At 61.6% G+C, this 57671-nt stretch carries 53 protein-coding genes (1 of these 53 running past the window's edge); 41 read left to right on the top strand and 12 right to left on the bottom strand.

Annotated elements, in window-relative coordinates:
* The 4 genes from ABHU32_RS02080 to ABHU32_RS02065 form a co-directional block, all read left to right on the top strand.
* Positions 1-774, top strand: the end of a protein-coding gene (locus ABHU32_RS02080) for a KUP/HAK/KT family potassium transporter (protein WP_346978730.1). The gene continues 1254 nt to the left of window position 1, outside the view; 774 of the gene's 2028 nt are visible here — the last part of the coding sequence; its start codon lies off the left edge, out of view; it ends in the stop codon at positions 772-774.
* A 61-nt stretch (positions 775-835) separates the two neighbouring features.
* Complete coding sequence (locus tag ABHU32_RS02075; RefSeq protein ID WP_346978728.1) at positions 836-1030, top strand: hypothetical protein; 195 nt, start codon at positions 836-838, stop codon at positions 1028-1030.
* 111 nt (positions 1031-1141) lie between these two features.
* Positions 1142-2767 carry an ATP-binding protein gene (locus ABHU32_RS02070; protein WP_346978727.1) on the top strand — a complete coding sequence of 542 codons (1626 nt, stop codon included), beginning with the start codon at positions 1142-1144 and terminating at the stop codon, positions 2765-2767.
* Positions 2768-2771: 4 nt separating this feature from the next.
* The gene (locus ABHU32_RS02065) at positions 2772-3485 is read left to right on the top strand and encodes a response regulator (protein ID WP_346978726.1); all 714 of its coding nucleotides are present in this window, start codon (positions 2772-2774) and stop codon (positions 3483-3485) included.
* Positions 3486-3580: 95 nt separating this feature from the next.
* Here ABHU32_RS02065 and rlmKL read toward each other — a convergent pair whose 3' ends face one another.
* Positions 3581-6118: a bifunctional 23S rRNA (guanine(2069)-N(7))-methyltransferase RlmK/23S rRNA (guanine(2445)-N(2))-methyltransferase RlmL gene (rlmKL, locus tag ABHU32_RS02060; RefSeq protein WP_346978724.1), complete on the bottom strand. Its 2538-nt coding sequence runs from the start codon at positions 6116-6118 to the stop codon at positions 3581-3583.
* 75 nt (positions 6119-6193) lie between these two features.
* On the opposite strand from rlmKL, the gene ABHU32_RS02055 reads away from it, so the two are divergent.
* Both ABHU32_RS02055 and ABHU32_RS02050 read left to right on the top strand, forming a co-directional pair.
* A complete protein-coding gene (locus ABHU32_RS02055) occupies positions 6194-7024 on the top strand; it encodes an HAD hydrolase family protein (RefSeq protein WP_346978722.1) in 831 nt (276 codons plus the stop codon).
* Between the two features lie 190 nt (positions 7025-7214).
* Positions 7215-7919: a transaldolase gene (locus tag ABHU32_RS02050; protein ID WP_346978720.1), complete on the top strand. Its 705-nt coding sequence runs from the start codon at positions 7215-7217 to the stop codon at positions 7917-7919.
* 381 nt (positions 7920-8300) lie between these two features.
* Here ABHU32_RS02050 and ABHU32_RS02045 read toward each other — a convergent pair whose 3' ends face one another.
* From ABHU32_RS02045 to ABHU32_RS02030, 4 genes are all read right to left on the bottom strand, one after another.
* Complete coding sequence (locus tag ABHU32_RS02045) at positions 8301-10448, bottom strand: Tex family protein (RefSeq protein ID WP_346978719.1); 2148 nt, start codon at positions 10446-10448, stop codon at positions 8301-8303.
* A gap of 427 nt (positions 10449-10875) precedes the next feature.
* Positions 10876-11916, bottom strand: coding sequence for a Gfo/Idh/MocA family oxidoreductase (locus tag ABHU32_RS02040; protein ID WP_117655361.1), 1041 nt, complete (start codon positions 11914-11916; stop codon positions 10876-10878).
* A gap of 69 nt (positions 11917-11985) precedes the next feature.
* Positions 11986-13242 carry an MFS transporter gene (locus ABHU32_RS02035; RefSeq protein ID WP_346978718.1) on the bottom strand — a complete coding sequence of 419 codons (1257 nt, stop codon included), beginning with the start codon at positions 13240-13242 and terminating at the stop codon, positions 11986-11988.
* An 85-nt stretch (positions 13243-13327) separates the two neighbouring features.
* Positions 13328-14209 (bottom strand): SDR family NAD(P)-dependent oxidoreductase, encoded by an 882-nt coding sequence (locus ABHU32_RS02030; RefSeq protein WP_117734887.1) that lies wholly within the window; start codon positions 14207-14209, stop codon positions 13328-13330.
* A gap of 233 nt (positions 14210-14442) precedes the next feature.
* On the opposite strand from ABHU32_RS02030, the gene ABHU32_RS02025 reads away from it, so the two are divergent.
* Complete coding sequence (locus tag ABHU32_RS02025) at positions 14443-15321, top strand: LysR family transcriptional regulator (protein ID WP_233539656.1); 879 nt, start codon at positions 14443-14445, stop codon at positions 15319-15321.
* Between the two features lie 305 nt (positions 15322-15626).
* Here ABHU32_RS02025 and ABHU32_RS02020 read toward each other — a convergent pair whose 3' ends face one another.
* From ABHU32_RS02020 to ABHU32_RS02010, 3 genes are read right to left on the bottom strand one after another with little or no spacing between them, the layout of a single operon-like run.
* Positions 15627-17546 carry an ABC transporter ATP-binding protein gene (locus tag ABHU32_RS02020; RefSeq protein WP_346978715.1) on the bottom strand — a complete coding sequence of 640 codons (1920 nt, stop codon included), beginning with the start codon at positions 17544-17546 and terminating at the stop codon, positions 15627-15629.
* Complete coding sequence (locus ABHU32_RS02015) at positions 17539-19383, bottom strand: ABC transporter ATP-binding protein (protein ID WP_346978713.1); 1845 nt, start codon at positions 19381-19383, stop codon at positions 17539-17541. Before ABHU32_RS02015 ends, ABHU32_RS02020 begins: the two co-directional genes overlap by 8 nt.
* The gene (locus ABHU32_RS02010; RefSeq protein WP_117800283.1) at positions 19376-19879 is read right to left on the bottom strand and encodes a MarR family winged helix-turn-helix transcriptional regulator; all 504 of its coding nucleotides are present in this window, start codon (positions 19877-19879) and stop codon (positions 19376-19378) included. Before ABHU32_RS02010 ends, ABHU32_RS02015 begins: the two co-directional genes overlap by 8 nt.
* A 326-nt stretch (positions 19880-20205) precedes the next feature.
* Between ABHU32_RS02010 and ABHU32_RS02005 the strand changes: the two genes are divergently transcribed.
* Both ABHU32_RS02005 and ABHU32_RS02000 read left to right on the top strand, forming a co-directional pair.
* Positions 20206-21030 carry a PfkB family carbohydrate kinase gene (locus ABHU32_RS02005; RefSeq protein ID WP_161194442.1) on the top strand — a complete coding sequence of 275 codons (825 nt, stop codon included), beginning with the start codon at positions 20206-20208 and terminating at the stop codon, positions 21028-21030.
* On the top strand, positions 21023-21352 hold the full coding sequence (locus ABHU32_RS02000) for a TIGR04076 family protein (RefSeq protein WP_192934508.1): 330 nt from the start codon (positions 21023-21025) through the stop codon (positions 21350-21352). The genes ABHU32_RS02005 and ABHU32_RS02000 overlap by 8 nt, the downstream gene beginning before the upstream one ends.
* Positions 21353-21482: 130 nt before the next feature.
* Here ABHU32_RS02000 and ABHU32_RS01995 read toward each other — a convergent pair whose 3' ends face one another.
* Positions 21483-21929 carry a low molecular weight protein-tyrosine-phosphatase gene (locus ABHU32_RS01995; RefSeq protein WP_199574594.1) on the bottom strand — a complete coding sequence of 149 codons (447 nt, stop codon included), beginning with the start codon at positions 21927-21929 and terminating at the stop codon, positions 21483-21485.
* A 51-nt stretch (positions 21930-21980) separates the two neighbouring features.
* On the bottom strand, positions 21981-23225 hold the full coding sequence (locus ABHU32_RS01990) for an MFS transporter (RefSeq protein ID WP_346978709.1): 1245 nt from the start codon (positions 23223-23225) through the stop codon (positions 21981-21983).
* Between the two features lie 152 nt (positions 23226-23377).
* On the opposite strand from ABHU32_RS01990, the gene ABHU32_RS01985 reads away from it, so the two are divergent.
* The 12 genes from ABHU32_RS01985 to prfA all read left to right on the top strand — a co-directional run bounded on the left by ABHU32_RS01985 (position 23378) and on the right by prfA (position 37300).
* A complete protein-coding gene (locus ABHU32_RS01985) occupies positions 23378-24325 on the top strand; it encodes an isopentenyl-diphosphate Delta-isomerase (protein ID WP_346978708.1) in 948 nt (315 codons plus the stop codon).
* Between the two features lie 245 nt (positions 24326-24570).
* Positions 24571-26028, top strand: coding sequence for an SLC13 family permease (locus ABHU32_RS01980; RefSeq protein WP_346978707.1), 1458 nt, complete (start codon positions 24571-24573; stop codon positions 26026-26028).
* Between the two features lie 143 nt (positions 26029-26171).
* A complete protein-coding gene (locus tag ABHU32_RS01975) occupies positions 26172-27659 on the top strand; it encodes a UbiD family decarboxylase (protein ID WP_117582984.1) in 1488 nt (495 codons plus the stop codon).
* Between the two features lie 33 nt (positions 27660-27692).
* A complete protein-coding gene (locus ABHU32_RS01970) occupies positions 27693-28271 on the top strand; it encodes a UbiX family flavin prenyltransferase (protein WP_346978706.1) in 579 nt (192 codons plus the stop codon).
* A gap of 92 nt (positions 28272-28363) precedes the next feature.
* Complete coding sequence (locus tag ABHU32_RS01965; RefSeq protein ID WP_346978705.1) at positions 28364-29227, top strand: MerR family transcriptional regulator; 864 nt, start codon at positions 28364-28366, stop codon at positions 29225-29227.
* A gap of 201 nt (positions 29228-29428) precedes the next feature.
* A complete protein-coding gene (locus ABHU32_RS01960; protein ID WP_346978704.1) occupies positions 29429-30298 on the top strand; it encodes a hypothetical protein in 870 nt (289 codons plus the stop codon).
* A gap of 79 nt (positions 30299-30377) precedes the next feature.
* Positions 30378-31271 (top strand): aldose 1-epimerase family protein, encoded by an 894-nt coding sequence (locus ABHU32_RS01955; protein WP_346978702.1) that lies wholly within the window; start codon positions 30378-30380, stop codon positions 31269-31271.
* A 278-nt stretch (positions 31272-31549) separates the two neighbouring features.
* Positions 31550-32476 carry a transporter substrate-binding domain-containing protein gene (locus tag ABHU32_RS01950; RefSeq protein ID WP_346978701.1) on the top strand — a complete coding sequence of 309 codons (927 nt, stop codon included), beginning with the start codon at positions 31550-31552 and terminating at the stop codon, positions 32474-32476.
* A 9-nt stretch (positions 32477-32485) separates the two neighbouring features.
* A complete protein-coding gene (locus ABHU32_RS01945) occupies positions 32486-33634 on the top strand; it encodes an amino acid ABC transporter permease (RefSeq protein WP_346978699.1) in 1149 nt (382 codons plus the stop codon).
* 22 nt (positions 33635-33656) lie between these two features.
* Positions 33657-34442: an amino acid ABC transporter ATP-binding protein gene (locus ABHU32_RS01940; protein WP_346978698.1), complete on the top strand. Its 786-nt coding sequence runs from the start codon at positions 33657-33659 to the stop codon at positions 34440-34442.
* 72 nt (positions 34443-34514) lie between these two features.
* Positions 34515-35930, top strand: coding sequence for a M20/M25/M40 family metallo-hydrolase (locus tag ABHU32_RS01935; protein ID WP_346978696.1), 1416 nt, complete (start codon positions 34515-34517; stop codon positions 35928-35930).
* A 302-nt stretch (positions 35931-36232) separates the two neighbouring features.
* Complete coding sequence (gene prfA, locus ABHU32_RS01930) at positions 36233-37300, top strand: peptide chain release factor 1 (protein ID WP_346978695.1); 1068 nt, start codon at positions 36233-36235, stop codon at positions 37298-37300.
* A gap of 247 nt (positions 37301-37547) precedes the next feature.
* Here the strand turns inward: prfA and ABHU32_RS01925 are convergent, their stop codons facing one another.
* Complete coding sequence (locus tag ABHU32_RS01925; RefSeq protein WP_346978694.1) at positions 37548-37874, bottom strand: hypothetical protein; 327 nt, start codon at positions 37872-37874, stop codon at positions 37548-37550.
* 36 nt (positions 37875-37910) lie between these two features.
* Here ABHU32_RS01925 and ABHU32_RS01920 point away from each other — a divergent pair, with 36 nt between their 5' ends.
* From ABHU32_RS01920 to ABHU32_RS01845, 17 genes are all read left to right on the top strand, one after another.
* Positions 37911-39161 carry a N5-glutamine methyltransferase family protein gene (locus tag ABHU32_RS01920; protein WP_346978693.1) on the top strand — a complete coding sequence of 417 codons (1251 nt, stop codon included), beginning with the start codon at positions 37911-37913 and terminating at the stop codon, positions 39159-39161.
* 68 nt (positions 39162-39229) lie between these two features.
* The gene (locus ABHU32_RS10060; RefSeq protein ID WP_368156890.1) at positions 39230-39415 is read left to right on the top strand and encodes a type II toxin-antitoxin system HicA family toxin; all 186 of its coding nucleotides are present in this window, start codon (positions 39230-39232) and stop codon (positions 39413-39415) included.
* A complete protein-coding gene (locus tag ABHU32_RS01915) occupies positions 39382-39873 on the top strand; it encodes a type II toxin-antitoxin system HicB family antitoxin (protein WP_346978691.1) in 492 nt (163 codons plus the stop codon). The genes ABHU32_RS10060 and ABHU32_RS01915 overlap by 34 nt, the downstream gene beginning before the upstream one ends.
* Positions 39874-40007: 134 nt before the next feature.
* Positions 40008-40751 (top strand): L-threonylcarbamoyladenylate synthase, encoded by a 744-nt coding sequence (locus tag ABHU32_RS01910; RefSeq protein ID WP_346978690.1) that lies wholly within the window; start codon positions 40008-40010, stop codon positions 40749-40751.
* A 13-nt stretch (positions 40752-40764) separates the two neighbouring features.
* Positions 40765-42306 carry a glycerol kinase GlpK gene (gene glpK, locus ABHU32_RS01905; RefSeq protein WP_346978688.1) on the top strand — a complete coding sequence of 514 codons (1542 nt, stop codon included), beginning with the start codon at positions 40765-40767 and terminating at the stop codon, positions 42304-42306.
* A gap of 123 nt (positions 42307-42429) precedes the next feature.
* Positions 42430-43077, top strand: a complete 648-nt coding sequence (gene upp, locus ABHU32_RS01900; protein ID WP_346978687.1) for a uracil phosphoribosyltransferase — start codon at positions 42430-42432, stop codon at positions 43075-43077.
* A 282-nt stretch (positions 43078-43359) separates the two neighbouring features.
* On the top strand, positions 43360-43671 hold the full coding sequence (locus ABHU32_RS01895) for a hypothetical protein (protein ID WP_118376864.1): 312 nt from the start codon (positions 43360-43362) through the stop codon (positions 43669-43671).
* A gap of 3 nt (positions 43672-43674) precedes the next feature.
* On the top strand, positions 43675-44478 hold the full coding sequence (atpB, locus tag ABHU32_RS01890; protein ID WP_346978686.1) for a F0F1 ATP synthase subunit A: 804 nt from the start codon (positions 43675-43677) through the stop codon (positions 44476-44478).
* A gap of 124 nt (positions 44479-44602) precedes the next feature.
* Positions 44603-44797: an ATP synthase subunit c family protein gene (locus ABHU32_RS01885; RefSeq protein WP_022094262.1), complete on the top strand. Its 195-nt coding sequence runs from the start codon at positions 44603-44605 to the stop codon at positions 44795-44797.
* Positions 44798-44812: 15 nt separating this feature from the next.
* Positions 44813-45415, top strand: a complete 603-nt coding sequence (gene atpF / locus ABHU32_RS01880) for a F0F1 ATP synthase subunit B (RefSeq protein WP_346978685.1) — start codon at positions 44813-44815, stop codon at positions 45413-45415.
* Entirely contained in the window at positions 45405-45881 is a 477-nt protein-coding gene (locus tag ABHU32_RS01875; protein WP_006235713.1) for a F0F1 ATP synthase subunit delta, read from the top strand. The genes atpF and ABHU32_RS01875 overlap by 11 nt, the downstream gene beginning before the upstream one ends.
* Positions 45881-47479 (top strand): F0F1 ATP synthase subunit alpha, encoded by a 1599-nt coding sequence (gene atpA / locus ABHU32_RS01870; protein WP_035138794.1) that lies wholly within the window; start codon positions 45881-45883, stop codon positions 47477-47479. The genes ABHU32_RS01875 and atpA overlap by 1 nt, the downstream gene beginning before the upstream one ends.
* A 5-nt stretch (positions 47480-47484) precedes the next feature.
* Positions 47485-48393 carry an ATP synthase F1 subunit gamma gene (atpG, locus tag ABHU32_RS01865; protein WP_006235716.1) on the top strand — a complete coding sequence of 303 codons (909 nt, stop codon included), beginning with the start codon at positions 47485-47487 and terminating at the stop codon, positions 48391-48393.
* Positions 48393-49847 carry a F0F1 ATP synthase subunit beta gene (gene atpD, locus ABHU32_RS01860; RefSeq protein ID WP_346978684.1) on the top strand — a complete coding sequence of 485 codons (1455 nt, stop codon included), beginning with the start codon at positions 48393-48395 and terminating at the stop codon, positions 49845-49847. Before atpG ends, atpD begins: the two co-directional genes overlap by 1 nt.
* Before the next feature lie 3 nt (positions 49848-49850).
* Positions 49851-50243, top strand: coding sequence for an ATP synthase F1 subunit epsilon (atpC, locus tag ABHU32_RS01855; protein ID WP_006235718.1), 393 nt, complete (start codon positions 49851-49853; stop codon positions 50241-50243).
* An 88-nt stretch (positions 50244-50331) separates the two neighbouring features.
* Positions 50332-51615: a UDP-N-acetylglucosamine 1-carboxyvinyltransferase gene (gene murA / locus ABHU32_RS01850; protein ID WP_035138796.1), complete on the top strand. Its 1284-nt coding sequence runs from the start codon at positions 50332-50334 to the stop codon at positions 51613-51615.
* Positions 51616-51711: 96 nt separating this feature from the next.
* Positions 51712-52863: an LCP family protein gene (locus ABHU32_RS01845; protein WP_346978682.1), complete on the top strand. Its 1152-nt coding sequence runs from the start codon at positions 51712-51714 to the stop codon at positions 52861-52863.
* Between the two features lie 253 nt (positions 52864-53116).
* Here the strand turns inward: ABHU32_RS01845 and pepT are convergent, their stop codons facing one another.
* Complete coding sequence (pepT, locus tag ABHU32_RS01840; RefSeq protein WP_346978681.1) at positions 53117-54364, bottom strand: peptidase T; 1248 nt, start codon at positions 54362-54364, stop codon at positions 53117-53119.
* A 120-nt stretch (positions 54365-54484) separates the two neighbouring features.
* On the opposite strand from pepT, the gene ABHU32_RS01835 reads away from it, so the two are divergent.
* The 3 genes from ABHU32_RS01835 to ABHU32_RS01825 all read left to right on the top strand — a co-directional run bounded on the left by ABHU32_RS01835 (position 54485) and on the right by ABHU32_RS01825 (position 57369).
* Positions 54485-54907, top strand: a complete 423-nt coding sequence (locus ABHU32_RS01835) for a metal-dependent transcriptional regulator (RefSeq protein ID WP_040359600.1) — start codon at positions 54485-54487, stop codon at positions 54905-54907.
* A gap of 10 nt (positions 54908-54917) precedes the next feature.
* Positions 54918-55811 (top strand): homocysteine S-methyltransferase family protein, encoded by an 894-nt coding sequence (locus ABHU32_RS01830; RefSeq protein ID WP_006235725.1) that lies wholly within the window; start codon positions 54918-54920, stop codon positions 55809-55811.
* A 157-nt stretch (positions 55812-55968) separates the two neighbouring features.
* A complete protein-coding gene (locus ABHU32_RS01825; protein ID WP_148331849.1) occupies positions 55969-57369 on the top strand; it encodes a phosphohexomutase domain-containing protein in 1401 nt (466 codons plus the stop codon).
* Positions 57370-57671 lie beyond the last annotated feature (302 nt).

The raw sequence follows: 57671 nt of genomic DNA, 5'->3' as shown, positions 1-57671 counted from the left end.
TTCCTTTTGCTCGAAGGCTTCTTCTTCGTGAGCTCGCTCACCAAGTTCTTCCACGGCGGCTACTTCACCATCCTCATGGCTGCACTCATCATGGGCATTATGGTGTGCTGGTACAACGGCACGGCGGTCGAGCAGCGCCAGTTTACACTGCTGCCGCTGCGTAGCTACCTGCCGCAGCTCAAGCGCCTGCGCGACGACGACCGTTACGAGCGCATGAGCGACAACGTCGTGTACCTGACCAAGGACACCCATACCGACTACATCGACCGCGACATCGTCTACTCGATTTTGGACAAGCATCCCAAGCGCGCTCGCGCCTGGTGGTTCGTGAATGTCGAGACCATGGACGAGCCGCATACCTTTGCCTATTCGGTCGAGACGTTCGGCACCGATTACGTGTTCCGCGTGCATCTGTACCTGGGCTACAAGATTAACCAGCGCGTCAATGCCTATCTGCGTCAGGTCGTTCAGGACCTGGCTGCCACCGGCGAGCTGCCGCCGCAGACGCATGACTACTCGGTCTACAAGGATCCGGGTAACATCGGTACGTTCAAGTTCGTCCTGATCCGTAAGCTTCTGGCGCCCGAAAGCGATGTGGAGCCCAGCGAGCGTACGGCCATCACGCTCAAGTACATCATCCGCCGCGCCGCCGGCACGCCCGCACGCTGGTACGGCCTGGAGAACTCCAACGTGAGCTTTGAGTACGTGCCGCTGTTCACCAAGTTTAAGGCCGTGAACAAGATGCAGCGCCTGGCTCCCAACGAACGCCCGTAGGCGCCGACGGGTTGCACGGAGTTGGTTTTCGATGGACAAGATTGAGACCGGGGAGGCAAACATGGATGCAAAGATGCTTGATGGCCGCGAGGTGGTTGCCGAGCTGGTACGTGAGGCGCGTGTCGACGCCGCCGAAGATCGGTTCTTTACGAATCGTGCCAACATGGACATGGCCGACCGCGTGATTTCGATCGTGGCACTGGTATTTGGAGCGGTGTGCGTGTGTGCCCTGCTCGCGCACGTGCTGTTTGTCTAGCGACCGCCGGTTGCAAAGGCTATACACTTGGAACCACCACAAGGGAAACCACCACAAAGGTGCCTGTCCCTTTGTGGTGGTTTTTGTTTTTGAGAGAGGGGCGGGGCGCTGATGGACGTCCGTGCGGACGGTGATATTGCCGAGAACTTTTGGTGGCGGCGCACTACGATGACGCGTCGCGGCCCCCTGTACGATATCTGCGTGTCGGTGGGGCTGCTGGTCGCGGCGACGATTGTGGGCGCGCTGCTCGACCATCCGGGTCTCGCGCCGAGCATCATGATCGTCTATGTGTTCGCCGTTCAGCTGTGCGCATTCTTTACCTGGAGTCGCCTGTATTGCTTGCTGAGCTCGGCTGCCGCCGTGGCGCTCTACAACTTCTTGTTTGTCGACCCGCGCTACTCGCTGTCGCTTATCGACCGCGGCTATCCCGGCATGTTCTTCATCATGTTCGTGGTCTCGCTTGTGTCGAGCTCGATTGCGTTGGCCCTGCGCCGCGCCTTGGCACAGGCTGCCGCCAGCGACCGCCGCACGCATATGGTGCTCGAGACCAATCGCATGTTGCAGCGCTGCGCCGACGAGCAGCAGATCGTTCACGCCATGGCCACGCAGCTGGCGCGTCTTTCGGGCTGTCCGGTCGTGTGGTACAGCGCCGACGCCGAGGGCGATGACCTGCTGCCGCGTGCGACATACACGGCCGTGGGCGATGCCGCGCCGGTGCACGAGCTGGCGCCGCAGATGCCACCGCGGCTCTCGGCGTCCGCCTATGTGGGAACGCCGCTCGACGCCACGTTTGGCGGCTCGGCGTTTTATGGCATCTACCTGACGGTTCGCACGGGCGACGGCTTCGTGCGCTCGGGCGACCCCGCCTCGGTGGTGGGCGTGCTGGCTATCGTTGCCGAGCCCGACGTGCTGACGCATGAGGAGCGGACGCTTGCCGATGCCATCGTGAGCGAAGGCGAGCTGGCACTCGATCGCGCCCGCGCCATGGAGGCCCGCGAGGAGGCGGCGGTGCTCGCCAAAAACGAACAGTTGCGCGCCAACCTGCTGCGCTCCATCTCGCACGATCTGCGCACGCCGCTTACCAGTATTTCGGGTAATGCCGACGTGCTGCTCGACCAGGGCTCGACCGGCACCGCGGTGCTCGATGCCCAGACGCGCCGCGGCCTGCTCCTTTCCATTCGCTCGGATGCGCAATGGCTCAACGCCACCGTCGAGAACCTGCTCGCCATCACCAAGCTCGAGGGTGGCGGTATGCGCCTGTCGACCACACTCGAGCTCATGGACGATATCGTCGAGGAGGCGCTGCGCCACGTGAACCCTGCCGTGCGCGAGCACGACCTTAAGGTAGTGGCGTGCGATGAGCCGGCGCTCGTCAACGTCGATGCGCGCCTGATGGTGCAGCTGGTGGTCAATCTGGTGAACAACGCCATCGCCTATACGCCCGCGGGCTCGCATATCATGATTTCGATTAGCGTCGACGATGGACGCGTGACGTGCTCGGTGGCCGATGATGGTCCGGGCATCGCACCCGAGGATCGCGAGCGGATCTTTGAGTCGTTCTACACCGCCAACCACGGTCTGGCTGACAGTCACCGCAGCGTGGGCCTGGGTCTTTCGCTCTGCCGCTCCATTGCGCTGGCGCATGGCGGTAGCATAGAGGTTGCCGCGGCGGACCCGCACGGCTCGGTCTTTACGATTGAGCTTCCCGCCGCCGACGTTTCGTTTGATAAGGAGTAGCGCTGTGCCGAACTCTGCCGTAAAACCGCTCATCTTGGTCGTTGAGGACGACCCCGCCGTTCGCAACTTAATCGTTGCCGCGCTCGAGGCGCACGGCTTGCGCCATATGGCTGTGGAGACCGCCCATGCCGCTATCGCCGCCGCCTCGTCGCAGACGCCGAGCATTGTGCTGCTCGATCTGGGCCTGCCCGATATGGACGGCGTCAAGGTGGTGGAGTCGGTGCGCGCATGGTCGGGCATGCCGATCATCGTGGTCTCGGCGCGCAGCGAGGACGCGGACAAAATCCGCGCGCTCGATGCCGGTGCCGACGACTACCTGACCAAGCCGTTTTCGGTCGAGGAACTGCTCGCGCGCATTCGCACGACGCTCAGGCGCCTTTCGTATGCGCAAACGGGTGGTGTTGCCTCCGAGGGCTCGTTCGATACCGGTGAGCTGCATATCGATTTTGATGCCGGCATTGCCACGATGGATGGCGAGGAGTTGCACCTGACGCCGATCGAGTACAAGCTCCTGTGCCTGCTGGCACACAACGCCGACAAGGTTCTGACGCACCAGTTTATCCTGCACGAGATTTGGGGCACGGCGACCAAGAGCGACCTGGCGAGCCTGCGTGTCTTTATGGGCACGCTGCGCAAGAAGATCGAGTCCGACCCCGCGCATCCGCGCTATATCCAGACGCACGTGGGTATCGGTTACCGATTGGTCATCCAGGGATAGGTCGGCATCCGCCATCCCACTATGAGTTGCGGTGAAATACGGTCTAAATATACCTAATTCCAGGCAAAACAGTCCGTATTCCACCGCAACTTTGTCTATTTGCCTTTGGGCTTGCTGGCGTAGAACTTCTTCTTTTTGGACTTGCCGGCAGGGGAGGGTTTGCCGGCAGAGTTGGACCTGCCGTTGCCGGCCTGCGCGTGCGTGGGCACTGCCGCGCGAGGCTTGCGGACCTCGGGGTTGCGCAGCTCCTCGACACGCTCGGCAATCTCCTCGGCGCTAAAGCCGACCTCGGCCATGGCGTCCTCGATGGGCAGGCGGCGCACGATATAGCAGTGGTGCACCTTCTGGTTGCGCGCGAAGTCCTCGGGAATGGTCTGCGTCGTAATGTCCTCCAGCACGACGCCCGCGCGCGCGAGCTTGCGCGTCTCGGGGCGGAAGCCGCGCAGGTTGCAGCTAAAGATGGCGTGGCCGCCCTGTGCGAGCAGGCGCGATACGCCGGCCAAAAGCTCAACATGGTCGCGCTGGACATCCCAGGTACGGCGGCCCATCTTTGACGAGTTCGAGAACGTGGGCGGGTCGACAAAGATCAGGTCCCAGCGGTTGCGCGTCTGGCGCTGGTCGCGAATCCAGGCGAGCACGTCGTCGCGCACAAAATGATGCTGCGGACCAACAAAGCCGTTCTGGCGCATATTGCGCTCGGCCCAGTCCAGGTAGGTGTTCGAGAGGTCGACTGTCACGGTTTCCTCGACGCCGCCGTCGGCCGCATAGCAGGTGGCGGTGCCGGTGTAGGCGAACAGGTTGAGGAAGCGGCGCGCCTGTTTGGCGTGCTCGCGCACTAGGTTGCGGGTGACGCGGTGATCCAAGAAGATGCCCACATCCAGGTAGTCGTCAAAGTTGACGGCAAAGGTGAGCCCGCCTTCTTCGATGAGCGGCAGACGACGGCGCGCGATGTTGGCGCGCTCGCCCGATCCGCCCTTGCCGGCGCCCTGCTTGCCGTACTGCGAGCCGCCGCGCGAGCGCATGCGGGCCTTGGCGTGCACATGCTCGGCCGGAACATCAAGGATGCGCGGCGCGATGGCCAAGATGTCGAGCATGCGGGCCTGGGCCAGCGCGGGATCGATGGTCTTGGGCGCGGCGTATTCGGCGATGACGAGCCAGCGGCCCGGCGTCTGCGGGCAGCCCTCGTACAGGTCAATGGCGGCGGAGTAGTCGGGCAGGTCGGCATCGTAGACGCGGTAGCAGCTAACGCCCTCGCGCTTTGCCCACTTTCGACGCAGACGGGCGTTCTTGCGCAGGCGGTTGGCGAACTGCTCGGACTCCGGGATGAGCACGGGCAGCGGCTTGCCGTCGCCCAAGTCGAGCGTGGCGGTAGGTTCGGACATGGGGGTGTCGGCAGCTTCGTCCACGGCGTCCGCGCTGGTCGCAGCCTCAAACACTGCGGCGGCGTGGTCGAGCGAAGGCCAGACTTCGACGGTTGCCTCCTCGTTGTTGGGCATGATGGCGATCGAGCGTTCGGGCTCGGCGTGGAGCGCGCGGGCCAGCAATCCGTCGCGGGTGAGCGCGGCGACCGGTGCCGAAGCGAGCTCGGGCGCGCGGCGCAGCTCGCCGACCAGCGTCATGGCGTCGTGCATGAGTGAAAGCGGTGTCTCGGTGGTGTCTGCGACTACGGCGGCTCCGGCGACGGCGCCAGCATGGTCCAGCACGGTGGCGGACTTGGCGGCGCAAAAGTCGACAAAACGCTTGTAGCCGGCGCACTTGACCATGCGCTCGGCAGTCTTGCGGGCGGCGGGGTCGATGTCTACGGCCACGATGCGCGCCTGGCGCTCGCGCGCTGCCGTCTCGCGCTCGCGCGCCTCGGCAAGCAGCTGCTCCCACAGGGCGGCGTCGTGTAGCTGCCAGCCCTCAAAGCCCCAGCGCTCGCGTGCGGCGCCCGGGGCGCGGTTGGTCAGAATGTTCACGGCCTCCAGCAGCAGACCGCCGCCGGCGCACGAGGCATCGATCAGCGTGGGAAGGGCTTCATTCTCGTAATCGTCAGCCGTTAACTCGCGCTCGCACAGTGCGGTCCAGCCGACCTGTGCCAGCACCAGGGCGGCGTAGTCGGGGCGCAGCACGTGCGTACCCTCGCCGGCGCGGGTCGCTGCGGGCGGCAGACGCTTGAACAGCGGATCGCCCGAAAGGTCCAGGCTGATGCTCGCGCGGCGCTGACGCAGCGAAAGCAGCAGGTGAACATCGGGATCGGTGGCGTTGACATCGGCGCGACGGCCCGTGGTTTCGGCCAAGCGGTCGCACAATGCGTCCTTGGCGCGCAGGGCCGAGAAGCGCGTGTTGCGCAGCTGCTCGGTCACGCCGCGGGCGGTGATGGCGATGGTGGCGCCGGGGCGGATGACGGTCTCCCAGGCGATGTCGTAAACGCTGTCGTACAGTTCATCGGCATCCTGCGCCTCAAAGCGCCCGAGTACCACGAACACGCGGCTCGCCAGGCGCGACCACAGACAGGCGCGGTAGCCTTGCTCGAGCTCGCCCTCAAATGTAGCGCGGCCCTTCAGCCGGCGAACATGCGAAAGCCCGAGGCGTTTAAGCTCATCGGCGAGTGCGGACTCAAAGCCCTCGGGGCAGCTTGCGTAAAATTCCATGGGTGACCTCTCTGGTTGCGTCGCTCCATTATATGATGGATGCTTCGTTTGCCCTTATCCTCGAAAGGAACCCATATGATTGATGCGTGCTCCGAATCCGCTGTGCTCTTTTTTGACGTGGACGGCACGCTGACGTCGTTCGATCCCGACGATATGACCGATAAGGACTTCAATGCGGTCCATCCGTCGAAGGCTGTTGTCGATGCATTTGGTCGCCTGCGCAATGCAGGTCACCAGGCATTTATCTGCACGGGTCGCCCCTTGTGGCTGATTGCCGATGGCTTGCGTGCACTGAACCCGGCGGGTATCGTTGCCATGGCAGGCGCCACGCTCGAGGTCGAGGGCCGCGTGGTGCACGAGGATTGCTTTGACGAGGACGTTATCGCGGAGCTCGCGCGTCGTATTACTGTGGTGGGCGGCGAGGCGTTGTTCGAGACGAACGGTGCCACCTATTCACTTGAGCCAGTTGGTGTCGAACAGTCATTTCTGCTAGGCGCCGGCGTGGTGCACGGCGTTGATCAGATGCGCGTCGATGGCCGCTTGCGTGTAGGCAAGGTGTGCATTAACGCGTGCGACCTGGCTCGCGTAGCTAACGATGATGGCTTTATCGATCGCGAGTTTGAGCTGTGCAACACCGGTGGCCAGAATCGCGAGCTGAGCCCCAAAGGCATCGACAAGGGCTTGGGCGTGGCGCGAGCGCTGGAGTATCTGGGTCGCACCGGCAACGCGCGCACCTTTGGCTTTGGCGATTCGGGTAACGACCTGGGCATGCTCGCTGCGGTCGAGACGGCTGTAGCCATGGGCAACGCCATGCCCGAGGTCAAGGCAGTCGCCGACTACGTGACCGACGATGTCGCACACGATGGCACCGTCACAGCGATGCAACATTTCGGCCTCATCTCATGAATCTCGCCTTCTGACGTTTGCTCAAACTGCGACTCTTTGCTTTTGCATGCTCAATCGATTTATCAATCCAAACACTGAGGCGTTTATACCGTTCGCCGAGAAGATAAAAAACCGCAGCTCACACCTTGATAAACGTAGGTAAAGTGTTTAGCAGTTTAACGCCCATGTGCAAGCGAAAGGAATCAGGCAGATGGCAATCAAGGTGTTCGCTGACGGTGCAAACCTCGAGGGCATGCTCGACATGTACGAGAACGGCAACGTTCAGGGTTTCACGACCAACCCGTCCCTTATGAAGAAGGGCGGCGTGACGGATTACCGCGCGTTTGCCAAAGAGGTCCTGACCCATATCACCGATGTGTCCGTTTCGTTTGAGGTCTTTGCCGACGACGTCGAGACCATGGGGGTCGAGGCCCGCGAGATCGCTACCTGGGCCGAGAACGTCTACGTTAAGATCCCGTGCGTGACCACCAAGGGTGAATCCACCGCCGAGCTTGTCCGCAAGCTTTCCGCCGACGGCATCAAGGTCAACGTCACTACCATCTTTACGCCTACGCAGGTCGACGAGATGGTCGAGGCCGTTGACGCCGAGACGCCGTCCATTATTTCGCTCTTTGCCGGTCGCATCGCCGACACCGGCGTCGATCCCATTCCGTTTATGACGGAGTCGGTCAAGAAGGCTGCCGCCAAGCCCAACTGCGAGGTCCTGTGGGCGTCCACACGCGAGCTCATCAACATTTACCAGGCAGAAGCCTGCGGTTGCCAGATTATCACGGTGCCCAACAGCATCCTGGCCAAGCGCAAGAACATCGGCCGCGACCCGTACGAGGTCTCGCTCGACACCGTCCGCGGCTTTGCCAAGGATATCGCCTCGCTCGGCTTCCATATCCTGCCGTAACGCGAACACTGACTACGCCCCGGGCTGTTCGCCCCGGCCTTTCCTTTCCCTATCGCTCACGCGCTTCGCGAGGGTCGCGCTAGGCAAAGGAAAGGCCGGGGCTACCGGCACGAGCTTGCCAGTAGGTTGGTGATAGGCTTCCATATCCTGCCGTGGACAAAGGTACCCCCGCCTGCGCCGTGCAAATTTGAGAGTATTCAGCAAGGTAAAGGCTTTTACCAGCTGGTTGAAGCACGGAACAGCCCCCGTTTTGGCTCTGATGACGCTAAAACGGGGGCTGTTTTTGACGTTATTGTCTCTGTGGGGCGTTCGGAACGGCGGAAATTGCAGAATACTCGCGATTTTGCACGCTGCTGCAGGGGGTACCCTTGCTTTGGCGGTTTACTTCCCCTGCACCATGGTGAGGGAGATCTTCTTGCGGTCGCGATCGACCTTTTCGACCCACACCTTGACCGTGTCACCGACGCGCACCACGTCGCTCGGGTGCTTGACGAAGCGGTTGGCGAGCTTGGAGATGTGTACGAGGCCGTCCTGGTGCACGCCCACGTCGACGAACGCGCCAAAGTCCACAACGTTGCGCACCGTGCCCTTGAGTTCCATGCCGGGCTCCAGATCGTCGATGGAAAGCGCCGAGCGGCTAAAGACCACCTCGGGCGCGTCGTCGCGCGGGTCGCGACCGGGCTTCTTGAGCTCGTTGACAATGTCGATGAGCGTCAGGGTGCCGCAGTCCAGGTCGCTTGCCAGCGCCGAGATACTGCCCAGACGGCGCTCGATGTCGGGCACGCCGCCGTGGCTGAGCTCGCTTGCCGCAACGCCGGCACGCTCCAGGACGGCCGTGGCCACCTCGTAGCTTTCGGGGTGGACGCTTGTCGCGTCGAGCGGGTTCTTGCCGCCGCTGATGCGCAGGAAGCCCGCGGCGTTGAGATATGCCTTGGGTCCCAGCTTGGGGACCTTCTTAAGCTGACGGCGATCGGTAAAGGCGCCGTTTTCCTCGCGGAAAGCCACGATATTCTTGGCTACGCTCGGCGTAATGCCCGAAACGTATCCCAACAGGCTCGCGCTCGCGGTGTTCACGTCGACGCCCACGCGGTTGACGACGTCCTCCACCACGTGGCCCAGGGTGCGTGAAAGCTCGGCCTGGTCAAGGTCGTGCTGGTACTGGCCCACGCCGATGGACTGGGGCGGAATCTTGACGAGCTCTGCCAACGGGTCCTGCAGGCGGCGGCCCAGGCTCATGGCGCCACGCACGGTGACGTCCAGGTCGGGATACTCCTGGCTGGCGAGCTCGGAGGCGGAGTACACCGACGCGCCAGCCTCGTTAACGATGGTGTAGCGAAGGTTGGGCGCCTGCTCGGCAATGAACTCCGAGACGACTTCCTCGGTCTCGCGGCTGGCGGTGCCGTTGCCGATGACGATGGTGTTGACGCCGTCCTTTTTGACGAGGCGGGCGAGTTCGCGCTTGGTGCCGGCGACGTCGTGGCGCGGCTTGGTGGGGTAGACCACGCCGTGGTCGAGTAGCTTGCCGGTCTCGTCCATGACGGCGACCTTGCAGCCGGTGCGGTAGCCCGGATCGAGCGCGAGCACACGGGCGCCGCGGACGGGGCGTGCCGAGAGCAGGCCTTCGAGATTCTTGGCAAAGACGTTGATGGCCTCGGTCTGGGCGCGAACGGTGAGTTTGGCGCGGGCCTCGCGCTCCAGCGAGGGGGCCATGAGGCGCTTGTAACCGTCAGCGATGGCGGCATCGAAGATGGGAGCAAACACGCCCTGGCGACGGGGCCAGCGGCTGCCGAGGCGTGCCGTGGCGGCAGCGCCATCGACGTTCACGCGCACGCGGAGCTTGCCCTCGCGCTCACCGCGGTCGATCGCCAGCACGCGGTGGTTGGGTATACGGCGCAGCGGCTCATCATAGCTGTAGTACGGCTCGTAGGGAGTCTTTTCGGCGGGGTCGGTGGCCTCGACGACGATGTCGGCGGTGTTTTGCGTAAAGGCGCGCAGGTCGGCGACGTTCTCGGGATCTTCGGCCACCGTCTCGGCCACGATGTCGGCCGCGCCGGCAAGCGCCTTCTCGGGCGTGTCGAAGCCGGCCTCCTCGTTGATGTATGCCGCGGCGGCGTCGAGCGCGCTGCCTTTGGCCGAGGCCTGCATGATGATCATGTTGGCGAGCGGCTCCAGGCCGGCCTCGCGGGCCTTCTGCGCGCGGGTTATGCGCTTTTTGCGGTAGGGCTTGTAGAGGTCCTCGACACGCTGGAGCTGTGTGGCCTCGCGAATCTGCTGCTCGAGTTCGGGCGTGAGCTTGCCCTGGGCGTCGATGAGCAGGATGACGTCCTCCTTGCGCTGCTCAAGATTGCGCAGGTAGGACAGGCGCTCGTCGAGGGCGCGCAGGGCGACGTCGTCCATGCCGCCCGTTGCTTCCTTGCGGTAGCGCGAGATAAAGGGGATGGTGTTGCCCTCGTCGATGAGCTTGACGGCCGCCTCGACGTTGGCGGCCTTAAGGTTGAGCTCGCGGGCGAGCTGGGCGATAAGATCCATGGGACTCCTTGCGTTTAAGGTGCGTTTGCAGCACAGGGCTACCAAGGATACCACCCGTCACTTCGCCCAAAAAAGACTGTTTTGGTGCGGAGCCACGAAAGCGGCCTATCTACTACGTTTAACCCGTATGGATCGACCATCCCCCGGTTTTCCGAAAATACGCAAGCCGTTTACCTGCGGTTTTTTATTTCGCGAAATTCGGTATGGTTGAGGGTGATCGGTTAAACGTAGTAGATAGGCACATTTCGTGGCGAACGAATCAAGCTAAGGTGCAAAAAGTCCCCCGTCCCAGAAAAATCATTGGCAACGTAGCAAAATGCCCCGCGGGCAGGAGGCTGCTCGCAGGGCAAAGAAGAGGGGTTTATTTGTGGCGGACCGAGGGGCAGGGGCCCGGCATGGGGTTTCTGCCGCGGCCTGTCCTAAGGTGCTACAGCTCGACGAGCTGGCCGGTCTCGGCGGCCTCCTTGATGGCGTTGAGAAGCGTGAGCGTCTTGACGTTGTCGGCGGGGGTTACGACGGGCTCGACCTCGCGGCGGACGACCTTCACAAAGTGCTTGAGCTGCATCTTGTGGGGAAGCGCCGGGTCGACGGCCGGGATCTCCATCTGCAGCGGCTTGTGCCAGTTGGAGGCGCCGTCGTAGGAGAACTGGTGCAGGCGGGGCAGCGACAGAGCGCCCAAGGTACCGCCAATAAAGTAGGCATCGGCGTCGAAGGGGCGGTACTGCGGGTCCTCGCGAGCGGTGGCTTCCCAGTTCCAGGGGCTGGCGGTGGCGTCGGAGATGGTCATGCTCGCAAGCGCGCCATCGGCAAAACGGACGTTGACCACGGCGGAGTCCTCGGTCTCAAAACCGCGGGCGGCGCTGGACTGCATGCCCTGGACGGCGACGGGCTCGCCCAGCAGGTAGCGGAGCAGGTCCACGTCGTGAACCAGGTTGACCAGAATCGGGCCGGCACCCTTCTTGCGGCGCCACTCGACATCGAAGTACTCGTCATTCTTATAGATCATGTAGTGGAAGCTCGACACGGTGAGCTTGCCCAGCTCGCCGGACTCGATGATCTCCTTGGCCTTGTTGACGAAGGGGTTGTGGCGACGGTGCTGACCCACGAGCACGGGCACGCCGGCGGTCTCGGCCTCGGCGGCGAAAGCCTGGGCATCCTCGAGGTCGTTGGAGATCGGCTTTTCGACCAGCGGCACGATGTTGCGCTTCACGGCCTCGCGGGCAACGCCCAGATGCAGGTCGTTGGGGGTGGCGATGATGACGGCCTCGGGCTTGACCTCGTCCATCATCTGGGCGGGATCGGTGTAAAACGGCACGCCGGCGGCCTCGGCCGTGGCACGGGCGCCCTCAAAGGCGTCGGCGATGGCGACGAGCTCGGCCTCGGGCTCCTCGGTGACAAAGCGGATGTGGTTGCGGCCCATGGCGCCGGCGCCGATAACGGCAATGCGGACGGGGTTGAGCTCAGACATTTCGACTCCTTAATACTGGTGACCGGTGGAATGCGACAAAGGGACTGTCCCTTTGTCGCATCGGTAAAACTAGGCGGACTTCTTCTTGCTGTCGGAGACCATCATGTAGACGGTGAGCACGACGGCGATGGCGGCAATCACAATGGCGCCGTAGAAGGACTGCTGGTAGGCGGCGCTGCCGGCCTCGGCGTGATACAGCACGGCGGTGATGGGCTGGCTGATCCAGGTGGAAGCGGCGTAGCCCAAAAACATGATGCCGTAGTTGACGCCGATGTTGCTGGTGCCAAAGGCGCCACCGGTGAGCGGCGGGTAGATGACGAGCAGAGCGCCAAAGCTAAAGCCGAGCAGGGCGAGCGCCACAAAGAACATGCTCTGCGTAAAGCTCATCGACATGATGACGAGCGCGATGATGGTCACGACAAGGCTGATGAGCAGCGACTTATAGGCGCCGAGCTTGTCGATGATCTGGCCAAAGGACAGACGGCCAACCAGGTTGGCGCAGGTGTTGACGGAGACGACCACACCGCCGAGGGCGACGGCCGCGGCGCTCGTGGGGTCGGCGAAGAGCTGGACAGCGGCGATGGAGGCAACCTTGCCCACGAGCAGGGTGCCCGCGGTGGCGGCGAAGGCGAAGGTGGCGATGAGGACCCAGAAGCGCGGGGTTTTGACCATCTCGCCCGGGGTGAGGTCGCCGAAAGTGCCGGCGTGCGCGCCGCCCTTGGGGGCCTCGAAGCCCTCGGGCAGCCAGCCGGCCTCGGGGGCCTTCAGGAACAGGGCGGAGGCGGCGATCGTCACAAAGAAGATGACGCCGAGTGCCTTAAGGGCGCCAAAGATGCCCAGGCTCGGGATGAGCAGCGAGGCGAGCACCGGGGACAGCACGGCGGGGCCGGCGGTCGAAGCGGCCAGGGTGATGCCGGAGGCGAGGCCCTTTTTGTCGATGAACCACTTTTGGCCGGTGGTGAGCGCGGGGTTGTAGCCCAGGCCGTTGCCGATGGCGGCGACGAGCGAGAACCACAGGTAGAACTGCCACGGCTCGGTGACGGTGCCGGACATGAACCAGCCCACGCCGTAGCACACGGCGGCAGCGATCACGACGTTGCGCGGGCCGATCTTATCGGAGATGCGGCCGGCGAAGATGCCCGTCACGGCCATGATGGTCTGAAAGACCGGGAAGGCCCAGGTAAGGGCGCTGGACCACTCGGGGTAGACGGCGAGCAGGTTCTTGGACACGACGGAGTACAGCGCGATGGAGCTGATGAAGAACATGGTGACGCACGCGGCGGAAAGCACGACGGCGCGACCCTTGTTGGAGTTGGTGGAAGCCATGGGACTCTTTCTAATCGATGCGGGGGGAGGGGAGGGGCAAACGCCGCTGAGGTGCTTGCCCCGCGCCCCTTTCTACCGGGTTGGTTTACTGGTCGGTCGGCTTGGCGACGCCGGACTCATCGGACCAAAGCTCGACACCCTTGTTCTTGAGGTAATTGTCGGCAAAGGCGCGGCGGCCGCCGGGCTTGGCGGTGAGGTCGCCCATCATGTTGGAGAAGCCGCCGTCGACCTTGATGGCGTCGCCGGTGGTAAAGTCCGAGCGCTTGGACGCCAGGAACATGACGGCGTTGGCGATATCGCTGACCTCGCCGATGCGGCGCGTGGCGATGAGGCGGCTGCGGCTCTTCTCGACCTCGGGATCGGCGTAAAAGCTTGCCGACATGGGTGTCTTGACAAAGCAGGGCTCGACGCAGTTGGAGCGGACGCCGTAGGGGCCCCACTCGGCGGCGAGCATCTTGGACATCATGTTGACGCCCGCCTTGGTGGAGCTGTACACGCCCGAGAACGTCTCGGGGGAGTGGCTGGCAACGGTCGAGATGTGCACCAGGCGGCCCTGGCCGGCCTTGATCATCTCGCGACCAAAGCGCTGCGAGGTGATGAAGTAGCCGGTGAGGTTGACGTTGAGCACCTGCTCCCAGTCGCTTAGCGGCAGGTCCTCCATGGCGGCGAAGCGCAGGATGCCGGCGGTGTTGACGAGAACGTCGACGCGGCCGAAGTTGGCGATGGTGGCGTCGACGGCAGCCTGAACCTCGGCCTCGTCGGTGGCGTTCATCTTGTAGCCCTCGGCGTGGATACCAAACTCGGCGGCGAGGTCGGCGGCTGCTGCCTTGACCTTCTCCTCGTCTAGGTCGAGCAAGACGACGTTGGCGCCGTTGCGGGCGAACTCGCGGCAAATCTCGACGCCCATACCGCCGAGCGCGCCGGTCACGGCGCAGACATCGCCCTCGAGCTTAAGCCAATTGCTCATAGGAACTTCCCTTCTTGTGCCTCCCGGTGGGTCGCTCCCATTAATCGACCCACGTGGTTTTCGCTGGTTATCGTATGCTTTGCATTTGCGCAGGTGAATTGCATATTTGTTAGAATGGCGTTAACCATAGGTTTACACTGTGCGATGCAGTTTATTCTCAATTGAGCGCATGACCTGCGAAAACAACCTCCTGTGGCACCATGTGGCCACGGGCGCGAAAACGGGAGATTGACGTGTACGATCGACGACTTGAGGCCATATCGGCCGCCGCGGAGCTGGGAAGCTTCTCGCGCGCGGCGGCAAAACTACGTGTGTCGACCCCGGCTCTCGTCAAACAGGTGTCGGGGTTCGAGGCCGAGTTTGGCATCACGTTGTTCGAGCGCTCGCATTCGGGCGTTAAGGTGACGCCGGCGGGTGCGCTGCTGGTAGACGATGCGCGCTCGATCATGCGTCAGTCCGAGGATGCGTTGCGCCGTGCCCGACGCGCAGCGGGCGATGGCGGCGCCGTGCGTCTGGGCGTGTCGATGATGTGCCCGGGGCGCCAAACGCTGTCGATGTGGCCGAGTGTGCACGAGCTGGAGCCGTCGCTGCGCTTTGAGATTGTGCCGGTGAGTGACCTCTACGATGAGCGCGAGACCGTCATGCGCAGTCTTGGTCGCGAAGTGGATGTAGTGCAGTCGAGTTTTTCGACCCCGCGCTGGGGCGACGCCTGCCAAAAGCTCCTTATCGTCAACGTACCGTTTTATATTGATGTGCCGCGCACGAGCCCGCTTGCGCGCAAGACGCGCATCACGGTTGCCGACCTGGAGGGCATGCGCCTGCGCGTGCTCCGTCACGGCAACGACGCTATGGACAGCCTGCGCATCGACCTGTTGGCCGACGGCGGCGTGGACGTGATCGACGTGGATAGCTTCGACTTTGCGCTCTTTAACGAGGCGGAGGAAAAGGGCGATGCGGTGCTCACCTGCGGAGCGTGGTCGGGCGTGCACCCGGCCTTTGTGGGCGTACCGTTTCTATGCGGTCGCGAGGTGCCGGTCTATTTGCACTACCCGCTCGAGCCCACCCTCCAAGTCCAAAAATTCGTCAACGCCATGGCCCAACTCCTCAACTAGCTCATTTGGCGCGGGTAGTCTTTTTGGGACGGGGCTTTTTTAGCTACTTTCGCCGCCCTGCCTGCGCACCCTCAAAGTAGTCAAAAAGCCCCGTCCCAAAAAGACTAACAAAACGAGGCCCTGGCCAAACGGCCAGGGCCTCACTAACCTTTATTCCGTTTTAAACAACGGGCTGATTGCGCGCAGGAGGGTGCCCCGGGGCGGCGGGGTATTTCCTCCGCGCGCAGTTTCGCAGCGAAGCGAGAATGTTTGAGCACGGAGGAATTACCCCGACGCCCCGGGGCACCCTCCGTCAGTAACCGTTCCTACTCCAGCTCAAACGCACCCGTGTACAGCTGGTAGTAGTACCCGCGCTTGGCGATCAGCTCGTCGTGGTTGCCGCGCTCGATGATACGGCCGTGGTCCAGACAGATGATCGCGTCGGAGTTGCGCACGGTGGACAGGCGGTGTGCGATGACAAACGTCGTGCGGCCCTCCATGAGCTTATCCATGCCCGCCTGCACGATGGCCTCGGTGCGGGTGTCGATGGAGCTCGTGGCCTCGTCTAGAATCATCGCCGGCGGATCGGCGACGGCGGCGCGGGCGATCGAGATCAGCTGGCGCTGGCCCTGCGACAGCTGTGCGCCGTTGCCGGTGAGCATCGTGTCGTAGCCGTCGGGCAGGCGGGTGATAAAGTCGTCTGCGCCCGCGAGCTTGGCCGCCGCGATGCACTCCTCGTCGGTCGCATCCAGGTTGCCGTAGCGGATGTTGTCCATCACGGTGCCGGTGAACAGGTTCACGTCCTGCAGCACGACGCCCAGCGAGCGGCGCAGATCGGCCTTGCGGATCTTATTGACGTTGATGCCGTCGTAGCGAATCTTGCCGTCGGCGATGTCATAGAAGCGGTTGATGAGGTTGGTGATGGTCGTCTTACCGGCACCGGTGGCGCCGACAAACGCGACCTTCTGACCCGGCTTGGCAAACACGGACACGCCGTGCAGGACCTCGTGGTCGGGGGTGTAGCCAAAGTCGACGTTGTCCATGACCAAGTCGCCGCGCAGCGGGACGTACTCGATCTCGCCGGTTGCGCGGTGCGGATGTTTCCACGCCCACATGCCGGTGTGGTGGTCAGCCTCCTCGAACTCCCAAGTCTCGGGGTTCACCTGTGCGTTGACGAGCGTCACGTAGCCTTCGTCGGCCTCGGGCTTCTCGTCGATGAGCTCAAAGATGCGGTCGGCGCCGGCGAGGCCCATGACCACGGCGTTGATCTGCTGTGAGATCTGGCCGATCTGTCCGCAGAACTGCTTAGTCATGTTGAGGAACGGCACCACGACGGCGATGGACAGCGCCATGCCCGAGATGCTCAGGTTGGGCACGCCCAGCGCCAGGAAAATGCCGCCCGCCAGTGCGACCAGCACGTAGAGCAGGTTGCCCAGGTTCATAAGGATGGGCATGAGGATGTTGGCGTACATGTTGGCCTTCTGGGAGACCTCGAAGAGCTTTTCGTTGCGCTCGTCAAAATCGGCCTCGGCGGCAGACTCGTGGCAGAACGCCTTGACGACCTTCTGGCCGTTCATGACCTCCTCGATATGGCCCTCGACCACGCCGAGCTCGGTCTGCTGCGCAATGAAGAAGCGCGCGGAGTTGGAGCCGAGCAGCTTGGTCATAAAGGTCATAAAGGCGACGCCGGCGATGATGACCAGGCACATCCACACGCTGTAGTACAGCATGATAAAGAACACCGTGACGATGATGATGATCGTCATGAGCAGGTTGGGCAGCGACTGGCTGATCATCTGACGCAGCGTGTCGATGTCGTTGGTGTAGTGGCTCATGATATCGCCGCGCTGGTGCGTGTCGAAGTAGCGGATCGGCAGGTCCTGCATGCGGTTGAACATCTTCTCGCGCAGCTTCTCCAGCGAGCCCTGCGTGACGATAGCCATGGCGCGGTTCCAGAAGAGCGAGGACAGGACGCCGACGCCGTAGATGCAGGCGAGGGTGGTCACGAGCTGTGCGATCTTGGGCTGCGCGGCTTCCCAATCGCCCGACTGCCACGATTCGCCAATAATTTGCAGGGCGCTCTGCAGGAAGGTCGCGCCGATGGAGTTGATGATGGCGCAGAGCACCACGCCGGCGACGACGAGGGGCAAAAGCACGGGATAGAAGCCAAAGAGCGTCTTGATGAGGCGCGACATGGTGCCGCCCTTGCGGTTGAGCGCGCGCTCGGCGGTCGTTGCCTTACTCATGGGCCTCGCCTCCTTCCTGGGTCTGAGCTTGCGTTGCGGTCATGTCGGTGTTGTCTGCCGCCGTGTTCGCGTCGCCAGAGACGTCGTCGGCGTCTTGCGTACCTTCGGCAGACATCTTGTTTTGCGAGGTAAAGGTCTCGCGGTAGATCTCGCTCGTCTTAAGCAGCTCGTCATGGTTGCCGATCTGCGCGATGCGGCCGCCCTCCATGACGATGATGCGGTCTGCATCCTGTACGGAGCTAATGCGCTGGGCGATGATGAGCTTGGTCGTGTTGGGCAGATAGCTTGCCAACCCTGCGCGAATCTTGGCGTCGGTCTTGGTGTCGACGGCGCTAGTGGAGTCGTCCAGGATCAAGATCTTGGGGCGACGCAGCAGGGCACGCGCAATGCACAGGCGCTGCTTCTGACCGCCCGAGACATTGGAGCCGCCCTGCTCGATCCAGGTGTCGTAACCCTTGGGGAAGCCGTCGACAAACTCATCGGCGCAGGCCAGATGTGCCGCCTCGCGGACTTCCTCGTCGGTGGCGTTCGGGTCGCCCCAGCGCAGGTTCTCGGCGATGGTGCCGCTAAACAGCACGTTTTTCTGTAGCACCATGGCCACTTGGTGACGCAGTGCGTCCAGGTCGTAGTCGCGCACGTCCATGCCGCCCACGCGCACGGTGCCTTCGGTGGCGTCGTACAGGCGGGCGATGAGGTTAACGAGCGTGGACTTGGCCGAGCCGGTGCCGCCGATGATGCCGATGGTCTCGCCGCTCTTAATGTGCAGGTCGATATCGTCGAGCGCCTGGCGCTTCGCATGCGCGGAATACTTAAAGCTCACGTGGTCAAAGTCGATGGAGCCGTCGGCAACCTCGAGCACGGGCTCGGCGGGATCGGCGATCGTGGGCTCGGCGGCCAGCACCTCGGTAATGCGGTGCGCCGATTCGTCGGCCATGGTCACCATGACAAAGATCATCGACAGCTGCATCAGGCTCATGAGGATCTGAAAACCGTAGGTAAAGATCGAGGAGAGCTGGCCCACGTCGAACAGCGTGCCCTGGCTCGTGATGATGAGCTTGGAGCCCAGGTAGATGATGACGACAAACGCGCCGTTGACGCAGATGTTCATCATGGGGTTGTTAAAGGCGAGCAGCTTCTCGGCGCGGGTGAAGTCCATCTGGACGTCGCGTGCGGCGGTCGCGAACTTCTCCTTCTCAAAGTCTTCGCGCACATAGCTCTTGACCACGCGCATGCCGGTGACGTTTTCCTCGACGGACTCGTTAAGGGCGTCGTACTTGTGGAACACGCGCGAGAAGATGGGGCGCACCTTAAAGATGATAAAGAACAGTCCAAAGCCCAGTAGCGGAATGATGGCCAGGTAGACCATGGCGACGCTGCCGCCCATGATAAACGCCATGGTAAAGGCGAAGATCAATACCAGCGGCGCGCGCACGGCGATACGGATAATCATCATAAAGGCCTGCTGCACGTTGTTGATATCGGTGGTCAGGCGCGTGACGAGCGAGGAGCTCGAGAACTCATCGATGTTGGCAAAGCTGAACGTCTGGATCTTGTAGAACAGGTCGTGACGCAGGTTCTTAGCGAAGCCGCAGCTCGCATGGCTGCAGGTGACGCCGGCAGCGGCGCCAAAAGCAAGCGATGTCAGCGCGATGAGCACCAAAAAGCCCGCGGTGGGAAGCATCTCGGCCACGGTGGCGCCGTCTTTGATGGCATCGATCAGGTTGGCGGTGATAAATGGAATCAGCATCTCGCAGAGCACCTCGCCAAGCACGAGCAATGGCGTAGCAACGGTGACTTTCATATAGTCGCGGATGCTTCCCATGAGGGTTTTAATCATCCAGTTCCTCCCAGGTTACACGGATTTTCTCGAGCATTTCGGCGAGCTGCTCGCGCTCGTCGTGGGTGAGGGCACTAAAGGCTTGCTCTCTAAAGCGAATGCGGGCCGCCTGGTCGATGCGGGCGTTTTCCCGGCCGGTTTCGGTCAGGCGAATGGTGAGCTGCCGTCGATCCTTGGGGTTACGGCTGCGCTCGATGAGGCCGTTGAGCTCGAGCTTGGACAGGATCTCGGAAAGCGACCCCGGCTTGAGGTCAAAGTGCATGCCGAGTTCCTGCTGCGACATCTCGCCGCCGGGTTGCTTGGCCAGCAGGCAGATGATGGGCGCCTTGCCGGACACGCCTCCGCCATGAAAATGCATGTAATGGCCGCAAAAGCCCAGGCCGCTCAGGATGCGCTTGGCGAGTTTGTCTTCGGCGCTGACCGCTTCGGGTATGTCTACCGGTTGCGACGGGTCACCGCCGGGCTCATGCGGAAGGACGAGTGGTTCAACACACATATCTAAGCTTCGCTCCTTTCTTTAGTTAGGTAGTTGAATTGTTTTGTGCCTAACCAATTTAGGAGCACGGTAAATAAATGTCAAGGTACCAAACTTATTATGTTCGAGCGGCACTTAGGGACGTTCCTTATGTGCCGGCATTTGGGGACACTCCTTGTGTCGACTAGTCATTTAAGAACGTCCCCAACGACCAACTTCCTCCTTCCCGTAACCTTTCCGCAACAATTCGTCCTCTGCGGTGCCAGCGCCCGTTCACAACGTCCCCTGCGCTACACTTAGTCGCACTGTGGCGCTGCCGCGCCGCGCCCGAAACAAGGGAGACCCTCATGAAGAATACTCAGCTGCTGCTGGTTAACGATATGTGCGGTTACGGCAAGGTCGCGCTTTCCGCCATGCTGCCGGTGCTGTCGCACATGGGCTACCGTATCCACAACCTGCCGACGGCGCTCGTTTCTGACACGCTCAACTACCCCAAGTTCTACATCCACGACACCACCGAGTACGTGCGTCAAAGCCTCGCTATCTGGGAGGAGCTCGGCTTTGAGTTCGACGCCATCTCGACCGGCTTTATCGTGACCGAGGAAGAGACGCGCATCATCTCGGACTTTTGCCACCGCCGTGCGCAAAAGGGCACCAAGGTGTTCGTCGATCCCATCATGGGCGACAACGGCAAGCTCTATGCCGGTGTGCCCGAGTCCACGATCGGTCTCATGAGGCACCTGCTCGAGTGCGCCGATTACGCGGTTCCCAATTACACTGAGGCCTGTCTGCTCACCGATACGCCTATTGCAGAGCAAATCACGCCCGACGAGGCTCGCGTTCTTGTGAACGCCGTGCGTGAGCTGGGTGCCAAGTCGGTGGTCATTACGAGCGCCGTAGTCAATGGCACGAACGCGGTTATCGGTTACGACCATGTGGCGGGGGAGTACTTTACGATTCCCTTTGAGCTCATTCCGGTCTATTTCCCGGGCACGGGCGACACGTTCTCGGCGGTGCTCGTCGGCCGCGTTATGGCAGGCTGGAGTCTGCAGCGCGCGACGTTCGATGCCATGCGTGTGGTGGCTGAGCTTATCGAACGCAATGCCGACCAAGAGGACAAGTCGGCCGGCCTTCCCATCGAGGCCTGCCTGGACGTGATCGACCATGAGTAACATTGGCGAGGGCGGCGTCAAGCCTGCGGGCGAGAACAGGCCGCTCGGCGCGCCGCGTGGCAAGCGGCCGCGTATCCGCGTGAGCTGCGTGGACCAGCTGGGGACGTGCCGCTGCCACCACGGTCACAAGCCGGGCGACGTTTTTGACTTTGACCGCGATCGCGGCAAGATGTGCGCCATGGCCTGCCATGTGGGCTTTCCCTATATCGATATCCTGCGCTATGGCGGAACCGTGCCTGGCAACGAGCCCGGCACGGCAAAGTTCTGCTGCCCCGAGGTCGATACTCTGAACGTCTGGCTTGCCGAGATCGTCGACGAATAGGTGAGCGTGGATTTTCTCCCGTTTAGAGCGCACTTGAATGCTCAAAGTGGGAGAAAATCCACGCTCATTTCATGCGGGAGATTATCCACGCTCGTTTCGCGCCGAAGGCGTGGCCTGCGACCTCGCTTTCCTACAGCTGCTCGAGCATAGCGGCGCAACCGGCGAGCACGTCGCGGTAGGTGGCATCGAAATTGCCGGTGTACCAGGGATCGGCCACGTCGCCGGGGCGCCCGGTCCAATCGAGCAAGCGCGTAATCTTGCCGTCGGGGTCGTCGCCAAAGATGCGACGCAGGCCACGCGCGTTCTCAGCATCCATATAGACAATGTGGTCCCAGTTGCCATACTCTGCTCGACGCACCTGGCGGGCACGGTGCGCAACGACGGGAATCCCGACTTCGCGCAGCTTGGCGACCGTGCCATGATGCGGCGGGTTGCCGATCTCCTCAGTTGAGGTCGCTGCGGAATCGATGACAAACTCCGCCTCGCGCCCAGCGCGGCGCACGAGCTCGGTAAACACCGACTCAGCCATCGTCGAGCGGCAGATATTCCCATGACAGATAAACAGTACGCGTTGCATATGCGGTTTCCTTTCGATCGCCATCATCGAGCTCGAGTATCGCATCTGCGCTTACGCTCTCGCCCGCTTGCGCTCCCAGCGAGCCAACTTAATCGTCACCAGCGTAAGCGCCCAGGCCACAAGCGAGAACGCGGCACCAACCGCGCCAACGTAGGCAATGCCAACGCTGCTCACCACGGCGCCGCCCACTGCGGTGCCAAACGAAATGCCGACGTTAAACGCCATGGGTTCTACCGAGCTCGCGAGTACCATCGATTTGGGATGGCGGCTGCGCGCCACGTCCATAAAGTGCGTGATGCATGACACCGAGAACAGGTACATGAGCAGCGCTAGGCTAAAGACAAAGACCAGCGCGAGCGGCATGGTGTCGCCCACGGCAAACAGCCCGAGTAACGCCGCAGCTTGCAGCACAAACGTCACAAGCAGTGCCTTCATGCCAAAACGTGCGTCGATCCATCCGCCCAGGATGTTCGAGATCAGGCAGAACACGCCGTAGGCCATAAGCGTGGTGCTCGCCTGAACAGTGCCCATACCCAGCACCTGCTCAAGATAAGGCGTAACGTAGCCGTAGAATACATAGACCGAACCCACGCCAAACAAAAAGATAAGCATGCCGGTGATGATGCTCGGTTCGCGTAGCAGACCCGCCTGCTCGCGGAAGGTAGCGGGTTCGTCGGTCTGTCCGGCGCGCGGCATAAACGCCACGAGCGCTCCGCAGATCAAAACGGCAAAGGTCAGCGTACCGTACATGGCCACGTGCCAATCGAGCGTGTCGGCCACAAACTTGCCGATCGAAGTGACAAAGACCATCGCCACGGAAAACGCGCCGTACACGACCGAGATGGCAAGCGAAGTTTGCTGCGGGGACAGCAGCTCGGGGATGTACGTCACGCCCACGGCGAGCAGCGCGCCCGAGACGGATCCCAGGACAATGCGCGAGATAAAGAGCACCTGGAAGTTGGGCGCCAACGCCATGACCAGATTGCCGAGCACAAAGATAATGCTGTAGCACACGAGCAGCTGGTAACGACGGAAGCGCCCCGTGCTGAGCGCAAGCACCGGCGTCGCGATGGCGTAGACCAGTGCAAAAACGCTGACGAGCTGGCCCGCAGCGGCAAGCGATATGCCGAGTTCCGTCGCCAAGTCACTTTCGATGCCGATGACCACGAACTCGGAGCAGCCGAGCGAGAATCCCAGCAGCACGAGCAGCGCCAGGCAGAGCCTGGTGCGCGCGGGGGAGAGCGCGGCGGCGGTTGACTTACTTTTAGGCGTGGTTGCGGCGGTCAAGGTTGTCACTCCAATGTCGCATGAATAAGCGGGATTCAATCCCTGCAACTCTAACAGAATGTGTCAGGTGCCTGCCTCCTTTGTCGCAGGCTGCGCTTGCCTGTATAGTCGCAATACAGGCGAAGATGGTCTCAGGTACATTGCGGGCGACAGGAGATCCCATGGGTATGCACACGACAAAGGTTGTAGTGGGCGAGGGCAAGTTTGCGCTCGAGGCCCAGTTGACGGTGACGCCGCGAGGCATGGCGGTGTACGCCTGCTCGCCGGAGTTTGCGCACCTGGGCGCCACGGCGCAGGCCATTCCTCGCCCCGAGCCCGGCCGTACGGCGACGGTGAGCATCCTGGCCGTTCCGTGCCATCGAGACGAGATCCCGGCGCACGATATTGCGGCGGCGCTGGCCACGCGCTTTGGCGTGCCGGTAGTTGCAAGCACGGGTTTTCATGTGGAGAACGCGACCGCGGACGACTTGCGGCGCATGCTCGATACCACCAAGGAACTCATCGCCGCGCTCGAGGAGGCCGCAGCCCGCATTCTGCGCGCCGGCTGGGATGAGGGCGGCGCAGGCGCCGAGGTCGTGGCGGTCGATGCCGCGACCGGCGAGGCGCTTGGCCCCGTCGACCGCATCGAGGCCCATACCGGCGAGGGAATCCTGCATCAGGCATTTCTGACGCTTCTGGTCGAGGGCCAGGGCGAAGACGCGCGCCTGCTGCTCTGTCGTCGCAGTCCGCTCAAACGCCTGTGGGGCGGGGTGCTGGCCGATGGCTGTGCCGGCCATCCGCTCCCCGGGGAAGACGTCGCGGCCGCCACGGCACGTCGCATCAACGAAGAGCTTGGCATCACGCGCGAGCCCGATCAGCTCAAGCACCTCGGACACGTGGTGTACCGTGAGGACCACGGCGACGGCCGCTGCGAGTGCGAATGGTGCGAGGCGTTCGCAGCCCATGTTGAGCCGGGCGAGCTATGCATCAACCAAGAGGAGATCTCGGAGGTGCGCCGCGTGGCCCCGTCCGAGCTCGACGGCTACCTGCAGGGTCGCCCCGAGCAGCTGGCCCCCTGGCTTCGCGAGGCCCTCAGCGACCCATCCATCCGTACGGCCCTCGCTATGTAACAAAGGTACAGTCCCTTTGCCATATCCAAACCGTCACAACATTCGATGAAAATCTCGAAAACGAGGAAAAGCGTCGAATGATGTGATGGTTTTTTGTCCAGGGGATCGCTTCTCATCCAAAAAATCCCGCTTGACTGTATTGCAACAACACAGCGCAACGTAAGGGGTGTCCGATAACGGGCGCCCCTTTTTAAGTGGCAACGTGGCCGCGAATCCGGAGCGCCCCCAACAAGAAAGGTGGGGAGATGGAAGCGGAAAAGAAGGCGTTTAAGATCACCAAGCGCGAAATTGGCTTTGTGCTGGGTATCGTTGTCTTTTTGCTGGTGAAGTTTCTTCCTTTGGCGGAGCTGAGCTCGACGGTCGAGCTTACGGTCGGCGGTCAGACCTGTCTGGCGTTGACGCTCGCCACGGTGGTGTTCTGGGCGTGTGGCGTGGCACAGCCGGGCTTTGTGGGCCTGCTCTATTGCGCGCTGCTCGTTCTGTTCAAGGTGTGCGTGGACGACACGGGTGCCGCGAGCATCTCGGCGACGGTCGCCTCCACGTTTAGCTCGTGGACCAAAGCCACCATGTGGCTCGTCATCGGCGCCTACCTCATCGCCAGCGCGGTCAAGGAGTCGGGCCTGGGCGAGCGCATCGCCTATGCGTTTATGCTCAAGTTCGTGCGCGATGCCAAGTCGCTCATCATCTCAATCTTCGCGCTCACCTTTGTGCTGTCGCTGCTGATCCCGCATCCGTTCCCCCGCGCCTTCCTCATCCTCGCCGTCGTCTCGGTCATCGCCGAGTCCGCCGGCTACGGTGACGATGACCGCGGCAAGCTCGGATTCCTCGTGTTTGCCGCTGCCGCCCCGGGTTCCATGTTCTTCCTGACGGGCGACTCCACGCTCAACCCGCTTGTTGCGCAGTACAGCGCCGAGGCCGGCGGCATGAGCCCGTCCTTTATCGACTGGTTCCTGTACATGAGCGTGCCCATGCTGGTTGCGCTGCTGTGTACCCTGTTCTTGGGCCTCTTCCTCTTTAAGCCCAGCAAGGAGCTCGTCTACGATCGCGAGCGGATCGTGGCCAAGCAGGCCGCGCTCGGTAAGCTCTCCGTCAAGGAGATCCGCACCATCGTGTGGCTTGTCATCGCCATCGCGCTGTGGCTCACCGTCTCGGGCGATTACATCGGCTGGGTGACACTTGCCATCGGTGTCGCGCTCGCCATGCCCATCATCGGCGAGGTCCTTACCCCCGCCAGCTGGAACGCTGTCGACATCAAGTCCCTCATGTTCCTGACGGCCGCCATGGCCGTGGGTTCCGTGGGCGGTGCCACCGGCATGAACGCCTGGATCGCCGATGTCGTGCTTCCCAGCTCCGTGCCCGAGAACATCTTCCTGTTCGCCCTGCTTGTCGCCGCGCTCTCCATGATCATCCACATGTTCATGGGCTCGGTCATGGCCGTGCTCGGCGTGTGCGTGCCGGCGTTCATCAGCTTCGCGGCCGGCTCCAGCGTGAGCCCGCTCGCCGTGGCGCTCATCGTCTTCACGTCCATCAACATCCACTACATCCTGCCGTTCCACAACCTGCCGATCCTTATCGGCGAGGGCAAGGACGCCGGCGGCTACACCTCCAAAGAGGCTATGCGCATGGGCATTCCCCTCACTGCGGTCGTCTTTATCGTCGTGCTGGTCGAGGCCGCCTGGTTCCACCTCTTTGGCCTGATGTAAGCGGTCGAGCGCTTGGGCTGTAAGCAGCCGAGTGCTCGAACTGCGAGTGGCCGAGCGTCCCATCTATGAGCGCCGCGGCCCCACTACGTTACCCAGCCCGGCGGCATCCTCGCCGCCGGGCACTCTCCCGAAAGGAGCACGCTATGTCCACTACCGATGCTTCCCAGATCCACGACCTGCGCTCCGCACTCGACTTTTTGCGCAAGATGCCGGGCCAGCTGCTCGAGACCGACACCCAGGTCGATCCCGATGCCGAGGTTTCGGGCGTCTATCGCCACGTCGGTGCCGGCGGCACCGTTATGCGTCCGACCAAAGAGGGTCCGGCGATGGTCTTCAACAACGTCAAGGGCTTTGACGACGCCAAGGTCTGCATCGGCATGCTTGCCAGCCGCAAGCGCGTTGCCGCCCTGCTCGACCTGGATGAGGAGCACCTGGGCCTCGAGATCGGTAAGCGCTTCGAGAACCTGATCGCGCCCGAGCAGATCGCCGAGGGTGCGCACGTCGACTGCCAAGAGGTCGTGTACAAGGCGACCGACGAGGGCTTTGACCTGCGCAAGATCGTTCCCGCTCCTACCAACACGCCCGTCGACGGCGGCCCCTACATCACCATGGGCCTCGCCTACGGCACGAGCCCCGACGGCTCCCAGTCCGACGTGACCATCCACCGTTTCTCCTGCGTCGACAAGGACAAGCTCGCCATGTGGATTACCCCCGGCAGCCGTCACCTGGGCGCGTTCTTTGACGAGTACTGCCAGCGTGGCGAGGATATGCCCATCTCCATCTCCATCGGTTTGGACCCCGCCGTGTACATGTGCTGCGGTTTTGAGGCTCCCACCACACCGCTCGGCTTCAACGAGCTGCAAATTGCCGGCGCCCTGCGCGGCCACGCTGTCGAGCTTGCCGACTGCGTCACCGTTCCGCAGAAGTGCATCGCCAATGCCGAGTACGTGCTCGAGGGCTACCTCATGCACGACGAGACCATCAACGAGGACGTCAACGGCCACGGCTACGCCATGCCCGAGTTCCCCGGCTACACCGGCGGCGCCAAGGTCTGCCCGGTGATCAAGATCACCGCCGTCACCACGCGCGTCAATCCCATCATGGAGAGCTGCATCGGCCCTTCGCACGAGCACGTTTCCATGGCCGGCATCCCCACCGAGGCTTCCATCTACAAGATGGTCGAGACCGCCATCCCGGGCCGCCTGCTCAACGTCCACGCTGCCCCCTGCGGCGGCGGCAAGTTCGTTGCCATCATGCAGTTTAAGAAGTCGAGCAAAAATGACGAGGGCCGTCAGCGCAACGCCGCCATGCTCGCCTTCTCGGCATTCTCCGAGCTCAAGCACGTCATCCTTGTTGACGAGGATGTCGATATCTTCGATATGAGCGACGTGATGTGGGCCATGACCACGCGCTTCCAGGCCGACGTCGACCTCATCACCATCCCCGGCTGCCACTGCCACGTGCTCGACCCGTCCAACGACCCCGCGTTCGACCCCACGATTCGCGAGCACGGCATCGCCTGCAAGGCCATCTTCGACTGCACGGTCCCGTTCGACCTCAAGAAGAACTTCATTCGCTCGCAGTTCATGGAGATCGACACAGACAAGTGGGCCAAGGAGATTGCTTTCTAGTAAGTAGCCCTACCAAGTAGTTAAGGAGCCGTCATGCCTGAGTCTTCTGTCCGTCCCCGTCGCATTGTCGTTGGCGTGTCTGGCGCCAGCGGTGTCGCGCTGGGCCTTGAGTGCCTCAAATGCCTGCGTCAGGCCGGTGCCGAGTCGGCGCTTGTCGTCACGCGCGGGGGAGAGATTACCATCGAGCAGGAGCTCGGCATGACGCTCGACGAGTTTGCGTGCCATGCCGATGTGGTCTACGACAACAAGAACATCGGCGCCGCCATCGCAAGCGGCACCTATCCGGTCGACGGCATGATCGTGGCGCCCTGCTCCATGAAGACGCTCGCCGGCATCGCGAGCGGCTACAGTGAAAACCTGTTGCTGCGCGCGGCCGATGTTCAGATGAAAGAGCAGCGCCGCCTGGTGCTCATGGTGCGCGAGACGCCCTTCAGCGCCATTCATGTCGACAACATGGCGCGCCTTGCGCGCGTACCGGGCGTCATGCTCATGCCGCCCATGCTCACGTTTTACAACGGCCCCGCCACGCTCGATGACGCGGTGCACCACATCGCCGCCAAGGCGCTCGAGGCCGTCGGCGTGTCATGCGCAAACTATAAGCGCTGGTCATAGGCGTCTTTAGGGTAGGATACGAGTAGTGTTTGAGCCCGCTGCCCCTGTGGGCGGCGGGCTTTGTGCGCAAAAAGGATGTGTCGGGAGGACCTATGCAGACGGGCATGTATGCGATTAGCGAGATGGCGAGTTTGTTTAACGTTTCGCGCCAAACGCTCATCTACTACGACAAGATCGGCCTGTTTAAGCCCGCCGTGGTTAACGAAAAAGGCTACCGTTTCTATTCGCCCACGCAGATCCCGCTCATGCGTCTGATCTGCATGCTGCGCGACCTAGGGCTCGAACTCGATGAGATCGACCGCCTAGCCTCGACGTTCGACATTAGCGAGATGACCGACCACCTGCGCTCGCGGGTGCAGGCGCTCGACGAGCAGATTGCCGGGCTCAAAGCCGAGCGTGCGAGCGTGCAGGAGCGTCTGAGCTTTTACGACGAGGCAGTTTACTGGCGCGAGCGGGAGGGCAAGCCGGAGCTCAAGCAGTTCGAGCGCCGCTACGTGGTCTTTGAGGAGTTCCCGGGCGATATCGAGCGTGGCCGCTCGATGCTTCATCCCACGCTCATGCGGGTGATTTTGCGCATGCGTGCGTTGACGGGCACGCGCCCCATGCGTGGCTGGGGCGCCATGCTGCGTCGCGAGGCGCTGCATTCCGACGACCCCATTGCCGGTGCCGGCTCCTTTGCCGTGCTGCCGCGCGGTGCCGAGGAACTGCTGCCGAGCGATCCCGCCGAGCTGGCAGAGATCGGCATCGAAGTGCTGCCCGAGGGCACATACCTGTGCATGAGCCGCTGGGGCATGCCGTACGAACCCGAGGGCATCCGCGCCGTCGTGGCCTGCATGGACAAGCACGCGCTCCGGCCTATCGGCAACGCTTTCGACTTTTGCTACCTCGATACCACGAGCTACGACGAGTCCCACCAAGAGGACTTCTGCTGCATCCAAATCCCCGTCGCCCTCTAGATGTGACAAGGGGACTGCTCCTTCGTCACATTCGTGGTGTGGCTGCTGCCCAAACCGTCACAACATTCGATGAAAATCTCGAAAACGAGGAAAAGCGTCGAATGTTGTGACGCTTTTCCTGTCTGTGCCGGCGAGCTCCCGTGCCATCTGGGGGTATAAGGCTGGCAAATGTTTATTTGCGAGGCTTAAGGGGCGCCCCGTATGGATATCGATAACTTTGAATGGTGGTATAGCGAGGGCGAGGCTCCGGACGAGGAGTGGGACGCGCCCGCGCCGCGTGACGTGTCGAGCGACGAGGACGAGGCCGGCAACGATGCTGCTGTCGAGCCTGACGCCGCCTCCGATGCCGCCGAGCCCCTGACCTTTGAGCAGGCTTGGGCCCAAGCCGAGGCCGATGAAGCTAAGGCCGATGCCACGGCCACACTCGGTGAGCCGGCGGACATGTCCATCTCGCCGGCCAAGATCCCGCAGCCGCGCCATAACATCGACCCCGGCAGTACGGCATCCTTCAGCATTCTCGACGTGCCCTCGCAGGGTGCCCAAGCACCCGCGCCCACACGTCGCCCCGACCTGGCTCGCGAGGAGGACGCGGGCCGTCGCTCTCCGCTCGGCCCCATCCTCATCGCCTTCATGGCCGGCGTTATCGCATGCTCGGTAATTGGAAACGTCTGGAGCCATGTTGAACAACAACGAAAAGACGCCGCCAAGGTCGAGATGTCCGTCGAACAATCGCTCAGCCGCACGCGCTCGGTGCATGTATCGGTCGAGGTCAAGGACGGTGCGACATGGGACACCGCCCGCGGCGATAGTCAGATGCTCATCCACATCGTGGGCCGCACGCTCAGGGGGCAGGCGATTGACGAGTATCAATATGTCAACTCCGCTGGCGACGGCATCGAACTCAAGCCCGGCGACTACGAGCTCACGGTCGACGAGCCGCCCGTCGCCACCGATGGCACGCGCTTCCGCGCCTCAAAGCGCATGGTTCCCGTGAGCTTTAACTCGCAGGCGCCCGATACGGTCGACAGCACACCGCAGGGCGGATTCGACCTTTACGCAATCGCTCAATAACTGCGCCTGCCGCCTCACCTTGCCGCCAAGAGTGGCACAATAGCCCTCGACACTATTGTTTACTTTTGGAGGAAGTAGCATGTCCACCGTCACCACCATCAAGCGCGGCGGCCTCACCGCGGCCATCGATTCCATGGGAGCCCAGCTCACGAGCCTTGCCCTCGACGGCAACGAGTATCTGTGGCAGGGCGACCCGGCCTTTTGGGGCAAGCACGCGCCCATTCTGTTCCCCATCGTGGGATCGCTGCGCAACAACACAGCGACGTCTGCGGCTGGCACCTGCGAGATGCCGCGTCATGGCCTCGCGCGCATCGTCGAGCACAAGCTGGTCGAGGTCTCCGAGGACGGCTCGTCCGTCACCTACGAGATCACCGATACGCCCGAGTCGCTCAAGGCTTTCCCGTTCCACTTTAAGCTCAACATGACCTATGCCCTGACCGGCGACGCCACCCTTACGCAGACCTTTGCCGTCACCAATACCGGCGACGTGGACCTGCCGTTCTCGGTGGGCGGTCACCCTGCATTTAACGTGCCGGCTCCCGGTGCCGAGGACGAGACGTTCGAGGATTACGAGCTGGCATTTACCGAGGCTTGGACCAACGAGGCCCCCATCATCACGCCCGATGGCCTCATGACGTTCGAGGGTAGCTACAAGGCGCCCGATAGCTCTGACGTGCTGCCCATCACGCACCGCAGCTTCGATAACGATGCCATCATGTTCACCGATACCCCGGGCTCCACGCTCACGCTGCGTGGCCGCAAGTCGGGCCACGGCGTCAAGATCGACTTTGAGGGCTTTAAGTACATCGGCGTGTGGTCTGCCGCCAACGACGCCCCGTTTGTGGCGCTCGAGCCCTGGACCGGTCACACCACCATGGACACCGAGGACGACGTCTTTGAGCACAAGGTCAACACCATTACGCTGGCGCCGGGCGAGACGGACGTCCGCAGCTTTAGCGTCACTTTGCTCTAGAGGTTCCGCCATTCTGACGAACGGCGGACCAGTCGACGCTGCGCGCCACCCGGAGCGACAATTTGTCATTCAAAAGGCACGGCATGACCAGAAGGTCTATGCCGTGCCTTTTTCATGCCAACTTGTTCGCTCTGGGTGGCGCTCGCTGGCATTGTCAAAACATCGACGTTCCCAATGACTACCGTGTGTCTATTAATTTTTCGAGCTTGTGCTGCGCTGCTGGTCGCTGGCGTATCCTGTTAAGTCGTCAGCATACGATTCAACAGGGAAGGCAGATTATGCATTCTCCCCAACAGCGCGGCATGCAGACCCAGCCGGTATGCAGCCGTCGCATCTTTTTGGGTAGCGCTCTCGCTGCGAGCGCTTCCGTCGTCGCCGGCGCGCTCGCCGGCTGTCAGCGTCCGTCCACGCTCAAGGTGGTTCAGCCCACGACGGGCGGCGGTCGCGACGACCTGTCCGATTCCGTGATCGGCAAGGACAAGATCCGCATTGGCATGGAGGCGGCCTACGCCCCGTACAACTGGCAGGTTTCCGAAGCCAGTGAGTACACCATCCCCATCGACAACGTGCAGGGCGCCTATGCCGATGGCTACGACGTACAGATCGCCAAGATCGTCTGCAAGGCCCTCGGTGGCGAGCCCGTTGCCGTCAAGCAGAGTTTCTCGGGCCTTATCGATTCGCTCAACAACGGCCAGATCGACCTCATTATTGCCGGCATGAGCACCACGCCCGAGCGCGAGGAGTCCGTCGGCTTTTCCGATCCGTACTTTATCGGCTACTTTGGCCTGTTCGTAAAAGAGGGCTCGCCCTACCAAAGCGCGACCAAGCTCAGCGACTTTAGCGGCGCCACGGTGCTCGGCCAAAAGGACACGATGCTCGACACCGTCATCGACGAGATCCCGGGCGTCGTTCACAAGAATCCGGTCGATTCGGTGCCCACGGTGTTTTCGAACCTGCTGCAGGGCACCTGCGACGCCGTGACCTACAACACCGAAAACGAGAAGGGCTATATGGCCCAAAACCCGGGCATCGTGCCCATTCGCTTTGCGGAGGGCGAGGGCTTTAAGCAGGAGGTCACGTCAAACGTCGGCTGCCGCAAGGGCTCGGACAAACTGCTTAAGCTCATCGACAAGATACTCAAGGGCATTAGCCAAGAGGAGCGCGACCAAATGTGGGACGCGTGCCTCGATCGTCAGCCGGCATAGGGAGGCAGCATGAAAACCATCAATCGTCTGGCCTCCTTTATCAAGGCCGACCATCGCTATGTATATCTGGGCACGAGTGTTATCGCGGCGCTCGGCCTGGCGTTTAGCCAACGTAACCCCACGCCGCTGAGCTTCTTGGCGCCCACCGGAATCTTCCAGGACTGCCTTTGGGCGATTCTTTGGGCTTGGCTCGTCGTGTCGGCGGCGGCGCTGGTCACCAAACTCATGCACTGGAACGACTATCGCGAAACGTCGCCGTTTGCTTCCGAGCGCTTCCGTCGCGGCGCGCGCCTGGGCAGCTACGTCGTGGTCGCCATCGCGGCGATCTTCTTTGTCGACCGCTGCGTCATGTCATTTATCGACCTGGTGCAAGTGAGCATTGTCTCGGACTCCAACCCCAGCGACTTTTTGTCGAGCCTGGTCTACATGACCTACAAGAGCGGCGACTTCTTTATCCGCGGCATCGAGATCACCATCGCACTTGCGACCTTCGGTACCGTCATCGCCTTTTTCCTGGCACTGCTCTTTGTGTTCCTGCGTATTCAGACGTTCGATCGCGTGGACAACGACCTAGTGCGCTTCTTTAAGAGCATCGGCCGCGGCTTTGCGACTGTCTACTCCACCATCGTGCGCGGCACGCCCATGATGGTTCAGGGCCTGCTCATCTATTACGCGGGCTTCACCGTTTTGCGCGGCATGGGCTTCGAGACCGCCCAGGCCAACCAGATCTGGAGTACCTTCACCGCCGGCCTTGTCACCATCTCGCTCAACTCCACCGCCTACATGATGGAGGTCCTGCGCGGCGGTATCGAGTCCATCGATCCCGGCCAGGCCGAGGCGGCGCGCTCGCTGGGTCTGTCGCAGTGGCAGGCCATGCGCAAGGTCGTGTTCCCCCAGGGTATTAAAAACGCGATCCCCGCACTCACCAACGAGCTCATCATCAACATCAAGGACTCGTCGGTGCTTTCGGTCATCGGCGTGTTCGACCTCATGTACGCCACCACCACTGTCGCCGGCGTGTACTACCGCCAGATGGAGGTCTACTGCGTGGCGCTCGTGGTTTACCTGATCCTGACGCTCGTGGCGAGCCGCCTGCTCGAGGCCTTTGGCAAAAAGCTCGGCGCCGAGGCCCCGGCAACGCTGCCCAGCTCCAACTAGGCTCAAGACGAGGAGAATCATCATGGCAGATACCGCCACTACTGGCACCGCGGCCGCCGCACAGACCAATGAGCCGCTCATCCGCGTCGAGGGCCTGCGCAAGAGCTTCGGCTCGCTCGAGGTGCTCAAGGGCATCGACCTGTCCGTTAACCCCGGCGAGGTCGTTACCATTATCGGCGCCTCGGGCTCGGGCAAGTCGACCTTCCTGCGCTGCCTCAACTTGCTCGAGACCCCGGACGCGGGCCATATCTGGTTTCACGGCCAGGACCTTACGGCCGAGCGCTGCAATATCAATAAACTCCGCGAGGACATCGGCATGGTGTTCCAGGGCTTTAACCTGTTCAACAACATGGACGTGCTCGACAACTGCACGCTTGCGCCCGTCACGCTCAAAAAGATGAGCAAGGCCGAGGCCGAGAAGGTCGCGATGGAGCATCTGACGAGCGTGGGGCTCGAGAAGTTCGCGCATGCCGCCGTGGGTCGCCTGTCCGGTGGCCAAAAGCAGCGCGTGGCCATCGCGCGCGCCCTGTGTATGAATCCGCAGATCATGCTGTTTGACGAGCCGACCTCCGCACTCGACCCCGAGATCGTGGGCGAGGTACTCGAGGTCATGCGCAAGCTCGCTGCCGACGGCATGACTATGGTCGTCGTCACGCACGAGATGGCCTTTGCCCGAACCGTGTCCGACCGCGTGATCTTTATGGATAAGGGCGTGGTGCTCGAGGATGCCGCGCCGGCCGAGCTCTTCGGCAACCCCAAACACCAGCGCACTCGCGAGTTCCTCTCTCGCTATCTCGAGGACAAATAACCGACCGCAAACGCTTGCGTTGCAGGGCCGCTCCCGTGGGGCGGCCTTTGTCGTCACAATCGAAAGGATGGCATGGCCGAGGTTTGGCACTTCTTTGCGCATGAGGACGATTTTGCCGATATAGACGAGGCAGGCGCGTGCGAGCGCTTGGGCCGCGTGCTGTCGTTTCCGACCATCTCGAGCATGGATGCCGAGGCGGTGGACTGGCAGCCCTTCGACGACCTGCGCGCCTATATGCAGCAGGCCTGGCCGCACGTATTTGCGGCGCGCGAGGTCGAGCTTATCGACCATTCGCTGTTGGTGACACTTAGCGGTTCCGACCCTGCCCTCAAACCCGTCATGCTCATGGGCCACATGGACGTGGTCCCCGTGGTGCCCGGTACCGAGGCCGACTGGACGCATGCCCCCTTTAGCGGGCACGTGGACGACACCTATATCTGGGGCCGCGGCGCGATCGACATGAAGGACCAGGTCGCAGGTATTCTCGAGGCTGTCGAGTATGCGCTGGCGCACGGCTGGCAGCACGAGCGCACGCTGCTCCTGGCCTTTGGCCAGGACGAGGAGACAACGCAGTACGGTGCAGGCGCCATCGGCCGCGCGCTCGAGGAGCGCGGCATTGAGCTTGAGTACCTGATCGACGAGGGCGACTACCGCATCGTTTCGGCTGCCGAGTACAGCGCGGGCGAGGGTTGGCTTATGCATGCCGGCCTCGCGGAGAAGGGCTATGCCGATATCGTGCTCAAGACAAAGAGCGTGGGTGGACATTCTTCCAACCCCTACGGTGGCACATCACTCGAGGTGCTGAGCCGTGCTATCGCCACAATCTGCGATATCGAGTGGCCGACGCGCGTGACCGACTTGCTTGCCGCCCAGCTTGTCGAGTTAGGGCTCTACACGGCCGATGAAATTGCCGCCAACGGGGGCGCCATTGTCCGCGATTGCCTTGCCAGCAAGAAGCTCTATCCGCTGGTGACGACCACCTGCGCGCCCACGCAAATCGAGGGCGGCAGCACCGGCGCCAACGTAATGCCGCAGGATATGTGGGCCAACATTAACTTCCGCATGCTCGAGGGCACGAGCGTGGCCGACGTTGTGGCGCGCTGCCGTGAGGCAATTGCCGCAACGGACCTTGCCGGTCGTGTCGAAGTGGAGCTGGGCCCCGGCAGCTCCGAACCCTCGCCGTCCCCGCGCATCGGTGGTCCCGGCCTCGAGGCGGTTCGCTCCATCGCTGCCCGCTATTTCCGTGATCCAAAGGGGACGGAGGAAAATGGATCATTCGAGCCAGTGGCAATTGTGCCCTCGACCGTGATCGGTGCGACCGACGCTGCCAACTACCAGCACATTTGCCCTGAGTGCATTCGCTTCTCGGCCTTTGTGGTTGATGACGACGAGTGTGATCGCGGCGTCCACGGCACCAACGAGCGCATCACCCGCCGCGCCTACCTCCAGGGCATCCGCTTCCTCGTCGCTCTGCTTCAGACGCTCTAGAATGCGAAAAAGCGACAGTCCCTTTGCTAGCCGTTGGGTAGCCGTTGGGGACGTTCTTAAACGACTAGTCGTTAAGGAACGTCCCCAACGGCTACGTCCACTCATTCCGTGCGGGTTATATGCAGGTTTGCCTGCGCACGCTATCATGTATGGGTTAGACCGCAACTATGTACCCCATACGCGAAGGGATGCGCATGTATCTGAAGATCGACATGTTCTAGCCGGGCTTACCCCCGCAGTGGCGCCGCGCGCCCCATCAACTCTGCCGATTTTCACCTTCACGCATATAAAGGAGTCCCGCCATGCGCGACAAGCTCGAAAAGATCATCAAGGCCTACGAGGAGCTCGAGAAGAAGCTCTCCGACCCGGCCGTCGCCTCCGATATTAAGGAGTTCACGCGTCTCAACAAGGAGTACGCGCACCAGTCCGACCTCATCGCGGCCTCGCGCGAGTACATCGGCGCGCTCGATGACATCGAGGCCGCCAAGGAAATGCTCCGCGACACGACCGACGCGGACGAGAAGGAGATGCTCCAGATGGACATCTCCGAGAACGAGGCCAAGCTCCCCCAGCTCGAGGAAGATATCAAGTACATGCTCATCCCGAGCGACCCCAACGACGACAAGAATACCATCGTCGAGATCCGCTCCGCCGCCGGTGGCGACGAGGCGGCCATCTTTGCCGGCGATCTGTACAAGATGTACCAGCGCTTCTGCGAGTCGCGCGGCTGGAAGACCACCGTGCTCGACTCCAGCCCCAGCGAGGCCGGCGGCTTTAAGTCCATCGAGTTCAAGGTCGAGGGCGACCGCGTCTACTCCGTTATGAAGTTCGAGTCCGGCGTGCACCGTGTCCAGCGCGTCCCCAAGACCGAGTCCCAGGGCCGCATCCAGACCTCCACGGCAACCGTCGCCGTGCTTCCCGAGGCCGAGGAGATCGACGTTCAGATCAACCAGTCCGACCTGCGCATCGACACCTACTGCGCCTCCGGCCCTGGCGGTCAGTGCGTTAACACCACCTACTCCGCCGTGCGCATCACCCACCTGCCCACCAATACCGTGGTGCAGTCGCAGGAGCAGCGTTCCCAGATCCAGAACCGCGAGGTCTGCATGCAGATGCTGCGTGCCCGTCTGTACGAGATGGAACTCGAGAAGCAGCAGGCCGAGCTCGGCGCCGAGCGCCAGAGCCAGATCGGTCACGGCAACCGTTCCGAGAAGATCCGTACCTACAACCAGCCCCAGGACCGCGTGACCGATCATCGTATCGGCTTCAACTCCACCTACAACGGCGTCCTTCTGGGCGATCAGCTCGGCACCGTCATCGAGGCACTTGCCGCCGCCGAGCGAGCCGAGAAGCTGGCACAGGCTGTGTAGTGGGTTACGCGGTTTTACCAAACCGCGTAACAGCTCGACGCTGCAAACGCCCCCAAGCGGCAATCTGACGTTCAATCGTCGGTCGCGTACCAAAGTACGCTTCCCTCCTCTTTCACGTCACCTTGCTCGCTTAGGGGCGTTTTCGCTGTCCGCCCTCTACCTGCGGCGTTGCCTTGCTCCGGATGCGGGGTAGTCATTGGGGACGTTCTTAAATGACTAGGTTGGGTAAATTACTTTTCAAGTTTATTTAATCTGCTTTGTTAGAAATTAAGCTGTCTAACTGCTTAAAGTAATCAGCAGCCTTCATCTGCAATTGAAAATATTGCTCGAAAAATCGTTCAAGAAGTCGCGGGGTGATTTTTACCGCGTCGCGCGTCAAGTGATTTGGCAAGTTCTTGGTTAGATATTGGTCAGGTTGGGGGCAACTTTGCCAAAAGCTTGACGAATGCAGATTTAGACGTCGATGAATGAACATTTCAGGCAGGTTCCAAGCAAAAATCTGGGCTGATTCTCGATAATCGCCTTCAATTGTCCCTTGCCAAGCGCTGGCCTCGCGTACAATCTGCTCCGACATTCGCGCGCCGCCCGGCGCTTAAGAGGGGAGGGCCCCATGGCAAACGAGATTTGGACCATCAAGCGTTGTCTCGAGTGGACCAAGGAGTATCTGGCCGAGCGCGGCGAGGAGCACCCCCGTCTTTCTGCCGAGTGGCTGCTGTGCGCCGCCACGGGCCTGGCGCGCATTGACCTATATATGCGTATGGACGAGACGCTTAACGCGGCTCAGCTCGAGACCATGCACGCGGCCGTTGTTCGTCGCGCTAAAGGTGAACCGCTGCAGTACATCACCGGCAGCACGCAGTTTCGCATGATCGACGTCGCGTGCGCCCCCGGCGTGCTCATTCCGCGTCCCGAGACCGAGATGCTCGTCGAGGAAGTCCTCAATTATCTGGATGCCGAGGTGCTGAGCCCCGAGGCTGCCGCTCGTCAGCGCGTTGAGCTGCCCTGGAACGATGAGGTTGAGGAGGCACGCAAGGCCGAGGCCGCGCTGGCAGACGAACGCGCGACCGCCGAGCGCCGTGCCGCTAACCTGACGGCCGCCGACGAGGCGGCGCTAGGTGGCGACGTATTGGGCAGCCGCGCCTATGCCGAGGAGCTGGCCGACCGCGAGGCCGAGGAAGCCGCCGCGCAGGCAGCAGAAGCCGAAGCCGCGGAAGCCGCCGAGCCCGAGCTCGACGAATACGGCATCGCCATCGAGGGTGCCGGCCAGGAGACGGCTTCGGCTCAGGATGCCGCTGCGCCTGCCCCAGCCGAGCCCCGTATCGCCCGCGTTCTCGAGGTCGGCTGCGGCACGGGCTGCATCTCGCTCTCCCTTGCCTGGGAGCGCCGCGGCCACGTTACCTGCACCGCCACCGATATCGAGCCACGCGCCATCGATCTGGCCACCAAAAACCGCGACGCGCTCGGCCTCACGGCAGATGAGGTTGCCTTTAGTCTCACCAACCTGGTGAGCTCCATTCCCCGCGAAGAGTGGGGCACCTTCGACGTGCTCGTTTCCAACCCGCCCTACATCCCGACCGGCGTCATGCGCTCGCTGCCGCACGAGGTCAAGGACTTTGAGCCCGACTTGGCGCTCGAGGGCGGTGCCGACGGCCTGGACATCTTCCGCCGCCTGCTCAATGCGGCGCCTTACATGCTGCGCGCCGGCGGCCTGTTTGCCTGCGAGCTCTACGAGGGCGCCCTCGATGCCGCGGCCGAGCTCTGTCGCCAGGCAGGCCTTTCGGACGTGCGTATCGTCCACGACCTCACCGATCGCCCCCGCATCGTCCGAGCCATCGTCACCGAGCCCAAACAGCGCCAGTAATATTTATTAACTGGTTAGCAAAAATTATAAAGTAGTTTATAATTAGGACGGCTGAAAGAGGTCGGCCCATGCAACCTCCTACCTTTCGGGAAATCATTGCCCTACTCAAGCACGATGGATTCGTGAAGGTCGCGCAAGTCGGTAGTCATGCTAAGTATGTTTCTGGTGACCGTGCTGTCACCGTGAACGGCTCTGGTGGTGATCGACCAAAGAAGGGCACGTGGGCAAGTATTCGTCGCCAAGCTGGATGGTAGTTGGAGGCAAAATGAGGCAGCGATTTACCTATGACTGCGTTCTCATAAAAGAAGACGACGGTTACTGCGCCAGCTTCCCGCAGATTCCCGGCGCCTTTGCCGATGGCGATACGCGCGAAGAAGCGATTGCCCATGCCACCGAGGCGCTGATGGCGTTTTTGGCCGACGATCTCAACAACGGTTTGACTCCGGCAGGGTACGAACGCTCGGCCGAGGTCGTGGCCCTTTCAGTCGAAATCGACCACGAGGGCGCTCGGGAAGCGGCGTGCCGCACATTTAAAGACGCAGCACTGGACCTCAAAGTCTCCGCTCCGCGGATCACCGCGCTGGTCAAAGCCGGAAAGCTCGATGTTGAACTCGTCGACGGTCGTCGGATGATAACGATAGACAGCATCGAACGTTACGCCGCCCAAGAACGTCACGCCGGAAGACCAAAGAAGTTCGTAGCTGTCCAATAACCCCCTCACTTTCACCGACTACTAGAGCCGCTCACCAAACCAACATGCGCTCTGGGCAAATAGGTTGAACGTTTCGTGCGAGAATGCCCCACAGTAAACAAACTTGCACTAGAGCGTAAGGGGCTGGCATACACATGCAGACGGTCTATCGGGTATACGAGGGAGCGCGCGAGCCGCATCGGCTTGCAGTCGAGCGCACGGCCGAGCTACTCGGTCGCGGTGGCCTGGCGCTTATTCCAACCGAGACGGTCTACGGTGTCGCCGTGGCGGTCAACGCCTTCTCGGATGCCGTTCCACAAGATACAAGTGAACCTCTGCCGTGGCCGCGCGATCCGCAGGCCACCGTCAACGGCGCCGCGGCCCCCGCCCTCGGTACCGGATATCGTCGCATCTTTACCCTCAAGCAGCGCGAGCTCACCCAAACGGTTGCCTGGCTGGTCGATGATGCCGAGGCACTCGACCGCTATGGCGTGGATATCCCTAACGAGGCCCGCGTGCTCGCCCGACGATGCTGGCCGGGCGCCCTGACTATCGTGGTCAAGGCGGCCCCCTGCGTGCCGACCTTTATGCGCGCCGCCGACGACACGGTGGCACTTCGCGCTTCGGCCTCGCCCGTGGTCCAAGCGCTCATCCGCGCCTGCGGCAGTCCCCTTGCCTGCACGAGCGCCAACACACACGGCGCGCCTTCGCCGGCAAGCTTTGCCGCCGTCGAGGGTCGCATCCTGGAGGGGGTCGATGTGGCTGTCGACGCCGGTGAGACCCCGTGTCGCGACGCCTCAACCATCGTGTCGTTTCAGCACGGCGAGCTCCGGATCCTGCGCCAAGGCGCGCTTCCCGCATCAGAGATCGAACGGGTCCTGTCCGACCCGATGCAATAGAAAGGTGTAAGCGATGTCGTTGAATCTAGGTAGCCTGGGTATGGAAGACGCCTCGTTTAGCTTTGGCGGTTCCTACATCATGGCGCTCGACTGCGGCACCACCTCGGTACTCGCGACCATCGTCGACGAGTACGGCTGCATCGTCGCCCAGGCGCGCCGTAGCGTCAAAACCAGCTTCCCGCGCCCCGGCTGGGTGGAGCAGGATCCCACGGAGGTGCTTGCCAGCCAGATCGGCGTGATGATGGAGGTTCAGTTTAAGAGCGGCATCCATTCTGACCGCATCGCCGCCATCGGTATCTCCAATCAGCGCGAGACCACGGTAGTGTGGGACCGCATAAGCGGCCAGCCCATCTATAACGCCATCGTGTGGCAATGCCGTCGCACCGCGCCTCTGATCGACGAGCTGGTTGAGCAGGGCGCAGAAGAGCTGGTGCGCTCCCGCACGGGGCTTACGCTCGACCCGTATTTCTCGGCCTCCAAGGTGCAGTGGATTCTCGATAACGTCGACGGTGCGCGTGAGAGCGCGGCGGCGGGCGACCTCATGTTCGGCACCATCGACACCTGGCTCATCTACAACCTCACCGGCGGTCAGGTCTTTGCCACCGACTACACCAATGCCAGCCGCACCGCGCTCTTTAATATCCATGCGCTCGATTGGGACGACGATCTGCTGGCGCTTTTCGACGTCCCACGTTCCATGATGCCCGAGGTTCGTTGGAGCTCGGGCGACTACGGCCGCGTCGCGAGCGACATCATGACCAACATGCCACCCATCATGGGCGTGGCGGGCGACCAGCAGGCGTCGCTGTTCGGCCACTGCTGCTTCCATCCCGGCCAGACCAAAAACACCTATGGCACGGGTTGCTTTATGCTCATGAACACCGGCGACGAGATCGTCGAATCCAAGAACGGTCTGGTCTCCACGATCGGTATCGCCGCGGACGGCAAGATCAGCTATGCGCTCGAGGGTTCTATCTTTGCCGCCGGCTCAACCATGAACTGGCTGCGCAACAACATGGGCATCATCTCGAGTGTGAGCGAGTCCGCGCAACTCGCCGCTTCGATCAACGACAACGAGGGCTGCTACTTCGTCCCCGCCTTCGCTGGCCTGGGCGCTCCCTGGTGGGACCCGCGTGCCCGCGGTATCGTGTGCGGCCTGACCGGTGCCTCGAGTCGCGCGACCATTGTGCGTGCGGCCTGCGAGTCCATGGCCTACCAGAGTTATGACGTGCTGCGCGCCATGGAGCAGGACGTGGGACTTTCGATTGAGCGCCTGTCCGTCGATGGCGGCGCCTCACGCAACGAGTTCATCATGCAATTCCAGGCCGACCTGCTGGATATCCCCGTGCTGCAATGCGAGACGGTGGAGACCACGGCAATCGGTGCCGCGTACTTGGCGGGTCTTGCCGTCGGCTATTGGGAAGACCTGGAAGAACTGGAGCAAAATGCCCAGATCGTTAGGACCTTCCTTCCCCACATGTCCGCCGAGCGCCGCGAGCAAAACCTTGCGGGCTGGCGTGATGCAGTCAGGCGCTCGCTCAGCATCGCACAGTAGGGCTGTGATGGGCTGCTCGATATAACAAACCGCTAAACTAATGCATGGCGTGCGGCGGCAACATTGCTTCGCGCCTTGTCAGCAAGGTCGTTTTGCGGCCGCAACGAAAGGGGCAATCAACCCATGACCGTCACCTACGACGCGTCCCGTGTGACGCTTGTCGACCACCCGCTCGTCCAGCACAAGCTGTCGATCCTGCGCGACAAAAACACCGGCACCAACCAGTTCCGCCAGCTTGTGCGCGAGCTCGCACTTTTTGACGGCTACGAGGCCATGCGCGACCTGCCCATGGAAGACGTCGAGGTCGAGACCCCCATCACTACCGCCACGTTCAAACAGCTTGCCGGCAAGAAACTCGCCATCGTGCCCATCCTGCGTGCGGGCCTTGGCATGGTCGACGGCATCCTCGACCTGGTGCCCTCCGCTCGCGTGGGCCACATCGGCATGGAGCGCGACGAGGTCACCCACGAGCCGCACGAGTATTACTGCAAGATGCCCAAGGATATCGACCAGCGCATCTGCCTGGTCGTCGACCCCATGCTTGCCACGGGCGGTTCGGCCGAGATGGCCATCAGCTACCTGCGCGAGCGCGGTGTCAAGGACATCTGCATGCTGTGCATCGTCGCGGCCCCCGAGGGCCTCAAGTCGCTGACTGAGAAGGATCCTGATGTGCATATCTATACCTGCGCCATCGACGACCATCTCAACGAGGCCGCCTACATCGTTCCCGGCCTCGGCGACGCCGGCGACCGCATCTTCGGCACGCTCTAGTCGCTGGGCTAAGACGGCCGCGGCTGCAAATACGAAGAAACGGTGCGCGCGGTCGAACAAAAGGCGACCGCGCGCACTCCTGTTAACGGACGTTTTGCCCTGCAGGGTTCGAGAAAAACGTATTACCGTACCTGCGGCATAAAGAAGGTCTTAAGAAAACGAACAGGTGCGTATTAACCGATGCTTTTTCGGTTGTACTTTAGCGATTGGCTCGTACAATAGTCACCAATGTTTGGCGGGAACTGTTCTGTGAGGCGTTAAAAAAGGAAAGTGAGGACGCCAATGTTTCAGATAGCCGATCTGCTCGCTATCGTTGCAGGCGCCATCGCGGGCGCAATTGCCTTCCTTCCCTTTGTCTTTACGCTCAAGCCGGTTCTTGACGATAAACAGAATGCGGACATGCTCAAGGGTATGGTGAGTCTGGCGGTCTCGGCAGTCGCCCTGCTCGTCTTTACCCTGGTTGTGTTTGCGTTGTTCGGAGAGGCATTTCGTATGTTCCTCCTGGGCGAGGCGATCGGCTTCGTGGCCTTTATGGCCGCCTGCACGGTTCGCGTCGCCAAGGCGCTGCGAGATCCTCATGAGGTCGAAAGGTAAGTCGTGGAAATTTTTGAAAAGCTGCCTGATGAGATTAATCATCTGGTCAGCGAGTTCAGCTCCACCCCTGTCGTGGGCGATCTGAGCTGCGGCATCACGCAGTACTCGTTTTGGCTGATCGTCTCCACGATCGTGCTCCTGATCGTCCTGGCCGTGTTCAAGAAGAAGCAGACCCTGGTTCCCAAGGGCTTCTTCGTCAACGGTTTCGAGTACATCATCGAGTACGTCGAGAACGATATCGGCAAGGGTGTCGTGGGTGAGAACTGGAAGAAGCACTTCCCATTCCTGTGCTCGCTTTTCCTGTTCATCCTGATCAATAACATGATCGGCCTGATCCCGGGAATGAAGCCCGGCACCGGCGCAATCGGCTCCACCGCCGCACTCGCCATTTTCGCCTTCGTGTACTTCATCTACTACGGATGCAAGGCTCACGGCCTGATCGGCTACATCAAGAGCCTCGCCCCGCAGGGCGTGAGCTTCCCGATGAACGTGCTCGTGTGGGTCGTCGAGCTTTTCTCGACCTTCCTGCGCCTCATCACGCTTGCCGTCCGTCTGTTCTGCAACATGTTCGCAGGACACGTGGTCATGGGCTCGTTTGCCATCATGGCGAGCATGTTCATGCAGCCGCTGCTTCAGCAGGTTTCCGCGGCCCACGCCGTCGGCGCCCTGCCTTCGCTGGCCTGGCTTGCCATCCTCATCCTGATCTATGCGATCGAGCTTGTGGTCGGCGCCATCCAGGCTTACGTCTTCACGGTCCTTACCGCCGTGTATGTCTCCGAGGCAGAGGAGGTCGCGGAGGAGGAGTAGTCTTCCGTTCGCGCCTTAAAGGTAAGGCAATTCGTTAAACCGCCGGTGCCCGTACCCATGGAGCCCGGCAGTTATAAAAAGGTTATCCTGCGTGAAATAAGACACGCACGACAAAGGAGGAATCGTGGGAGTTATCGGTTACGGTCTCGGTGTTATCGGCGCTGGTCTTGCTATCGGCCTGTCTGCTCTGGGTGCTACGGGTGCTATGGCCCGTCAGCCTGAGGTCCAGGGCCGCGTGTTCACCGTCTTCATCATGGGCTCCGCCTTCGGCGAGGCTCTGGCTCTGATCGGCTTCGTTGTCGCGCTGATCGTTAAATAGCACGGAGCGTCAAGTATGAATCTTTCATCCCAGAAGAGCGCGATCGCACTCTCCGCGTCCGCGGCCGCGCTGCTCATGCCGGTTTCCGCGTTCGCCGAGGACGGCGCCGCCGGTGCGGACATCCTCATCCCTAAGATGGCGGAGTTCATCCCGGCGCTTATCGCCTTCCTGATTATCTGGATCGTGCTGGCCAAGGTCGCCCTGCCGGGCATCATGAAAACCATGGAGGAGCGCGGCAAGAAGATTGAGGAGAGCCTCGACGAGGCCGAGAAGACCAAGCAGGAGGCTATCGCCAAGCGCGCTGAGTCCGACTCGATCGTCACCGACGCCCGTCGTCAGGCTGCCGACATCGTTCTCGAGGCCCGTAAGGACGCCGAGTCCGAGCGCGCCCGTATCATCGAGGCTGCTCACAAGGAGGCCGAGGAGATCATCGCCAAGGCCCATACGACCGTCGAGGACGAGCGCAAGTCCATCTACGCCGGTGCCGCGAACTCCATCGCCGACCTGTCCGTTGCCGTCGCCACCAAGATCGTGGGCGAGGCACTCGAGGACGAGTCCGAGCAGAAGAAGCTCATCGAGCGCTACATCCAGGAAGCAGGTAGCCTGAATGCCGACTAGCCGCTATCAGGACAAGGTACTCGAGACCTACGCGCGCTCCCTTTTGGAAGCCGCCAAGGCCGAGAACCATGTGTTCGAGGACCTCGAGATGATCGAGCGCCTGGCTAGCGCCAGCCCCGAGATCATCGCCGTGCTCGACACCATGTCCAAGCGCGACCAGCTCGACCTTCTTCCCAAGGTGGCAGCTGCCTTTAAGTATGTTGCCGAGGAAGACGAGGATGTAGTGGGCGTGACCGTCACCACGGCGATCCCGCTCGACGACGAGCTGCGTCAAACCATCACTAAGAAATGCGAGCAGGACTTCGGCCGCAAGGTATTCCTTATCGAGCAGGTCGACCCGTCTATCGTGGGCGGCCTGGTGCTCGAGGCCCGCGGCGAGCGTCGTGACATCTCCGTCAAGACGCAGCTGCGCATCGCGCAGGAGACCCTCGCAAACTCTGCTAATTCGTACGGAGGTGAAGCCTAATGTCCGAAACCCTCAATGCCCAGGATATCGCCAAGAAACTGCAGGAGCAGCTCACGAGCCTCTCCGCGACGGTCGATACGCATGAGGTTTCAACGGTCGACGAGGTAGGCGACGGCATCGCGCGCGTCTCCGGCCTCAAGAGCGCCATGGCAGGCGAGCTTCTGGAGTTCAAGAGCTCCGATACCGGTGAGACCGTCTTCGGCCTTGCCCAGAACCTTGACCGTGACGAGGTCGGCGCCGTTCTGTTTGGTGCCGTCGACTCCATCAAGGAAGGCGACGAGTGCCGCACCACTGGCCGCATTATGGATATCCCCGTGAGCCGTGCCATGCTCGGCCGCGTCGTCAATCCGCTCGGCCAGCCCATCGACGGCCTGGGCGACATCGTCGCCACGCACCGTCGCCCCATCGAGTTCAAGGCTCCCGGCGTCATCGATCGTACCCCGGTGTGCGAGCCGGTTCAGACCGGTCTGCTCGCTATCGACTCCATGGTGCCTATTGGCCGCGGTCAGCGTGAGCTCATCATCGGCGACCGTAAGACCGGTAAGACCGCCATCGCCATCGACGCTATCCTCAACCAGCGCGGCAAGGGCATGGTCTGCATCTATGTCGCCATCGGCCAGAAGGCCTCCACGGTTGCCAACATCCGCGAGACCCTCGCTCAGCACGGTGCGCTCGACTACACCATCATCGTTTCGGCCACCGCTGCCGATTCCGCCCCTATGCAGTACATCGCGCCTATGGCCGGTGCCGCTATCGGCGAGTTCTTCATGTACAACGGCGAGGACGGTAAGCCCGCCAGCGAGACCAACCCCGGCGGCCACGTGCTCGTCATCTACGACGACCTGTCCAAGCAGGCTGTGGCCTACCGTCAGATGTCGCTGACGCTGCATCGTCCGCCCGGACGCGAGGCCTATCCTGGCGACATCTTCTACCTGCACTCTCGTCTGCTCGAGCGTGCCGTCAAGATGTCCAAGAAGAACGGTTACGGCTCCATGACGGCTCTTCCGATCATCGAGACCCAGGACGGCGACGTCTCGGCTTACATTCCGACCAACGTCATTTCCATTACCGATGGTCAGATCTACCTGCAGTCCGAGCTCTTCTTCCAGGGTCAGCGCCCGGCAGTCGACGTGGGCATCTCCGTGTCCCGCGTCGGTGGCGATGCGCAGACCAAGGCCATGAAGCAGGTCGCCGGCAACCTCCGTCTGGACCTCGCTTCGTACCAGGAGCTCGCCGGCTTTACGCAGTTCGGCTCCGACCTCGACGAGGCTACTCAGAAGCAGTTGACCCATGGTGCCCGCATGACAGAGCTCCTGAAGCAGCCGCGTTACAAGCCGTTTGAGGTTGGCGAGCAGATCGTTACGCTGTTCGCTGGCAACGAGGGCTTCCTGGATGACCTGGAGATCGCCGACGTGCTGCCTTTCCGTGCCGAGCTCATCGAGTACATGGACAATGGCTTTGGCTCGCTGCTCGACAAGGTTCGCGCCAAGAAGATCGATGATGACACCAAGGCTGAGCTCTTGCGCGTCATCGGCGACTTCAAGCAGCAGTTCATGGCCAAGCACCATTCGGATGTTTCTGGATCAGAGGAGAACTAAGCCCCATGGCCAACCTTCGCGACATTAAGAAGCGAATCTCCTCGGTTACCACGACCAAGCAGATCACGCGTACGATGGAGATGGTCTCTACGGCCAAGATCCGTCGTGCCCTCGATCGCTCCAAGCAGGCCGAGCCCTATAAGGAGGCGCTGACCGACGTCATGTTGACGGTCGCCGGCGACGCCTCCTGTTCGGGCACCGATCCCATGCTGCAGAAGCATGAGAGCGTCAAGCATGGCCTGATTGTCGTTATTGCCTCGGACCGCGGCCTTGCCGGCGGTTTCAATACGACGGTGGAGCGCACGGCCGAAAAGCTCGCCGCTTCTTGGGCGAACGACGGCATCGAGTGCGAGATCATCGCGTGCGGGCGCAAACCGGCCACGTATTTCCGTGACCGCGCAAACGTCGTCATGCACTTTGAGGGCAACTCCTCCGAGCCCGATTTCAATCAGGCCCGCATGATCTCCTCTCATATCTGCGATGCGTATCGTGCCGGTGAGCTTGACCGTGTCGAGCTTGTCTACCACCACGCCAAGAACCGCGTGGATCAGGAGCTTCGCGTCGAGCATCTGTTGCCGCTCGACCCCGAGATGATCGCTATGGCCCACGGTCCGCGTAAGAACGAGACCGACGCCCCTAAGCGCATCTCGTCCACGTTCGAGTTCGTGCCCTCTCCCGAGCATGTTCTCGGCAAGCTTGTACCGTCTTATATCCTGACGGTCATCTACCAGGCCCTGATCGATTCGGCGGCTGCCGAGCAGGGTGCACGCCGCAAGGCCATGCACTCCGCGACGGAAAACGCTACCGCGATCATCTCGACCCTTACCCGCACGTATAGTCGCGTGCGCCAGGCTTCGATCACGACCGAGATTAACGAGATCGTCGGCGGAGCCTCAGCATTGGAGGAACAGTAATGGCTAATAACACCGTAAAGCTTGCGGTCGAGGAAGCCACCAAGAAGACGACTGCCGGTGATGGTCGCATCGTGCGAATCATCGGTCCTGTCGTCGACGTCAAGTTTGACGGTGCGGTGCCCCCGATCTACAACGCGCTCACGGTCGAGGCCGAGACCCCGATCGGTCATCTGAGCACGATCCTCGAGGTCGAGAGCCAGCTTCCGGGCGGCGTCGTCCGCACGGTCGCCATGTCCTCGACCGACGGCCTGCAGCGCGGCCTCATCGCCACCGATACCGGTGAGCCCATGAAGATGCCTGTTGGCCCCGAGACGCTCGGCCGTATTTGGAACGTCATGGGCAAGCCCGTCGACGGCAAGCCCATGCCCGAGGTGGAGGAGTTCTACCCCATCCACCATGCAGCGCCCCGTTTCGACGAGCTCACCACCAAGACCGAGATCTTCGAGACCGGCATCAAGGCCGTTGACCTGCTCGAGCCCTACATCCGTGGCGGCAAAACGGGTCTGTTTGGCGGCGCTGGCGTCGGCAAGACCGTTTTGATTCAGGAGCTCATCAACAACCTCGCCCAGGAGCACGGCGGCACCTCGGTGTTCACCGGCGTCGGCGAGCGTACCCGCGAGGGCACCGACCTGTTCCTCGAGATGAGCGAGTCTGGCGTTATCGACAAGACCTGCTTGGTCTATGGTCAGATGAACGAGCCGCCCGGAGCGCGTCTGCGCATCGGTCTGGCCGGCCTTACCACCGCTGAGTATTTCCGTGATCGTGGCCAGGACGTTCTGCTGTTCATCGACAACATCTTCCGCTTCTCCCAGGCAGGTTCCGAGGTTTCCGCACTGCTGGGCCGTATGCCGTCCGCCGTTGGTTACCAGCCCACGCTGGCAACCGAGATGGGCGACCTCCAGGAGCGCATTACCTCGACCAAGACGGGTTCCATTACCTCCGTCCAGGCTGTCTACGTCCCCGCAGACGACCTGACCGACCCGGCGCCTGCCACGACGTTTACGCACCTCGACGCCACCACGGTTCTTTCGCGTAGCATTTCGTCGCTCGGCCTGTTCCCGGCTATCGACCCGCTCGCGTCTTCCTCCGACGCTCTCGATCCCTCGATCGTCGGCGAGGAGCACTACCGTGTCGCCGTCAAGGTCCAGGAGCTCCTGCAGGAGTACTCCGACCTTCAGGACATCATCGCCATTCTGGGTATGGACGAGCTGTCCGAGGAACAGCGCCTTACGGTCAACCGTGCCCGTAAGATTCAGCAGTTCCTCTCGCAGTCCTTCCACGTCGCCGAGAAGTTCACCGGCAACCCCGGTGTCTACGTCCGCGTCGAGGATACCGTCCGCTCTTTCGCCGAGATTGTCGACGGCAAGGCCGATGACCTGCCCGAGCAGGCTTTCCGCTATGCTTCCACGATTGAGGACGTGCGCGAGCGCGCCCGCAAGATGGGGGAGAAGTAGGTTATGCGTATCCGCATCGTGTGCCCCGTGAGCTGCGCCTATGAGGGCGACGCTGCGTTTGTGTCGATTCCGTCCACGGATGGCGAGTTTGGCGTTCTGCCTGCTCACTCCAGCGAGATCTGCACGATCGACCGCGGTTACGTTCGCGTTTCCGATAAGGCCATGGGCACTGTCGACCACACGTTTGCCGTGGCCGGCGGCTATGCCCAGGTTGCGGACGATGTCGTGACCGTTCTCGCCGAGCGCGCTTGCGATTTGGCGACCGTCGATGCCGACAAGCTTAAAGCTGATATTCAAGGTTTTGAAGAGAAGCTGGGTAATTTGTCGGAGGATGATGCACGCCGCGCCTACCTCTATAATGAAATCGCATGGTGTAAGCTCAAGCTTGCCCAATAGTCAAACGATTTAGCGTTCGACCATTTGCGAACACATCATGCCCGGGATGGCCCAGCCACCCCGGGCATGCTTTTTGAAAGGGTAGACCTTGGATATTATCCGCGTTGAGGGTGGCCACGCCATCGGAGGCTCCGTGCCCGTCTCGGGTGCCAAGAACTCCGCGCTCAAACTCATGGCGGCAACGCTTCTGGCGCCGGGCAAGACGACGCTGCAGAACGTGCCCGATATTTCCGATGTTCACGTGATGGGCAAGGTGCTCAAGGGCATGGGCGCTACGATCGATGTTCTCGACGAGCACACGCTCGAGATCGATACCTCTCAGGTCGATTCTTGGGAGGCCCCCTACGAGCTCGTCGCTAAGATGCGTGCTTCCACCGCTGTCATGGGACCCCTGCTGGGCCGCTTCCATCGCGCCAAGATTGCCATGCCGGGCGGCTGCAACCTGGGTGCTCGCAAGATCGATATGCACATTCTGGGTCTCGAGGCCCTGGGCGTTGAGTTCGATACCGCCCACGGTTACATCAACGCTAATGCGCCCCAAGGCCTGCGCGGTACCACCGTCACGCTCGAGTTTGCCAGTGTCGGTGCGACCGAGAACCTCATTATGGCATCCGTGCGCGCGCAGGGTACCACGGTTATCGACAATGCCGCCCGCGAGCCCGAGATCGTCGATCTCGCCAACATGCTCAACGAGATGGGCGCCAAGATTGTTGGCGCCGGCACGCCCGTCGTGACTATCGAAGGCGTGGAAGAGCTCCATCCTGTTACCCATCGCGTAGTAGGCGACCGCATCGAGGCCGGTACCTTTATCGTTGCCGGTGCGTTGATGGCCGACGATCGCGGTGTCGATGTCACGGGCTTTTGCCCCATTCACTTGGGCATGGTGCTCAAGAAGATGGAGCTCATGGGTATCGACTGCGAGCGCGTCGAGGATGGCGTCCATGTAAACCGTGCCGAGCGTATCAAGCCGGTCGACATCCAGACGCTTCCGTTCCCCGGCTTCCCGACGGACATGCAGGCGCAGATTATGGTGCTCTCCGCCCTTGCCGACGGCAGTTCCGTTATTACCGAGAACATCTTCGAGAATCGCTTTATGTTTGCCTCTGAGCTGGTGCGCATGGGCGCCGACATTCGTATCGAGAGCCATCATGCCATGATTCATGGCGTTAAGGGCTTCTCGGGTGCACAGGTTACCTCGCCCGATCTGCGTGGCGGAGCGGCCCTCGTCGTAGCGGGCTTGATCGCCGACGGGACGACCGAGGTTTCGGCCATCCATCACATCAAGCGCGGCTACGAGCAGTTTGTCGAAAAGCTGCAGGCGCTCGGCGCGCATGTCGAGCATGCTACCGTCCCCGATCCCGTCATCTACTAATACAGGTTGCCTATGTTTAATAAAAAGCCCCTCGCGGATACTAGCACCCGAAGACCCTCAACTGGTGCGCAGGCCAAGATCTACAGTCGCGATAACGTGGCTCGCTATTCCGAGCGCGCTCGCCAACGTCGTCGTAGCCACACGATTCGTCACGTCGCGCTCATTGTCGTGCTTGGCGTGCTACTGAGTGCCACTACCGCTGCCGGCCTGTGGTTTGCCACCATTATGGGCAAGCTCGGCGATTCTAATGTCATTACCGACAATCTGCGTCGGGTTCTGGTTGACACTGATGAGGCAAAGGATCCGTTCTACGTGCTGCTTCTTGGCACCGACGGCCGTCCGGGCGAGGATACGTATCGTGCCGACTCGATTATCTTGGCACGCATCGACCCCACGCAAAAGCAGGCGACGCTCATTTCCGTTCCGCGCGACACCAAGGTCGAGTACAAGGGCGAGACCATGAAGATCAACGCCTGCCATACCGTTGGCGGTGCCGAGGCCATGGTCGAGGCGGTCAACGAGCTGTGCGGTGTTCAGATTTCCCACTATGCCGAGGTCAGCTTCGACGGTATGCAGGCGCTGATTGATTCGGTTGGCGGTATCGACATTAACGCAACCGATGATGTTGACGACCCCGAGCACCTGGATATCAAGATTACCGCTGGCCAGCAGCATATGGACGGTGCCACCGCCCTTACCTATGCCCGCTGCCGCTACACCTATGCCGACGGCGATTACACGCGCATGCGCCACCAGCGTCAGGTGCTTGGCGCCCTTGCCAACCAGATTCTCAATAACTTCGATGCCACGAAGATCTTTGGCCTGGTTAATTCGCTGTCCGATATGCTTGTAACCGATATGAGCGTTCAGGATATCGTGGCTACGGTCAACGCCATGCGCGGTATGGATGTCGACGGTATCTACTCGGCCAACCTGCCCTCGTACGCCGACGACAGCACCATGATCGACGGTGTGAGCTACGTCTTTGTCTACGAGGACGAGCTCAAGGAAATGATGGAGCGCGTCGATGCCGGCAAGGATCCCAAGGGTCCCAACACCATGGGTCTTTCCGACGGTTCCAGCTCTACGATCGGCGACCTGAACAACAACACGTCTGACGACTACGCAAACGGTACCGCAACCTCATCGGTCAGCTCTGACGATCCCGATGACTCAAGCGATTCGAGCGATTCGGACTACTACGAAGAGCCGACCGGCGACGGCAACGGCTACGAGGCTAACTACTAAGTTACGGCGTTTTACCAAACGCCGTAACGGCTCGACGCTGCGCGCCGCCCAAGGCGACAATTTGTCATTCAAAAGGCAGGGCATGACCAGAAGGTCAATGCCCTGCCTTTTTCATGCCAACTTGTTCGCCTTGGACATCGCTCGCTGACGTTGGCTCAACCTGCGGTGCTGACTACTCCCCTTGCACCAAAAACCGCCCCGTTCTCGGTTTTGAGGACGGGGCGGTTTTGCTTACCTAGATTGTTCGAGTTCCCTATGCAAAGCGGGCGACGAGCTCCTGGAGCACGTCGGTCATCTTGACGAGCGAACTGACCGGGACGAACTCGTTGACGCCGTGGTAGCAATAGCCGCCGGTGGAAAGGTTGGGGCAGGGCAGACCGCGGAACGACAGCTGCGCGCCGTCGGTGCCGCCGCGAATCGGCAGCACTTGGGGCTCAACGCCGCAGGCAAGGTAGGCTTCCTTGGCAACATCAATAAGCTCGGGATAGTCACGAACGATCTCGGCCATATTTCGATATTGCTGCTTAATCTCGACCGTCACGCGCTCCTCACCCAGACGCAGGTTGAGCATCGAGGCGGCGGCATCAATAAGGTCGAGTTTCTGCTGGAACTTGGCGGCGTCATGGTCGCGGACGATATAGCGCGCTGTGGCGTGATCGACGGTCGCAGATACACCCTCAAGGTGATAAAAGCCCTCGTAGCCTTCCGTATACTCCGGGCGCTGTACGTAGGGGAGCAACGCGTTGAAGTCGCAGAACAGATTGCCTGCGTTGACCATACGGCCCTTAGCGTCGCCCGGGTGGATGGACTGGCCCTCAAAGCAGACGGTCGCCTCGGCGGCGTTAAAGCATTCCCACTCCAGTTCGCCGATGGGGCCGCCGTCGACCGTGTAGGCGTACTTGCAGCCAAAGGTATCGATATCCAACAGCTCGGCTCCGTGGCCGATCTCCTCGTCAGGGCAGAAGCAAATGCCGAGTGCGGGATGGGGCAGAGAAGGGTCCTGAGCGATACGCGCGACAAGCGACATGATCTCGGCGACGCCTGCCTTGTCGTCCGCGCCCAGCAGCGTGGTGCCATCGCTGCAGACCAGGTCCTCACCTGCGAGGTCGTTCAGGGCGGGAAGCTTGGCGGTACTCATGGCAACGGGCTTACCGTCAACCGTGCCGCAGACCAGGTCGCCGCCTTCGTAGTGTACGATGTGCGGTTTCACGCCGGCACCCGGTGCAACTTCGGTGGTGTCGAGATGGGCGATCAGGCCCAGGGCGGGCTTGTCCTCAGCGCCCGCACTTGCGGGGATATGCGCGCAGACATAGGCGTGCTCGGTCACGTGGGCATCTTCCGCACCAAGCTCGCGCAGCTCTTCAGCCAGCACGTTGGCAAGGTCAAACTGAACGGCGCTCGAGGGTACCTGGTCGCAGTTTGCATCCTCGGACTGCGTGTTGATCTGGACGTAGCGCAAAAAGCGTTCGAGGACATCGGGGCTCGTGGTGGTGTTTTCCATAAAGACCGCTCCAATCTTGGTCGTCGTGTGCAACAAGAACTCTAGCACGGTATGCCACGGCATACCACGACGCTTGGATGGGGTAGAATCAGCCATTGAATGCAGAAGGGACGGAAGATCATGGATACGACAAATAGCTCGCGCGAACTACATCTGACGGTGGCGAACGAAGACTACTTGGAGTGCATGGTTCGCATTGAAAGCGAAGAGGGGGAAACCAACGGCGTGCGATCGGTCGACATCGCGCAGCGCCTTGGCGTCTCCAAGGCATCGGTCAATAAAGCGGTTTCGGCGCTCAAGGCATCCGAGCTTGTCGAGCAATCGCACTACGGCAAGGTGATCCTGACCGATCGCGGCCGCGAGGTTGGCACGGCTATCTGGTACCGTCATCGCCTCATCCGCACGTTTTTGGTTCAGGAGCTCGGTGTCGAATTTGAGCGAGCCGATTCCGAGGCCTGCATGATGGAGCATGCGCTATCCGAGGACACGATGAGCCGCTGGCTCGCCTATCTCGAAAAGCAGGGAATCAGCGTCGAGGAATAGCGGGATATATATGGATACGAGTTATTACAACCGCTTTGGTGCCGAGGAACTTACGCGCCGCTTGTCGAGCGAGACCTTGTTGGCGCAGGGCCCCATGGGCAGTGTTCTGTTGAGTGAGTACGATGCCGCCGACATTCCACCGGCGTTTTGGAATCTGGCAGAGCCGCAGACCGTTTCTCGTATCCATCGCTTGTATGTCGCCGCCGGCGCGCAGGTGCTCATTACCAATACCTTTCAGGCATCGAGCTATGCCCTCAAGCACGACCAGATTGCGCCGTCCGTGGCGGAGGTCAATCGCGGGGCCGTCGACGATGCCCGCCAGGCGCACCCTCAGCTACTGCTGGGCTCAATGGGCCCGATCGGTATTGAGTGGTTTGCCGAGGACTCTGTCGAGTATCGTGAAATCCGCGGCATTGCGCGCGAACAGGCGCACGCCTTGCTCAATGCTGGTGTTGACGGTCTGCTGATCGAGACGGTGACGTCTATCCGTAATCTGCAGCCCATGCTTGCCGGCGCCCGAGATGCCGCCGACGGCATGCCTGTTCTGGTGAGTTTTGTCGTTGACGATAAAGGCGACCTGCTGGGCGATGGCCTCAACATCGAGGCAGCCGTTTTGTACGCCGAAAAACACGGCGCAAATTCGGTTGGTGTTAATTGCTGTTCGCTTGCGGCCGCGAACGCGGCGGTGCCCAGGATGGTTGCATCGGCGACTACTCCCGTCACGGTGCGTCCCAACGTAGGCGATCCGGTCCAGACTCAGGATGGCCCCGTATGGCACGAGAACCCCGAAGCTTTCGCGCGCGCATGCATCGAATGGAGACATGCCGGTGCCGCAATGGTGGGCAGTTGCTGTGGAACCACGGCAATCACTACGGCCGCGATGGCCGAGGCGCTCGATATATAAAGGGCAAACCGCTCCATACGGGGCGGTTTTTTTATTGCTTGCATGTCCTCGGCAGCATTTGCCCAAATGGTGAATGCTGGTGCCGGCAGGTTGCCGAGTGCATGTTGCGGGTATACCCCATGCGTACCATGATCCAAACACTGTGAGGTGTCTGCGCGTGTGCGCGATAATTCATTTTGGAACTGACGGTTGGCGCGCTCGCGTCGATGAGGACTTCACTGCCGATAACGTTGCCCGTATCGCCGATGCCGTCGGCGAGTTGTGGCAAAAGACCAATCCGGGCAAAACGGTATATATAGGGTTCGACACCCGGCCCCTGGCGCGCGAGTTCGCTGAGCTTGCGGCGGGCGTGCTAGCAGCGCACGGGCTAGACGCCGTGCTCGCTTCGCGACCTGTCCCGACCCCTGCCCTTACGTGGGCGGCGGCTTATGACGGTGAAGCGTGCGGCGCGCTCATGGTGACGGGGTCCCATCATCCGCAGGGCTATCTGTGCCTCAAGATTCGCATGGGTGACGGCTCGACCGCCAACCAGGATGTCATCGAAGAGCTCGAAGAGACTATGGCTCCCGAGCCAATGGGGATCGAGGGGCAATATCGCACCGCGGATATCATTCCTGACTATATGCAGGCGGTGGCATCGTTTGTCGATGCCGAAGCCATCCGCGCCGCGCACCTGCGCGTGGTTGTCGATCCCATGGGCGGCGCAGCCCAGGGCTATCTAGCCGACTTGCTGCGCGAGCTTGGCGTTGAGGTGCACGAGATTCACGCCGGGCAGGCGTCTGACCAAGAAGATATCTGCCCCGACCCCGTTGAGCCGTGGGTGGACGCTTGCGAGCGCACGGTTATCGAGGACGGAGCTTGCGCTGGCCTGGTGACCGACGGCGACGCCGACCGCATCGGCGCGGTTGACGAGCGCGGCAGATATATACATCCGCATCAGATCATGGCGCTCGTTTTGGGCGACTTGGTTCAATTTCGTAATTTGGAGGGGCGCGTCGTCGTCAATCTTTCGTGCTCGACGCTCGTGCGTCGCATTGCCGAGGCGCTTGGCTGCCGCGTGACCGTCAAACCAGTCGGTTTCAAATATATAGCAGCAGAGATGAAGAAGGGCGGCGTCCTCATAGGCGGCGAAGAAGCCGGTGGTATCGGCATCGCCGCGCATATGCCCGAGCGCGATGGAATCCTCGCCTGTCTGATTCTGTGTGAGCTTATGGCAAAGACGGACGCGCCTTTGGGCGTTCTGGTCGACCAACTCGAGGACAGTTTTGGTAAAACGAGTTACGGTCGACGCGATTTGCGCCTTGAGGCCGAAGATGCCGAAACGTTACGAACCCTGCTGCCGGGCGTAAACCCCAAGTCGATTTGTGGCAAGGTGCCGCAAAACGTTAGTCATATGGATGGCTTGCGTTTGGCATTCGAGGATGACACGTGGCTGCTGGTCCGTCCTAGTGGGACTGAACCAGTGGTGCGCGTCTACGCCGAGGGGTTCTCGGTGGAAGAACGTGATGAGTTGCTCGATGCTGGCTGTGCTTTAGCTAGGGGGACGTATCCGCTTTAACCATGAGACTGCCTTATATAAAGAGATGCTCGGCGAGCGGTAGGCAACGGCTGGCAAACGTTAGTCGGATTCCAAGATGTGTAGGAAATGTGTACGCCCAGATTCCCGCCCACGGGGCCCCTCCGGTCTGGCAATATATCTCCTTGCCGCGCGGCCCGGTCGGACCGGATCAGCCGCAAAGCGTGCACCTTGAGAACCGGATACTGCGAGGATGGACACACAAGCTGTGTCGCATCCGGGCAGACATCGAACCATTTGAAATGGTCTAACTTGGATTTGTTTTTCGCAAGGCCGCCGAGAGG

Source organism: Collinsella aerofaciens (genome assembly GCF_039758965.1).
GTDB classification, from domain to species: domain Bacteria; phylum Actinomycetota; class Coriobacteriia; order Coriobacteriales; family Coriobacteriaceae; genus Collinsella; species Collinsella aerofaciens_BR.
Note: the sequence above shows the minus strand (reverse complement) of the source record. Positions and strands in the feature narration are given on the sequence as shown.

Coding starts and splice junctions, on each gene's coding strand:
- ABHU32_RS02075 (WP_346978728.1), top strand. CDS start 836: ATGGATGCAAAGATGCTTGATGGCCGCGAGGTGGTTGCCGAGCTGGTA.
- ABHU32_RS02070 (WP_346978727.1), top strand. CDS start 1,142: ATGGACGTCCGTGCGGACGGTGATATTGCCGAGAACTTTTGGTGGCGG.
- rlmKL (WP_346978724.1), bottom strand. CDS start 6,118: ATGGAATTTTACGCAAGCTGCCCCGAGGGCTTTGAGTCCGCACTCGCC.
- ABHU32_RS02055 (WP_346978722.1), top strand. CDS start 6,194: ATGATTGATGCGTGCTCCGAATCCGCTGTGCTCTTTTTTGACGTGGAC.
- ABHU32_RS02050 (WP_346978720.1), top strand. CDS start 7,215: ATGGCAATCAAGGTGTTCGCTGACGGTGCAAACCTCGAGGGCATGCTC.
- ABHU32_RS02045 (WP_346978719.1), bottom strand. CDS start 10,448: ATGGATCTTATCGCCCAGCTCGCCCGCGAGCTCAACCTTAAGGCCGCC.
- ABHU32_RS02040 (WP_117655361.1), bottom strand. CDS start 11,916: ATGTCTGAGCTCAACCCCGTCCGCATTGCCGTTATCGGCGCCGGCGCC.
- ABHU32_RS02035 (WP_346978718.1), bottom strand. CDS start 13,242: ATGGCTTCCACCAACTCCAACAAGGGTCGCGCCGTCGTGCTTTCCGCC.
- ABHU32_RS02030 (WP_117734887.1), bottom strand. CDS start 14,209: ATGAGCAATTGGCTTAAGCTCGAGGGCGATGTCTGCGCCGTGACCGGC.
- ABHU32_RS02020 (WP_346978715.1), bottom strand. CDS start 17,546: ATGAGTAAGGCAACGACCGCCGAGCGCGCGCTCAACCGCAAGGGCGGC.
- ABHU32_RS02015 (WP_346978713.1), bottom strand. CDS start 19,383: ATGATTAAAACCCTCATGGGAAGCATCCGCGACTATATGAAAGTCACC.
- ABHU32_RS02010 (WP_117800283.1), bottom strand. CDS start 19,879: ATGTGTGTTGAACCACTCGTCCTTCCGCATGAGCCCGGCGGTGACCCG.
- ABHU32_RS02005 (WP_161194442.1), top strand. CDS start 20,206: ATGAAGAATACTCAGCTGCTGCTGGTTAACGATATGTGCGGTTACGGC.
- ABHU32_RS02000 (WP_192934508.1), top strand. CDS start 21,023: ATGAGTAACATTGGCGAGGGCGGCGTCAAGCCTGCGGGCGAGAACAGG.
- ABHU32_RS01995 (WP_199574594.1), bottom strand. CDS start 21,929: ATGCAACGCGTACTGTTTATCTGTCATGGGAATATCTGCCGCTCGACG.
- ABHU32_RS01985 (WP_346978708.1), top strand. CDS start 23,378: ATGGGTATGCACACGACAAAGGTTGTAGTGGGCGAGGGCAAGTTTGCG.
- ABHU32_RS01980 (WP_346978707.1), top strand. CDS start 24,571: ATGGAAGCGGAAAAGAAGGCGTTTAAGATCACCAAGCGCGAAATTGGC.
- ABHU32_RS01975 (WP_117582984.1), top strand. CDS start 26,172: ATGTCCACTACCGATGCTTCCCAGATCCACGACCTGCGCTCCGCACTC.
- ABHU32_RS01970 (WP_346978706.1), top strand. CDS start 27,693: ATGCCTGAGTCTTCTGTCCGTCCCCGTCGCATTGTCGTTGGCGTGTCT.
- ABHU32_RS01965 (WP_346978705.1), top strand. CDS start 28,364: ATGCAGACGGGCATGTATGCGATTAGCGAGATGGCGAGTTTGTTTAAC.
- ABHU32_RS01960 (WP_346978704.1), top strand. CDS start 29,429: ATGGATATCGATAACTTTGAATGGTGGTATAGCGAGGGCGAGGCTCCG.
- ABHU32_RS01955 (WP_346978702.1), top strand. CDS start 30,378: ATGTCCACCGTCACCACCATCAAGCGCGGCGGCCTCACCGCGGCCATC.
- ABHU32_RS01950 (WP_346978701.1), top strand. CDS start 31,550: ATGCATTCTCCCCAACAGCGCGGCATGCAGACCCAGCCGGTATGCAGC.
- ABHU32_RS01945 (WP_346978699.1), top strand. CDS start 32,486: ATGAAAACCATCAATCGTCTGGCCTCCTTTATCAAGGCCGACCATCGC.
- ABHU32_RS01940 (WP_346978698.1), top strand. CDS start 33,657: ATGGCAGATACCGCCACTACTGGCACCGCGGCCGCCGCACAGACCAAT.
- ABHU32_RS01935 (WP_346978696.1), top strand. CDS start 34,515: ATGGCCGAGGTTTGGCACTTCTTTGCGCATGAGGACGATTTTGCCGAT.
- prfA (WP_346978695.1), top strand. CDS start 36,233: ATGCGCGACAAGCTCGAAAAGATCATCAAGGCCTACGAGGAGCTCGAG.
- ABHU32_RS01925 (WP_346978694.1), bottom strand. CDS start 37,874: ATGTCGGAGCAGATTGTACGCGAGGCCAGCGCTTGGCAAGGGACAATT.
- ABHU32_RS01920 (WP_346978693.1), top strand. CDS start 37,911: ATGGCAAACGAGATTTGGACCATCAAGCGTTGTCTCGAGTGGACCAAG.
- ABHU32_RS10060 (WP_368156890.1), top strand. CDS start 39,230: ATGCAACCTCCTACCTTTCGGGAAATCATTGCCCTACTCAAGCACGAT.
- ABHU32_RS01910 (WP_346978690.1), top strand. CDS start 40,008: ATGCAGACGGTCTATCGGGTATACGAGGGAGCGCGCGAGCCGCATCGG.
- glpK (WP_346978688.1), top strand. CDS start 40,765: ATGTCGTTGAATCTAGGTAGCCTGGGTATGGAAGACGCCTCGTTTAGC.
- upp (WP_346978687.1), top strand. CDS start 42,430: ATGACCGTCACCTACGACGCGTCCCGTGTGACGCTTGTCGACCACCCG.
- ABHU32_RS01895 (WP_118376864.1), top strand. CDS start 43,360: ATGTTTCAGATAGCCGATCTGCTCGCTATCGTTGCAGGCGCCATCGCG.
- atpF (WP_346978685.1), top strand. CDS start 44,813: ATGAATCTTTCATCCCAGAAGAGCGCGATCGCACTCTCCGCGTCCGCG.
- ABHU32_RS01875 (WP_006235713.1), top strand. CDS start 45,405: ATGCCGACTAGCCGCTATCAGGACAAGGTACTCGAGACCTACGCGCGC.
- atpA (WP_035138794.1), top strand. CDS start 45,881: ATGTCCGAAACCCTCAATGCCCAGGATATCGCCAAGAAACTGCAGGAG.
- atpG (WP_006235716.1), top strand. CDS start 47,485: ATGGCCAACCTTCGCGACATTAAGAAGCGAATCTCCTCGGTTACCACG.
- atpD (WP_346978684.1), top strand. CDS start 48,393: ATGGCTAATAACACCGTAAAGCTTGCGGTCGAGGAAGCCACCAAGAAG.
- atpC (WP_006235718.1), top strand. CDS start 49,851: ATGCGTATCCGCATCGTGTGCCCCGTGAGCTGCGCCTATGAGGGCGAC.
- pepT (WP_346978681.1), bottom strand. CDS start 54,364: ATGGAAAACACCACCACGAGCCCCGATGTCCTCGAACGCTTTTTGCGC.
- ABHU32_RS01835 (WP_040359600.1), top strand. CDS start 54,485: ATGGATACGACAAATAGCTCGCGCGAACTACATCTGACGGTGGCGAAC.
- ABHU32_RS01830 (WP_006235725.1), top strand. CDS start 54,918: ATGGATACGAGTTATTACAACCGCTTTGGTGCCGAGGAACTTACGCGC.